This window comes from Citrobacter sp. Cm038 (genome assembly GCF_030333105.1).
GTDB classification, from domain to species: Bacteria; Pseudomonadota; Gammaproteobacteria; order Enterobacterales; family Enterobacteriaceae; genus Citrobacter; species Citrobacter murliniae.
The window spans coordinates 57,672-115,342 of sequence record NZ_JAOWGO010000022.1 but is presented as its reverse complement, the minus strand read 5'-3'; the positions used below and the strand labels follow the sequence as shown (position 1 = coordinate 115,342).

58 protein-coding genes, 1 tRNA gene and 1 pseudogene (1 of these 60 only partly in view) are annotated in these 57,671 nt (G+C 47.3%); 16 read left to right on the top strand and 44 right to left on the bottom strand.

Annotated features, from left to right (window positions below):
- Positions 1-85: 85 nt before the first annotated feature.
- The 3 genes from OGY01_RS11920 to pepT all read right to left on the bottom strand — a co-directional run bounded on the left by OGY01_RS11920 (position 86) and on the right by pepT (position 3,904).
- Positions 86-715 carry a DUF2913 family protein gene (locus OGY01_RS11920; protein WP_048221986.1) on the bottom strand — a complete coding sequence of 210 codons (630 nt, stop codon included), beginning with the start codon at positions 713-715 and terminating at the stop codon, positions 86-88.
- A gap of 574 nt (positions 716-1,289) precedes the next feature.
- A complete protein-coding gene (gene dcuC / locus OGY01_RS11915) occupies positions 1,290-2,651 on the bottom strand; it encodes a C4-dicarboxylate transporter DcuC (RefSeq protein ID WP_045440317.1) in 1,362 nt (453 codons plus the stop codon).
- Positions 2,648-3,904, bottom strand: coding sequence for a peptidase T (pepT, locus tag OGY01_RS11910; protein ID WP_045440314.1), 1,257 nt, complete (start codon positions 3,902-3,904; stop codon positions 2,648-2,650). The genes dcuC and pepT overlap by 4 nt, the downstream gene beginning before the upstream one ends.
- A gap of 1,110 nt (positions 3,905-5,014) precedes the next feature.
- Here pepT and rclC point away from each other — a divergent pair.
- Both rclC and OGY01_RS11900 read left to right on the top strand, forming a co-directional pair.
- Complete coding sequence (rclC, locus tag OGY01_RS11905) at positions 5,015-5,575, top strand: reactive chlorine resistance membrane protein RclC (RefSeq protein WP_404842376.1); 561 nt, start codon at positions 5,015-5,017, stop codon at positions 5,573-5,575.
- A 43-nt stretch (positions 5,576-5,618) separates the two neighbouring features.
- Entirely contained in the window at positions 5,619-6,080 is a 462-nt protein-coding gene (locus tag OGY01_RS11900) for a DUF302 domain-containing protein (protein WP_286493149.1), read from the top strand.
- Between the two features lie 143 nt (positions 6,081-6,223).
- On the opposite strand, the gene OGY01_RS11895 is transcribed toward OGY01_RS11900, so the two are convergent.
- Complete coding sequence (locus OGY01_RS11895; RefSeq protein ID WP_200013312.1) at positions 6,224-6,787, bottom strand: DJ-1/PfpI family protein; 564 nt, start codon at positions 6,785-6,787, stop codon at positions 6,224-6,226.
- Between the two features lie 401 nt (positions 6,788-7,188).
- Here OGY01_RS11895 and OGY01_RS11890 point away from each other — a divergent pair, with 401 nt between their 5' ends.
- From OGY01_RS11890 to OGY01_RS11865, 6 genes are all read left to right on the top strand, one after another.
- Positions 7,189-8,301, top strand: coding sequence for an agmatine deiminase family protein (locus tag OGY01_RS11890; protein ID WP_286493148.1), 1,113 nt, complete (start codon positions 7,189-7,191; stop codon positions 8,299-8,301).
- Positions 8,302-8,676: 375 nt separating this feature from the next.
- Complete coding sequence (locus tag OGY01_RS11885; protein WP_045440301.1) at positions 8,677-9,357, top strand: heavy metal response regulator transcription factor; 681 nt, start codon at positions 8,677-8,679, stop codon at positions 9,355-9,357.
- Positions 9,358-9,372: 15 nt separating this feature from the next.
- A complete protein-coding gene (locus OGY01_RS11880) occupies positions 9,373-10,830 on the top strand; it encodes a heavy metal sensor histidine kinase (protein ID WP_225760559.1) in 1,458 nt (485 codons plus the stop codon).
- 65 nt (positions 10,831-10,895) lie between these two features.
- The gene (locus tag OGY01_RS11875; RefSeq protein WP_255642487.1) at positions 10,896-11,027 is read left to right on the top strand and encodes a hypothetical protein; all 132 of its coding nucleotides are present in this window, start codon (positions 10,896-10,898) and stop codon (positions 11,025-11,027) included.
- A 78-nt stretch (positions 11,028-11,105) separates the two neighbouring features.
- The gene (locus tag OGY01_RS11870) at positions 11,106-11,690 is read left to right on the top strand and encodes a flavodoxin (protein ID WP_045440295.1); all 585 of its coding nucleotides are present in this window, start codon (positions 11,106-11,108) and stop codon (positions 11,688-11,690) included.
- A gap of 107 nt (positions 11,691-11,797) precedes the next feature.
- Entirely contained in the window at positions 11,798-12,862 is a 1,065-nt protein-coding gene (locus OGY01_RS11865; protein ID WP_048221992.1) for an alpha/beta hydrolase, read from the top strand.
- Between the two features lie 245 nt (positions 12,863-13,107).
- Here the strand turns inward: OGY01_RS11865 and OGY01_RS11860 are convergent, their stop codons facing one another.
- The 3 genes and pseudogenes from OGY01_RS11860 to OGY01_RS11855 form a co-directional block, all read right to left on the bottom strand.
- Positions 13,108-14,034: an alpha/beta hydrolase gene (locus tag OGY01_RS11860; RefSeq protein WP_286493147.1), complete on the bottom strand. Its 927-nt coding sequence runs from the start codon at positions 14,032-14,034 to the stop codon at positions 13,108-13,110.
- Between the two features lie 33 nt (positions 14,035-14,067).
- Positions 14,068-14,160: pseudogene (locus OGY01_RS23685) on the bottom strand (hypothetical protein); the annotation flags it as partial.
- A gap of 62 nt (positions 14,161-14,222) precedes the next feature.
- Positions 14,223-14,741, bottom strand: coding sequence for a 2-thiouracil desulfurase family protein (locus OGY01_RS11855; protein ID WP_225760556.1), 519 nt, complete (start codon positions 14,739-14,741; stop codon positions 14,223-14,225).
- Between the two features lie 238 nt (positions 14,742-14,979).
- On the opposite strand from OGY01_RS11855, the gene OGY01_RS11850 reads away from it, so the two are divergent.
- Positions 14,980-15,831, top strand: coding sequence for an aldo/keto reductase (locus tag OGY01_RS11850; protein ID WP_286493146.1), 852 nt, complete (start codon positions 14,980-14,982; stop codon positions 15,829-15,831).
- 26 nt (positions 15,832-15,857) lie between these two features.
- The gene (locus tag OGY01_RS11845) at positions 15,858-16,847 is read left to right on the top strand and encodes an aldo/keto reductase (protein ID WP_286493145.1); all 990 of its coding nucleotides are present in this window, start codon (positions 15,858-15,860) and stop codon (positions 16,845-16,847) included.
- Positions 16,848-16,881: 34 nt separating this feature from the next.
- Here the strand turns inward: OGY01_RS11845 and OGY01_RS11840 are convergent, their stop codons facing one another.
- Positions 16,882-17,775 (bottom strand): LysR family transcriptional regulator, encoded by an 894-nt coding sequence (locus tag OGY01_RS11840; protein ID WP_045440282.1) that lies wholly within the window; start codon positions 17,773-17,775, stop codon positions 16,882-16,884.
- A gap of 449 nt (positions 17,776-18,224) precedes the next feature.
- Here OGY01_RS11840 and OGY01_RS11835 point away from each other — a divergent pair, with 449 nt between their 5' ends.
- Together OGY01_RS11835 and OGY01_RS11830 are read left to right on the top strand one after the other, a co-directional pair.
- Entirely contained in the window at positions 18,225-18,476 is a 252-nt protein-coding gene (locus tag OGY01_RS11835) for a YdgH/BhsA/McbA family protein (protein WP_045440279.1), read from the top strand.
- 57 nt (positions 18,477-18,533) lie between these two features.
- A complete protein-coding gene (locus OGY01_RS11830) occupies positions 18,534-18,884 on the top strand; it encodes a helix-turn-helix domain-containing protein (RefSeq protein ID WP_286493144.1) in 351 nt (116 codons plus the stop codon).
- Between the two features lie 170 nt (positions 18,885-19,054).
- On the opposite strand, the gene OGY01_RS11825 is transcribed toward OGY01_RS11830, so the two are convergent.
- The 13 genes from OGY01_RS11825 to proB all read right to left on the bottom strand — a co-directional run bounded on the left by OGY01_RS11825 (position 19,055) and on the right by proB (position 33,381).
- A tRNA-Thr gene (locus OGY01_RS11825) sits at positions 19,055-19,130 on the bottom strand.
- Between the two features lie 253 nt (positions 19,131-19,383).
- Entirely contained in the window at positions 19,384-19,848 is a 465-nt protein-coding gene (locus OGY01_RS11820; protein ID WP_286493143.1) for a methyltransferase family protein, read from the bottom strand.
- Positions 19,849-20,115: 267 nt separating this feature from the next.
- A complete protein-coding gene (locus OGY01_RS11815; protein ID WP_286493142.1) occupies positions 20,116-21,564 on the bottom strand; it encodes an EAL domain-containing protein in 1,449 nt (482 codons plus the stop codon).
- A 342-nt stretch (positions 21,565-21,906) separates the two neighbouring features.
- A complete protein-coding gene (locus tag OGY01_RS11810; protein ID WP_286493141.1) occupies positions 21,907-22,380 on the bottom strand; it encodes a FidL-like protein in 474 nt (157 codons plus the stop codon).
- The gene (locus tag OGY01_RS11805) at positions 22,355-23,092 is read right to left on the bottom strand and encodes a winged helix-turn-helix domain-containing protein (protein WP_286493140.1); all 738 of its coding nucleotides are present in this window, start codon (positions 23,090-23,092) and stop codon (positions 22,355-22,357) included. The genes OGY01_RS11810 and OGY01_RS11805 overlap by 26 nt, the downstream gene beginning before the upstream one ends.
- 143 nt (positions 23,093-23,235) lie before the next feature.
- Entirely contained in the window at positions 23,236-23,931 is a 696-nt protein-coding gene (locus OGY01_RS11800) for a fimbrial biogenesis chaperone (protein ID WP_284097500.1), read from the bottom strand.
- Positions 23,928-25,544, bottom strand: coding sequence for a fimbrial adhesin EcpD family protein (locus OGY01_RS11795; protein ID WP_045440263.1), 1,617 nt, complete (start codon positions 25,542-25,544; stop codon positions 23,928-23,930). The genes OGY01_RS11800 and OGY01_RS11795 overlap by 4 nt, the downstream gene beginning before the upstream one ends.
- A gap of 4 nt (positions 25,545-25,548) precedes the next feature.
- Entirely contained in the window at positions 25,549-28,041 is a 2,493-nt protein-coding gene (locus OGY01_RS11790; protein ID WP_200013301.1) for a CS1-pili formation C-terminal domain-containing protein, read from the bottom strand.
- Between the two features lie 58 nt (positions 28,042-28,099).
- On the bottom strand, positions 28,100-28,777 hold the full coding sequence (locus OGY01_RS11785) for an EcpB family pilus assembly chaperone (RefSeq protein WP_045440260.1): 678 nt from the start codon (positions 28,775-28,777) through the stop codon (positions 28,100-28,102).
- Between the two features lie 52 nt (positions 28,778-28,829).
- A complete protein-coding gene (gene ecpA, locus OGY01_RS11780; protein WP_045440258.1) occupies positions 28,830-29,417 on the bottom strand; it encodes a common pilus major fimbrillin subunit EcpA in 588 nt (195 codons plus the stop codon).
- Between the two features lie 595 nt (positions 29,418-30,012).
- Positions 30,013-30,732: a Crp/Fnr family transcriptional regulator gene (locus tag OGY01_RS11775; RefSeq protein ID WP_045440256.1), complete on the bottom strand. Its 720-nt coding sequence runs from the start codon at positions 30,730-30,732 to the stop codon at positions 30,013-30,015.
- Between the two features lie 280 nt (positions 30,733-31,012).
- Positions 31,013-32,266, bottom strand: coding sequence for a glutamate-5-semialdehyde dehydrogenase (gene proA / locus OGY01_RS11770; protein ID WP_286493139.1), 1,254 nt, complete (start codon positions 32,264-32,266; stop codon positions 31,013-31,015).
- A gap of 11 nt (positions 32,267-32,277) precedes the next feature.
- Positions 32,278-33,381 (bottom strand): glutamate 5-kinase, encoded by a 1,104-nt coding sequence (gene proB, locus OGY01_RS11765; protein WP_045440251.1) that lies wholly within the window; start codon positions 33,379-33,381, stop codon positions 32,278-32,280.
- Positions 33,382-33,671: 290 nt separating this feature from the next.
- Between proB and phoE the strand changes: the two genes are divergently transcribed.
- Positions 33,672-34,727, top strand: coding sequence for a phosphoporin PhoE (phoE, locus tag OGY01_RS11760; RefSeq protein WP_045440249.1), 1,056 nt, complete (start codon positions 33,672-33,674; stop codon positions 34,725-34,727).
- Between the two features lie 56 nt (positions 34,728-34,783).
- On the opposite strand, the gene crl is transcribed toward phoE, so the two are convergent.
- The 3 genes from crl to gpt all read right to left on the bottom strand — a co-directional run bounded on the left by crl (position 34,784) and on the right by gpt (position 37,046).
- Positions 34,784-35,185, bottom strand: coding sequence for a sigma factor-binding protein Crl (gene crl, locus OGY01_RS11755; protein WP_045440244.1), 402 nt, complete (start codon positions 35,183-35,185; stop codon positions 34,784-34,786).
- Positions 35,186-35,242: 57 nt separating this feature from the next.
- Complete coding sequence (frsA, locus tag OGY01_RS11750) at positions 35,243-36,487, bottom strand: esterase FrsA (RefSeq protein WP_045440242.1); 1,245 nt, start codon at positions 36,485-36,487, stop codon at positions 35,243-35,245.
- Between the two features lie 100 nt (positions 36,488-36,587).
- On the bottom strand, positions 36,588-37,046 hold the full coding sequence (gpt, locus tag OGY01_RS11745; RefSeq protein ID WP_003031380.1) for a xanthine phosphoribosyltransferase: 459 nt from the start codon (positions 37,044-37,046) through the stop codon (positions 36,588-36,590).
- Between the two features lie 261 nt (positions 37,047-37,307).
- Here gpt and pepD point away from each other — a divergent pair, with 261 nt between their 5' ends.
- Positions 37,308-38,765: a cytosol nonspecific dipeptidase gene (gene pepD / locus OGY01_RS11740; RefSeq protein WP_286493138.1), complete on the top strand. Its 1,458-nt coding sequence runs from the start codon at positions 37,308-37,310 to the stop codon at positions 38,763-38,765.
- A gap of 60 nt (positions 38,766-38,825) precedes the next feature.
- Here the strand turns inward: pepD and dinB are convergent, their stop codons facing one another.
- The 11 genes from dinB to lafA all read right to left on the bottom strand — a co-directional run bounded on the left by dinB (position 38,826) and on the right by lafA (position 48,101).
- Entirely contained in the window at positions 38,826-39,881 is a 1,056-nt protein-coding gene (dinB, locus tag OGY01_RS11735; protein ID WP_045440234.1) for a DNA polymerase IV, read from the bottom strand.
- Between the two features lie 78 nt (positions 39,882-39,959).
- Positions 39,960-40,607: a DNA primase gene (locus tag OGY01_RS11730; protein ID WP_286493137.1), complete on the bottom strand. Its 648-nt coding sequence runs from the start codon at positions 40,605-40,607 to the stop codon at positions 39,960-39,962.
- Positions 40,608-40,660: 53 nt separating this feature from the next.
- Positions 40,661-41,659: a putative lateral flagellar export/assembly protein LafU gene (lafU, locus tag OGY01_RS11725; RefSeq protein ID WP_045440228.1), complete on the bottom strand. Its 999-nt coding sequence runs from the start codon at positions 41,657-41,659 to the stop codon at positions 40,661-40,663.
- A gap of 2 nt (positions 41,660-41,661) precedes the next feature.
- Positions 41,662-42,525: a flagellar motor stator protein MotA gene (gene motA, locus OGY01_RS11720; protein WP_045440225.1), complete on the bottom strand. Its 864-nt coding sequence runs from the start codon at positions 42,523-42,525 to the stop codon at positions 41,662-41,664.
- 29 nt (positions 42,526-42,554) lie between these two features.
- The gene (locus OGY01_RS11715; protein WP_045440222.1) at positions 42,555-43,271 is read right to left on the bottom strand and encodes a FliA/WhiG family RNA polymerase sigma factor; all 717 of its coding nucleotides are present in this window, start codon (positions 43,269-43,271) and stop codon (positions 42,555-42,557) included.
- Positions 43,272-43,291: 20 nt separating this feature from the next.
- On the bottom strand, positions 43,292-43,762 hold the full coding sequence (locus OGY01_RS11710) for a flagellar basal body-associated FliL family protein (RefSeq protein WP_286493136.1): 471 nt from the start codon (positions 43,760-43,762) through the stop codon (positions 43,292-43,294).
- Positions 43,763-43,769: 7 nt separating this feature from the next.
- Positions 43,770-44,948, bottom strand: coding sequence for a flagellar hook-length control protein FliK (locus OGY01_RS11705; RefSeq protein ID WP_286493135.1), 1,179 nt, complete (start codon positions 44,946-44,948; stop codon positions 43,770-43,772).
- Complete coding sequence (locus OGY01_RS11700) at positions 44,945-45,262, bottom strand: flagellar protein FliT (protein WP_200041924.1); 318 nt, start codon at positions 45,260-45,262, stop codon at positions 44,945-44,947. Before OGY01_RS11700 ends, OGY01_RS11705 begins: the two co-directional genes overlap by 4 nt.
- A gap of 4 nt (positions 45,263-45,266) precedes the next feature.
- Positions 45,267-45,659: a flagellar export chaperone FliS gene (fliS, locus tag OGY01_RS11695; protein WP_045440209.1), complete on the bottom strand. Its 393-nt coding sequence runs from the start codon at positions 45,657-45,659 to the stop codon at positions 45,267-45,269.
- Positions 45,660-45,692: 33 nt separating this feature from the next.
- The gene (gene fliD, locus OGY01_RS11690; RefSeq protein WP_286493133.1) at positions 45,693-46,994 is read right to left on the bottom strand and encodes a flagellar filament capping protein FliD; all 1,302 of its coding nucleotides are present in this window, start codon (positions 46,992-46,994) and stop codon (positions 45,693-45,695) included.
- Between the two features lie 201 nt (positions 46,995-47,195).
- Positions 47,196-48,101 carry a lateral flagellin LafA gene (gene lafA / locus OGY01_RS11685; RefSeq protein WP_045440205.1) on the bottom strand — a complete coding sequence of 302 codons (906 nt, stop codon included), beginning with the start codon at positions 48,099-48,101 and terminating at the stop codon, positions 47,196-47,198.
- 515 nt (positions 48,102-48,616) lie between these two features.
- On the opposite strand from lafA, the gene OGY01_RS11680 reads away from it, so the two are divergent.
- Both OGY01_RS11680 and OGY01_RS11675 read left to right on the top strand, forming a co-directional pair.
- Positions 48,617-49,570: a transcriptional regulator gene (locus tag OGY01_RS11680; protein WP_286493132.1), complete on the top strand. Its 954-nt coding sequence runs from the start codon at positions 48,617-48,619 to the stop codon at positions 49,568-49,570.
- Positions 49,548-50,027 carry a hypothetical protein gene (locus OGY01_RS11675; protein WP_045440201.1) on the top strand — a complete coding sequence of 160 codons (480 nt, stop codon included), beginning with the start codon at positions 49,548-49,550 and terminating at the stop codon, positions 50,025-50,027. The genes OGY01_RS11680 and OGY01_RS11675 overlap by 23 nt, the downstream gene beginning before the upstream one ends.
- On the opposite strand, the gene OGY01_RS11670 is transcribed toward OGY01_RS11675, so the two are convergent.
- The 9 genes from OGY01_RS11670 to flgE form a co-directional block, all read right to left on the bottom strand.
- Positions 50,024-51,025 (bottom strand): flagellar hook-associated protein, encoded by a 1,002-nt coding sequence (locus tag OGY01_RS11670; protein WP_286493131.1) that lies wholly within the window; start codon positions 51,023-51,025, stop codon positions 50,024-50,026. The genes OGY01_RS11675 and OGY01_RS11670 overlap by 4 nt on opposite strands.
- A gap of 25 nt (positions 51,026-51,050) precedes the next feature.
- Complete coding sequence (gene flgL, locus OGY01_RS11665; RefSeq protein WP_045440194.1) at positions 51,051-51,980, bottom strand: flagellar hook-associated protein FlgL; 930 nt, start codon at positions 51,978-51,980, stop codon at positions 51,051-51,053.
- A 17-nt stretch (positions 51,981-51,997) separates the two neighbouring features.
- The gene (gene flgK / locus OGY01_RS11660; RefSeq protein ID WP_045440192.1) at positions 51,998-53,374 is read right to left on the bottom strand and encodes a flagellar hook-associated protein FlgK; all 1,377 of its coding nucleotides are present in this window, start codon (positions 53,372-53,374) and stop codon (positions 51,998-52,000) included.
- Positions 53,375-53,471: 97 nt separating this feature from the next.
- Positions 53,472-53,783, bottom strand: a complete 312-nt coding sequence (locus OGY01_RS11655; protein WP_200041920.1) for a rod-binding protein — start codon at positions 53,781-53,783, stop codon at positions 53,472-53,474.
- Positions 53,783-54,904: a flagellar basal body P-ring protein FlgI gene (locus OGY01_RS11650; protein WP_045440187.1), complete on the bottom strand. Its 1,122-nt coding sequence runs from the start codon at positions 54,902-54,904 to the stop codon at positions 53,783-53,785. Before OGY01_RS11650 ends, OGY01_RS11655 begins: the two co-directional genes overlap by 1 nt.
- A 14-nt stretch (positions 54,905-54,918) precedes the next feature.
- Entirely contained in the window at positions 54,919-55,584 is a 666-nt protein-coding gene (gene flgH / locus OGY01_RS11645; RefSeq protein ID WP_045440184.1) for a flagellar basal body L-ring protein FlgH, read from the bottom strand.
- A gap of 31 nt (positions 55,585-55,615) precedes the next feature.
- Positions 55,616-56,401, bottom strand: a complete 786-nt coding sequence (flgG, locus tag OGY01_RS11640) for a flagellar basal-body rod protein FlgG (RefSeq protein WP_045440182.1) — start codon at positions 56,399-56,401, stop codon at positions 55,616-55,618.
- Between the two features lie 16 nt (positions 56,402-56,417).
- Positions 56,418-57,155 carry a flagellar basal body rod protein FlgF gene (locus OGY01_RS11635; RefSeq protein ID WP_045440180.1) on the bottom strand — a complete coding sequence of 246 codons (738 nt, stop codon included), beginning with the start codon at positions 57,153-57,155 and terminating at the stop codon, positions 56,418-56,420.
- An 11-nt stretch (positions 57,156-57,166) separates the two neighbouring features.
- Positions 57,167-57,671, bottom strand: partial view of a flagellar hook protein FlgE gene (gene flgE / locus OGY01_RS11630; protein WP_045440177.1) — the 3' end only. Its footprint extends 728 nt past the window's final position; the window shows 505 of its 1,233 coding nt (coding positions 729-1,233); its start codon lies beyond the right edge, outside the window; the stop codon is at positions 57,167-57,169.

Here is a 57,671-nt window from a genome sequence, read left to right as displayed (position 1 = left end):
GTGATTTATAGTCGATATTTTTATATTCAGATAAAAAGACATTCTCCGCTCTAAAAATATTAAGTATGTATTCGTTAGTGAAACCTTATTCATCTAAAAGAAACTGAAAGTAATAAAACTCATTTGAAGTGTGTTTCACAAACTCAACCGGAAGGTTATTTTTGATGAAAAGTGATTTAGCGAACTCAACATCACCATAAACCCGGACACAGAATGGCTTTAAGATCTCACCCTGAATACCAAAGCATTCTTGTAGCCGAGCATCATCCATAAATATAAAATTGCCGTTTCTAACTTTAATTTTATCATCCAGATCACGCCACTTCCCTGGGGTGAGCAGAAAACTCTCCCACCCATTGTTTCGCAACACTTCAATAGCATGGGTAAATTTAAAATAGTAATTCTGTATTGTCACATCGCTACTCGATGTAGAATATAAGTATTCTATTTTAAATTTAAGTTGTGCATTGAGACTTTTTTTCTTTCCTTCATCAATCAGCCATTGCAGTTCATTAGCGATACTCTTTGGAAAGAGCTTCCTCTTTTTTGCAATTGCCAACCAGTTCATAATAAAAATATGCTCTGACATTTTAGAGTAAATTCTATTATCCATTATTGCGATGCCTATTGCGACTAACGCACTCCAGGTAAACGTTTCAAGCTCATCCTGATAATTATGTCTCAACTGACTGACTTTTCCTGAATCACTTACCACTTAAAACCCACCTACACAAATCATCATTACATTTAAATCCTGTATTACTCCATTTAAAAAAATACTACAATTGAAACCACCAAAATATGATCCAGATTAATTTATTTCCATGTAAAAAAACCACATAAATAACATATTACATTTCTTAACCTTTCATCTTTTTATGAAATGGTAAAAAATAATAAGAAGAATACGATAAAGATGAAAACTAATAATACTCAAAGGCAATTAATACCACGAAATATTGTGGACCCAACTATCATAAAAACTCAAAAACCGCTCATTAGCGGAAGTTTTCCTGACATATCCCACCAGCAACGCTCAGAAAACGATCAGCCACCCCTCACGCAGACATTAAGTCTCCTGATGAAATCATTTTATTGCATACCTTTACGACAGAAGTCATAAAATGATCAGGATGGGCTTTAAATGAAATTTAATATAGAGGCATCAATAATATTAAAGATATAAATTCCCCTTTATTCATAAAAATGATGAGTTAAGGTTCCTGTTCTGGCCCCAAAAACCCCCTTCCGCGTTCTACAAGCCGGAAGGGTTCTTTTAGCAGGAGCGATTAATAGAAGATACCGATAATCAGGGTATGCGTGATAAAGCCTACAATTAACGGCACAGCGGTACGTTTAACTACATCGAAAGGGGTGATCTTCGCACCACTTGAAACAGCAATCACCACGCCGGATACAGGTGAAATAGCCCGCCCCATATGAGATGCCTGCTGCATAGGCAGGATCATCGCAACAGCATTAGCCCCCATACTTGCAGCAATTTGAGGAATAAGCTCAACAAACGCCAGGAAAGGCGCATTACCAGACCCCATAATGATCGCGGCAGCAAGCGTCACCAGTGCAAACACAACCGCCATTGCAAATGGTGGTAATCCAACGTGTTCTGCCATCAGAATTAACTGATCAATCGCACCAATGACCTTAATACCATGCGCGAATACCCCCGCAGCAACCAGCAGACCGACCACACCGGTAAACGCGGTTCCCATTCCTTTCAAAAAGTGGCTGAATCCTTCGCATACTGACTTTAAATCACGGGTCCGTAACCACTCAATCAGCATACAAATAGCCATGGAAATGAGGACGATGGTGATAATGTTCAGGTTAATGCCACTGACAAACATTGCGGATGAACCTACCGCCATCAATATCGGCAGCATGGGGAGCAGCGCATAAAAAGCCGGTGCTTTTCCTGAGTCGGTAACCTCAGCGGTACCTATTTCCCGTGGTAAAGTCCCCGCTTTACGATCGCAATGCCGCTGCCAGAAGAAATGACAGACCCCCACGACCAAAACGGTTGCAAGCGCAGCAGGCCCTTGATGGTAGACAACATATTCCACCACATCCATATTAACGGCCTTAGATCCCCTGATGGCATCTATCGCTGTTGGGGTGTACGCCACACCAAGCGAGGTCGCAATCACTCCCGCAGCAGAGGCCGCGGAGAGCCCTAATCCCAGCATAATAGGGAACATCGTCCCCATCAGTAACACCGCGAGTCCGGTGGCTGAAGGGATGGCCAATTGAAGAAGGCTGGCAAGCAGGTAGGAGAAAAAAAGTAAAATATATGGCGACCGCAGCGCCCGTAATGGTTTCGTTACTACACGCACCACTGCTTCATTCGCCCCGATATGATCCATGTAATGCGCAAATCCCATTAACGCCATAATCATCAGACCAAGATCGGCAGCGCGCGTACTGAAAAGATCGCGCATAACTTCGAAAGGATCGAGAAATGAAATTCCCGTACCGGCAACCCCTTTCGGCAATACGGACCCCCATCCAGTCAATCCGGTACAAATCATCAACACCAAACCCGCAATGAATAACACCGGCTCAGCGCGATAACCTTTCAGGATCAGACGGGCGACGACAACAATAACCAAAAGGGCAATAAGTACCTGAATCATGACTGAGTTCTCCGCTCCGCGAACTCAGCAAAGGTTTCCTCAATGACTGCCACAACGACATCACTGGCAGCGCGCAGAGAACGTACCGGCAGGTATTCATAAATTGAATGAAAATTATGGGCACCGGTAAAAATATTCGGACAAGGCAATCCTTTCTGAGAGAGAACCGCACCATCATAGCCGCCACGCATAGCTACCGGTGCCGGGGTAATACCACATTTCTGATAGGCGCGTAGAGCAATATCAATGGGGTAGTGAGCATTGCCCTGCAGACTATTAAAAACATTCGCATAGCGATCGGATAAGTGGCAGACCACGCTATTTTCACCCCAAAGCATATTGGTGCTCTGTGCAAGTTGCCGAATAAATTCCATCCGTGCCTGATAGCCTTCTTCACTGAAATCACGAATATCCAGCTTGAGCACCGTGCGGGCACTGTTGCCTTGTAGTTGTTTCACCCAATAATAACCTTCACGCCCTTCCGTATATTCAGGCGCTTCTCCTCCTGGGAGCATAGAAATGAACTTATGGGCCATCAGCAGAGAGTTTTTAAGCTTGCCTTTGGCTGACATAGGGTGTGCAGACTGACCGGTAAAGATAATTTCTGCATCGCCTGCATTCCAGTTTTCATAAACAAACTCACCAATTCCACAGCAATCCAGGGTATAGCCAAAGTCAGCACCAAATGCCGAAACATCAAAGGCTTTTGCCCCCCGTAAGCCTTGCTCCTCATCAGGCACAAAACCGACTTTCACAGTGCCATGCTTAATTTCTGGATGTTCAACAAGGTACTGCAGCGCATTCATAATAGCCGCGATAGCGGCTTTATCATCCGCTCCCAAAAGACTGGTTCCATCTGTCACGAGAAGGTCATCACCGATATAATTTTTCAGTTCAGGGAATTCACTTTCACGAAGATAAATATTCAGCTCTTTGTTCAGACACAAATCGCCGCCACTGTAGGGGAGACGTTGTGCATTCGTATTCGCGGTCTGTTCTGCACTGGTATCCAGATGACCAAAGAAAGAGACAACTGGAACGCTGTCGTCAGTATTCCCGGGCAATGTTGCCGTCACGATAGCAGTATCTCTAACCTCGATGTTTTCCATTCCTAATGCTTCAAGCTCTGCTGCAAGCAGCTTTGCCAGCACCATCTGGCCAGGGGAAGAAGGCATTATCCCGTTTGCACCGTTTTCCCTTGAAGTCGTTGTATTGATTTTGGTGTAGTTAATAAAGCGTTCAACAATATCCATTGTGGGACATCCTTTAATGTATTATTTACGAGGTACTGCGAGAGGAGACCTGCATGCAGCGCGAGCCAGATAAAACCGGAGAGTAAAAAACAGTGCCTATCCCTGAGCGCCTATTTGTGGGGATTTCGACAACAAATGCTATGTTCAAAACAAATCATTTTATATTTTTCAATGAGCAAATTTTCAAAAACAAAGTGCAACGCTGTTGCACTAATCTAGGAATACCCACTTAATGAATTAAAATCCGTGAACAAAGTCACATTTATTTTAATGGTTAAAAATACCTATCACACTGAAAACAAGGAAATTATAAGCCCATCTTTATTATACCCCTGTATATAAGACCACAACAAAACAATTCACCTTCAAATAGAAACGCGCTGGTACTATTGAGCCTTAATATATCTGTACACAGAAAATATCGCAGCATTATAAACTTACGTCGCTAATCATCATATTAGCCATAATAATGCTTACCCGTGTAGTGAATATTTTATTGCATAGACGTAAAAAAAAACCTCTACCCTGAGAAGAGATACAGAGTAGAGGCAATACGGGTGTTAAGGACAGATTTATTGTTTTAATGATAACGGAAGAGCTTCTTGCAGGATCGAGTATACACAATTTATTACAGAGAGAAAATTCTTAAAATAGTATTTACTACTTTTACTGAGCTTATAATAAACAATAGCTTATCAAAAACAGGATTTCACACCCAAGAATATTAAACCATATTAATCTATTATGTAAGTTAGTGAAGACCAACACTCTTGTATTGGTACAGATAGCACAGCAGATACTGAAGAAATATAAAATAAATTAATACATTAATCTCTTCATTACATAACGAGAATTTAAAGTTATCAGTCTAATTACCCTCATTTTGAACGACATCTATCAACACAAGCCGCCATATCCAATTTCCACTCTCGATTATAATTTACTTTATTGCAACATTAAAATCACATTCAAAATGTGAGGTCAAGTACGTTAATTTATAAAAAAGACTCCTGAACAAAAAGCATGGACGTCAGAACAGGGTCTGCTCGTGAACTACTGATATAAAGGATTGTGTTTAATACCCAAAAGGAAAATCCAATGCTCAATGATATCTACAAATATATTTCAACAAAAGAAAACATAGGCGTTAACCTGTGTCGTATTTCCATTGCCATTGTATTTATGTGGATTGGTTTATTGAAATTTATACCTTATGAGGCAGACAGCATAGTCCCCTTTGTTGCTAACAGCCCATTTATGTCATTCTTTTACAATGATCCCATGAACTATGCACAGTTTATGAATCATGAAGGCGAATTAGTCGAAGCTCATCGTGCTTGGCATAATGCAAACAATACCTACGGATACTCAACTGGATTAGGCGTCATAGAAGTAATATTTGCATTGCTCATTCTGTCTCATTACATTTCGCCAAAAGCTGGATTCTGGGGAGCGACCATGGCGTTCCTGACACCTTTTGTAACGTTAACATTCCTGATATTTACGCCAGAAACGTGGGTGCATGGTGCTGATGCCCATACAGGGTTCCCTTATCTTTCTGGTGCCGGCCGACTAGTGCTGAAAGATACAATAATGCTAGCCGCAGGATTTATCGTAATGGTGCACTCAGCAAAGTGTATCGTCAAAAGAGAGAGTCAGAGAAAAAGTTAGTATCTGCAATAATTTTTTCGCACTCTGACTTATGGAGGTAATAATGCAACGTTTTATCAAAAAAGGCCTCATATTATTGGTTCTATATATCTCTGCAACAATAACAGGATATGCTGAAAATAATAATGCTGACATTATGCAAAAAAATTTTAGTGCTTATAACTATCCGCAAACAAGAGAACATTTAATAAACGCAATTAACCGCAATAACCTGGTGTTATTTGGTGAATTTGACCACGCAAAAGCAGCCCAGAGTGTCCAGTTATCAATGCCACCGACAACAGTGCTTGTCTTTGGAACCCCTTTAGCAGGGACACCATTAATGCTTGCACATCCTGATCTGGCTCTTGATCTACCGTTTCGGGTTCTGATTAGCCAGCAGCAAGATGGACGAGTTTTAGTAAGCTATCACCCAATGGAAAGTCTACAAGTCCATGGTCTTGATACGGCATCGGTTAACACACTAAAAAAACTCGAAAAACTCGTTCAAAATGCGATTCGGTAATTTTTGTCTCGTCGTATTCCGATTTCTGCCCCTTCACCAGAGAAAAGGCACCTGCATATATTGGTGCCTCATTTATAAACAATCATGATGCCCCAATCGGTATAGCCGAACAGGTTATACCGACTTTCTACTCAACGGGCCTCTTACTTCGATAATACTTCGACAAATTTAGCCAGCCACTCAGGATGCGCAGGCCATGCAGGTGCCGTAACCAGATTGCCATCGACGTATGCCTGGTCAATCCCGATATCTGCGTAATGTCCACCGCTCAACCGAATCTCCGGCGCACAAGCTGGATAGGCGCTGCATGTACGGTTTTCTAACACCCCTGCTGCAGCCAGAATCTGAGGGCCGTGACATACGGCGGCAATAGGTTTACCCGCCGCGTTAAAGTCTTGCACCAGTTGAATGACATCAGGGTTCAGTCGTAAATACTCGGGGGCACGTCCTCCGGGGATCAGTAATGCATCATAATCTGTTGCCCGCGCATCAGTAAAATTCGCATTCAGGGTAAAACGGTGCCCTGGTTTCTCGCTGTACGTCTGTGCCCCATCAAAATCATGGATGGCGGTCTGAACATAATCCCCCAGGCTTTTATCTGGACAGACAGCGTCAACCTGATGACCTAACATTTTTAGCGCCTGAAAAGGAACCATAGTTTCGTAATCTTCGACATAATCTCCGACCAGCATCAGTATCTTCTTCATTTCCGTCCCCGCCCATGGTTATTCATGATGAGAAATAATGGCCATCTTTACTATAGTCTACCGGCAAAAAGTTATTTGAAAATCCACCCCGAGACCTGCGGAACATTCGGGCAGATCACACTCTGCTCAGCAACCCGCTGTCAGACGGCGCGGTTACTCTACTGACAAGACAAATACAGCGAATAAATATAAATTATATATAAATATATAGTTGAGAAATTTTAATATCATCCATTTTTTCTCATTATATAAAACAGAGCAATTGCAAGTTATAACACCTGTGTTATATTCCGCTCAGGTTTTCATATCACCTATATTATTAATAATATACTCGTGTTATTTACCATCTATTATTATTCTGTTCACCGTATATTGGGTGAATAATCACAAAGGGTTTCCCCATGATGACAAGACGTTCGTTCGTCAAGCAGAGTCTGGTAACTTCAACGAGTATGTTACTCGCCAGTATGATGGGCTGCAGCTTCAGTAAATTAGCCAGTGCTGCAGAACGCCGCCGATGGCAAATGCCGGATGAAGGCGCACCTCATGCGGCAACCTGGATGGCGTTTGGCGCCAGTGCGGATATCTGGGAACCTCATCTGCTACCAGTGGTTAGGGAAAATCTGGCGACAATCGCAAAAACCATCGCCGCATTTGAGCCAGTGAATATGCTGGTACGCGAAGAGGACAGCGACCTGGCAGCACGGCTGTGCGGGTCGACGGTCAACCTGTTGATTCATCCGATTGACGATCTGTGGATCCGCGACACCGGGCCAGTGTTTGTGAATAATTCTAGCGGGGAGCTCGGGGGCATTGGGTTTAACTTCAACGGCTGGGGTGATAAGCAAGAGCACGCTCGAGATGCTGAAGTGGCAGAATTCGTTACAGATTACACTAGGGCCGCGTTTATTCGCTCATCACTGGTGCTGGAAGGTGGTGGGATTGAGGTCGACGGCGAAGGCACGGCGATTATCACCGAGAGCTGTGTTATTAACCCGAATCGTAACCCCGGCGTCAGCAAAGCCGAGTGTGAAAGAGAGCTGAAGCACCTGCTAGGGCTGGAAAAAATCATCTGGTTACCCGGCATTGCCGGGAAAGATATTACCGACGGACATACGGACTTTTATGCCAGATTCACTCACCCAAGTACGGTGGTGGCTGGACTCGAGCAGGATCAGTCCTCATTTGATTATGCCGTAACCAGACGTCATCTGGAAATCTTGCGCGCCGCAACGGATGCAAAAGGACGGCGCCTGAAGGTGATCACGCTGGAAGGCCCTTCCGCTATCCGTCCAGCCTACGCAAGCAATGATTTCGCCGCAGGTTATATCAATTTCTATGTCTGCAACGGTGCGATTATTGCACCGGAATTTGGCGATAAACGCACTGACCGCAATACTCGCGATATTTTGCAGGAGTTGTTTGCTGAACGTGAAATTATTCAACTCAATATCGACGGCATCGCGGCAGGTGGCGGTGGCATTCACTGCACTACCCAGCAGCAACCTCGCTAGCGGCAATCAGCAATCTGACTTTTGCTATCGCAGAAATTGTAGCGGCACAGTAAATTTATGCCGCTACAAACACAGCATTCAACATCCCTTTCAGGTAAAAATAACGATTACATGCCCCTGTCCGGTTTATGAGTTTCGTTCATAGCGCCTATTTAATGTGTGTAATTATCTTTCATCCCGACATCGTTAGTCTTAGATGTACACGCGGAAAGCACTAATCAAGCTTATGAAACAGTCAGACTGACTGGCATTGTCACTTAAGACCGAATCTGTAACTGACAGAAATGTCAGAAAAATGTCAGCCAGCTGTTGGGGCTGAATAATTACCATCCCCCGGGTGCGGCTGCTGAACGGACAGCGAATGGAGGAAACAGGATGAGGTTACTTTTAGTAGAAGACGAAGAAAAAACATCTACCTACCTCAGCCGTGCGCTGGGCGAGTCTGGATTTACGGTGGATGTCTCAGCAGATGGTGCAGAAGGCCTCCATTACGCGCTGGAGTTCGACTACGACGCGATAATTCTTGATGTGATGTTGCCGGGGATGGATGGCTACCGGGTACTCGAGGGCGTACGGGCTAGTAAACAGACCCCCGTGTTAATGTTATCTGCTCGAGGGTCGGTCGACGAGCGCGTTAAAGGGCTTCGACTTGGTGCTGATGATTATCTTCCTAAGCCCTTCTCACTCATTGAATTGGTGGCGCGTATTCAGGCGCTGGTACGTCGCCGGTCAACGGATGGAGCCGACATCACCCAACTTCAGATCTACGATCTGCATCTTGATCTACTGGCTCGCCGTGTGTTTCGTGCAGGAACGCGACTGGAACTGACCGCGAAAGAGTTTTCCCTGTTGAGCCTTCTGGCCCGTCATCAGGGGGAAATTCTGTCAAAGATGATGATTGCTGAGCAGATATGGGACATGAATTTTGATAGCGATGCCAACGTGGTTGAAGTTGCTATTAAACGTCTGCGGGCCAAAGTTGATGCTCCGTTCGGCATAAAATTACTACATACCGTACGTGGTATGGGATACGTTCTCGAAGTCAGGCCAGAATAAATGAAGAGGATAAGCATGCTTAAGCGCTCCATATCCGTCCATCTGGCACTGATGTTTGCGTTATCCGCTCTGCTGATTCTCTCCGTTATCGGTATAACACTACGAAGCTCGCTGCATGACTCATTGCAAAAACAGATACACAACGAGCTACTGTTTCGTGAATCATTAATGAGCCCGTGGATCACTGCGCGAACTTCTCTTGACGGCTGGTCTACGCTTGCCAGTAAATTCAACATGTTAACCAATTCAGAAGGCGAACTTGTTCGCTACTGGGTAGTGAGTGATAACCCACATTTTAGCGTAGGCGGAACACCGCCGACTGGGATCCAGTGGTCTTCTTTACGGGAGGGGTTTAATAAAATGCCCGGCGCATCCGAAGGGGCATGCTCACTTCATTTGTTGGTAAAAACAATCCCCGCCAACGGCGAAAGACCTGAGTTGCGCTATGTGGTTGCCATCGACTCCACTCCGTATATGGGCACGCTTGATGCATTCACGCGCACCCTGCTGATTATTGCCGCTCTGGGGGTGTTTATTGTAGCGCTGCTGGGTTATATGGTCTCAAGGATCGGCCTACGTCCGCTAGGCGCACTCAGTAAACAGGCACAGCAGCTCGCACCGGGAGACCACGGCCAACGCCTTGATACCAAAGCACTACCAAAAGAATTGCAGCAACTCGCTTCATCATTTAACGGGGTGCTGGAACGGCAGCAGGTAGCCTGGCGACAGCTCGAAAGTTTTAACGCTGATGTAGCCCATGAACTTCGTACGCCGCTGACCAACCTGATTGGCCAGACGCAACTGGGGTTGTCACGCCGACGTTCGCATGATGAGTTGGAAGAGCTTTTAGGTTCGAATCTCGAAGAGCTTGAGCGTATGACGTCGATCGTAAACGACATGCTTTTTTTGTCACATGCTCACGCGGGTGAACACGCTTCCCAGCTTATGCAGGTTTCCCTGCGTCAAGAGACCCTTAAAACAGCGGAGTATGTAGAGCCTTCCTTTGCTGAAAAACAGCTTTCCCTTGATATTGAAGGTGACGTCACCGCGCATATCGACCGACGGCTGTTCCACCGTTCACTTGCAAATTTACTGGAAAACAGCGCAAGACATTCGCCATCCAACAGTACGGTTACCGTTCGGTTGAGCGAAACGAATAATCACGCCTGCGTTGAAGTTTCTAACCCGGGTGCTCCCATTGCGCCGGAACATTTACATCGGCTTTTTGAACGTTTATATCGCGTCGATACTTCCAGAGCCAGGAGCGATACCCATCACGGGCTGGGTTTATCAATCGTACGTGCCGTCGCCATTATGCACCAGGGGGACGTCTTTGCGCGTAGTGAGGACGGTATCAACACATTTGGTGTCACGTTTGCAATGCAGCCGGATAACGCATTCAGCCACACTCCCCCCGGGACAGAGCCAGAAATAAGATTAACTGACACAGATGTCAGGGGGTCGTCAGCCTGAAGACATGTCCCACTCTTTAGAATCATCGCAGGCTATCTTTCCCATCCTTGATAAGGACGCTTTGCATGACTCGATATTTACCTTACCCCGCACTGTTACTGCCCTTCTCTACGTTTTCTTCCTGGACAGCGATACTGCTGACCTTTGGTTTTAATCTCTCGGCAAATGCTGCACCCGCTGGCGCAGTTTCGGCGTGAATATGGCGAAAATGTTGCAGCCATTCGCGTTGAAGAAGCATTGGAATGGGCGGTGGCAAGCAAACAGAGGAGTGAGTTATGGAGCATGATTCCACCCGAAGAATGTTACTTACAGCGCTTGCCGGGCTCACACTGGCGAACGTTTCTCTGGCTTCAGCGGCAACTGGAAACGCAAACGTACGGGGTAATAGCCGCATTCTGGTAGCGTACTTTTCTCGTAGCGGGAACACTCGGGTGGTTGCGGGTATCATTCACCGAAGCCTGAATACCGATCTGTTTACAATCGAGCCGGAAAAACCTTATCCGGAAGACTATTTTCAGACCGTTGAACAAGCAAAAAATGAACGGGCCCGGGGAATTAAACCGGCATTAAAAAATAGCGTCGCAGATATCGAACGTTATGAGGCCGTGTATTTAGGCTTTCCCGTCTGGAGCACCAGTGTGCCACCCATAGTACAAACCTTTCTGAGCAGCCATAACCTCGAGGGAAAATTACTCATCCCATTTATCACCCACGGCGGTTACGGTAAAGGGGACAGCGACGGCATCCTTGCAAAACTTGCCCCAACCGCGCGCCGGGAAAAACCGCTGGTCATTGAATGCGATCAGGAGCGGAGAACCACAGAGATGGTAACTAACTGGTTAGAGACAATACGTAGCTAATCGTTCCTATTCATGAACCGGACAAATAAGGGTATTCATCGGAACGAAATTATCGCCAGGGCCAACTCAGATATTATTAAGCTGCAAACATAACAGAGGATGTAATCTTGAAGACAATCTTAAAAGCGCTGGCCATCAGCGTGATAGCGGGTGGTCTGGCGGTTCAGTCGGTGTATGCAGAGCCATTAATCATTCAGGAACAAGGAAGCTTTTCTGCTGGCGGCGCTATCATCGCAGCACCAGGTACATTTAACGCGAAAAAACCACTGGATTCTGCTGGTCAAACTTATCATGGTGATCATGCGTCTGTTTTCTACCAAATTCCGGAAAATCCGCATAAATACCCTATTGTCATGCTGCACGGCGCAGGTCAGTTTTCCCGTACCTGGGAAAGCACACCGGACGGTCGCGAAGGGTTTCAGAATATATTCCTGCGCCGTGGGTTCTCTACTTATCTTGTCGATCAACCGCGTCGGGGCAGCGCCGGGCGCTCTACAGTAGAAGGTACTGTCACGCCAAAACCCGATGAGCAGATGTGGTTTAATCAGTTCCGTGTTGGCGTGTGGCCTGAGTATTTTAAAGGCGTTCAGTTCTCTCACGACAAAGAGGCACTGAATCAGTATTTCCGTCAGATGACTCCGAATACAGGGCCGTTTGATATCAATGTAATTTCTGATGCGATGTCCGCAGTAGTGGATAAATCCGGTCCGGCTATCCTCTTCACCCACTCTCAGGGTGGCGGGCCAGGCTGGTATACCGCGATGAAAAACGACAAGGTCAAAGCCATTATCGCCTTTGAGCCAGGCAGCAGTTTTGTTTTTCCGGAGAAAGAATTACCGGCACCAATGCCAAGTGCTTTCGACACGCTGAAAGGTGAACCTGTTCCAATGGAACAGTTTATGGCACTGACTAAAATCCCGATTCTGATTATTTACGGCGATAACATACCGGATAAACCCGTGGCGATGCCCGCGCAGGACAGCTGGCGAGTACGCCTGGCAATGGCTCGTGAGTGGCGCAACGTGGTGAACAAACACGGCGGGGATGTGACGGTTACGCACCTTCCGGAGATAGGAATAAAAGGCAATACTCACTTCCCGTTTTCTGATCTGAATAATGTTCAGATCGCAGATTTAGTAAGCCAGTTCCTGAAAGAGAAAAAACTGCAGTAGCACGAGAAAATATTGAGCCTCCAGTGATGAAGGCGCAGAACGAATATCCTATTTATAAAGATTTTCTCTGGTTTGAAGTAGTCTGATCTCAGTTGTGAGACTTTCAAATCAGGCTATCTGCTGTGAGCGAGAAACTGCGTTGCGCTAATAACATCTGGCTTAGTTTAATCATACATATCGGGATGGGTAGTCGCTCAACCCGCTCGAATCTGAAAACTTGTGCAATTTCCCGGGGCTGCATATTCTTATTCAGGGCTAATGTTGCCTGCATTTTTAGACAAAAATTGAGAAATGGCATCAACTATACCGGGCGCAAGAGGAAGTGATGGGTCTGTATAAGCAGCAATATTTTCTTGCCTGTTATCTGAAGTAACCGGCTTTAATACGTGATTTGTATCAGGAAACATTACAACCGTTGCTCCAGGGTTTGCTGCTGCAAGTTCTCCTGCGTTGTTTTTATCCACCTGAATATCTCGTTCTCCTTGTAAGATCAATATCGGTTTAGTTACAGCCTCTATCATTTGGCTCGGGTTGTATGTAAAAAGGTCTATAAGAAATCCCTGAACTGAAGGATTGAATATACTTTGTAATACGGGGGGCATATTTTCAACATCGATATATTGGCCCTGTTCAAGCGCATCGATAACTTTACCCCCCAGCGTTTGAAGAGTCGCGTCCTCTAGATTTGTTTTGAACTGATGCCGCAAAACTTCGCTCAGGGGGCGTGATGGTGTTGCGACCAGGATTATGCCAGAGATCTGATTTTCCTGAGCTGAAGCTAGTGTAACTATCCCACCTTCGCTGTGTCCAAGGAGCCAAACACATTTTGTATTGAATCGGCGGTTCAGAATGTTCAACCACGACCGAATATCGTCGACATAATCTTTCAAGACTACCGAGTTCGCATCCATAACTGCTGATGAACTGCCAAACATGCCACGTTTATCAATTCTTAACACCGCTCTGCCTTTTTTAGCCAACCCTTCCGCAAGAAGTCGGTAAGTCCCGGCATTGACGCCAAGCGGATTATTGCCCTCACGATCAGTGGGTCCTGAGCCAGGAACGATCAAAATAATATTCTCAGGATTTGGAGAAGAACTGAGTAAAGTGCCTTTAAGGGGGCCCAGTGGACCGGGTGCTTCCAGGAAAGTTTCGTAAGGTAAATTCGTCATAAGTTTGACTCAATGGGAGGAGTAGCCCTACATTTAACAGCCTTTACTTTTGAAAAAAATCAATCTTGCCTCGTTTAAACTAAAAGTATTAGCCCCGCCAGAGTAATCAGGATTTTCAAACTGAACAAGATCATCTTCTCATTCACAGATTGGCACGAAGCGGTCTGAATTAAGACGGATGATACCCGTTAAGAGCGGGAAGCGGACGCTAACTCAAAATCTCTGTCCTTAATCCAGGAAATAAGCTCCACAACCTGTGTATCTGAAAATACTTTTATACCATGCTCTGAGAGTAGCGATGCCGCAACTCCCATACCTGATTTACGCTGGCCACTGAAAGAGCCGTCATAAATAAACTCGACACCACATGTTGGACTGCCGTCAGTTAACAACGCAGCGGTGCAACCAGATTCCAGTGCCGTGCGCAATGCCAGCCAGGCTGCGAGTCGATATTGTTCCGTAACATCTCGCCCCGTGTTCTCTATTATTCTGGCTCGCCCTTGCATCACATCTGTGCCGCAAGCAGAAATAATCTCTGCCGGTGGGCGTGGCACAGGCAACCCGGCAGCCATTTCGGGGCAGTGAATTACCAGACGTTGTTCTTCTTGCCAGCGAGCAAGTTGAGCCGTCACCTGTGCTTTCTCACTTCCGTTATAACGGACTTTTAACCCCATCAGGCAGGCACTTACCAGTATTTTATTTACCATCGTTTTTTTCAATTTATGTACAGAACATTTTGATCATAACACTTCGTCACGATGCATTAATTACTCACCATTAACAACACATATCGACAGAAGTGACTTCCGCTCCTGTACGAAGCCTATCATCATATATCCGCAAGATTAATGAACATATCTAATAAACCCTAGCTAATTACCCTATCTAATCAAATAAATCAGTTTGCGTTATGCTTTTCCCGGACAACAGCTGAGAGATAACGTCATGCAAACTGTAAAACTGAACAATGGTATCGAAATACCCCTGCTGGGTTTTGGTGTGTTTCAGATGACGGATGCCGCCGAATGCGAGCGTGCCGTTATTGATGCAATCAATACGGGATACCGCCTGATCGATACCGCTGCTTCATACCAGAATGAAACCCAGGTTGGGAACGCACTGAAACAGACCGGTGTCGCTCGTAGCGAGCTCTTTGTAACAACCAAGCTTTGGCTACAGGATACCAATTACGCAGGTGCTAAAGCTCAGTTTGAGCGTTCATTGAACCGGCTGCAACTGGACTACGTTGACCTGTACCTGATTCACCAGCCTTACGGTGATGTCCATGGTGCCTGGCGTGCCATGGAAGAACTGCAACAGGCAGGCAAAATTCGCGCCATTGGCGTCAGTAACTTCCATCCTGACAGACTGGCCGACCTTATCGCCTTCAACAGCGTTGTCCCCGCAGTAAACCAGATTGAAGTTAACCCCTTCAACCAGCAACTGCATGCCGTTGCCTGGATGCAAAGCCGTGGGATTCAACCGGAAGCCTGGGCTCCGTTTGCTGAAGGTAAAAATGGTCTGTTCCAGCATCCCGTATTAACGGCGATTGGTCATAAGTACGGCAAAAGCGTAGGCCAGGTTGTTCTGCGGTGGATCTTCCAGCGAGGCATCGTTTCGCTGGCTAAATCAGTACGAAAAGTACGTATGGAAGAGAACATCAACATTCTCGATTTTGAACTCACTACTGAGGATATGCAGCAGATTGCCGCCCTTGACACCGCAACCAGCGCATTCTTCTCACACCGCGATCCAGCAATGGTGGAATGGCTGACTGGCCGCAAACTTGATGTTTAAGCCGCGATAAAAGAGGTATTCATTAAATGCAAAAACGTTATCTGGGTAAATCCGGGTTAGAAGTGTCAGCGCTTGGGCTCGGTTGCATGGGACTCAGCCACGGCTACGGCCCGGCGACAGATACCCGTCAGGCTATCGAACTCATTCGCGCAGCGGTTGAACGTGGCGTTACTTTCTTCGACACCGCTGAAGTGTATGGTCCATTTCTGAATGAAGACGTTGTCGGCGAAGCCTTAAAACCCTTTCGCGACCGCGTGGTTATCGCAACTAAATTTGGTTTTACCTTTGGAGATAACAACAAGCAGCAGATTTTAAACAGCCGTCCAGAGCATATCCGTGAAGCTGTTGAAGGATCATTACGCCGTCTCAAGACAGACGTTATTGATTTGCTGTACCAGCACCGTGTCGATCCTGATGTTCCAATTGAAGATGTTGCCGGAACGGTAAAAGACCTGATAGCAGAAGGGAAGGTCAAACATTTCGGTCTGTCCGAAGCGGGAGCACAAACCATTCGCCGTGCGCATGCTGTACATCCTGTCACTGCCCTGCAAAGCGAATACTCCATGTGGTGGCGCGAGCCTGAACAGGAGATCCTGCCGTTGCTGGAGGAATTGGGCATTGGTTTTGTGCCATTCAGCCCATTAGGCAAAGGATTCCTGACAGGCTCGATTAAGTCAGGAACGACTTTTGGGAAGGATGATTACCGCAGCACCGTGCCGCGCTTCGCCGAGCAAGCGATTGAAGCCAATGAAAAGCTGGTCTATTTATTGGGTGAACTGGCTGCCGAGAAAGGTGTAACGTCTGCGCAAATCGCGTTGGCATGGTTACTGGCACAAAAACCGTGGATTGTTCCTATTCCGGGTACAACCAAACTGCACCGGTTGGAGGAAAACCTGGGGGCTGCTGACCTTATTCTTTCGCAGGATGATTTATTTCAGGTAACACAGGCGCTTGAAACAATCAAAATCGTCGGCGCGCGCTACTCACCTGAGCACCAGGCTCGTGTAGGCCGTTAAAACTTAAGCGGGTCCACCGTGAATTACGGACCCGCTATTCAGAGTACCGAAGCGCATCTATCATCAGCGCAAAAGCGGGTGGATGCTGTTTGCGGCTGGGATAATAAAGGTAATAACCGGGGAATGAAGGACACCACTCCTGCAGAACCAGAATAAGTTCTCCTGACTTTATATAATCCTCAACCATATCCTCAGGAACACAAGCGATACCAAAACCAGATAAAACAGCATCGATCCTTTCTGCCAGTAGATTAAAGGTCACCTGCCCTTCAACTCTGACACGTAACGGTTTCCCTTCCTTCTCGAACTCCCAGTGGTAAAGCCCACCGGCAGTCGGCAGACGCATATTGATGCAGCGATGATTTTGTAATTCGTGTGGTGTTTCAGGAGCAGGGTTAGCGGCGAAATATGACGGTGCGCCAACCACTGCCATCCGCATATCCGGTCCGATCCTTACAGCGACCATGTCTTTAGCCACGCTCTCGCCCAGACGAATTCCGGCATCAAAACGCCCTTCAACAATATCGACAAAACCATTATCAACAACCAGTTCGACATTGATTTCCGGGTATTCCCTGAGGAAAGGTTTTAGCTTCGGCCATACAAGACTTCGCGCAGCATGTTCCCCGGCGGATAAACGGATATTGCCGGAGGCAATACCGTTAAGTTGCACGAGCGATTCCAGCTCCTGCTCAAGATCGGCAATACGCGGTTCAAGACAGGCAATAATTCTCTCACCTGCTTCTGTGGGGGCAACGCTTCGGGTGGTTCGGGTTAAAAGGCGGATGTTTAACCTTTCCTCCAGCGCTTTTATCGCATGGCTAAGTGCTGACTGAGAAACACCAAGTTTGCCAGCAGCTTTGGTAAAACTTCTCTCCCTTGCTACCACAAGAAAGATTTGCAGTTCGTTGAAGTTTTCTCTAAGCATTGGCTATTTCCTTATTAAAGCATTCCCCCAAAGAGGACCATGATGGATGTTCACAGGCACCATCATTTTAGCCTCATTACTGACAATAGCGATAATTGATATTCTGTTCATACCAGAAATAAGTCTGTGTTATCAGAAGGTTTGTCATGAAAATACGCGTTACCGCGGCACCTAAAAATATTACTTTTCGTCATGAACACTACCATTAAATTGGCCCATCACCCCGTGACTTTTTTTAGATATGGACACCTCGCGGTAAAGAACCTGCGTGCATTATCAACAGAAAAACCTGTATTCAAAACAAGTTAACCATCTAAAAACCTGACAATTTTGTCATATGGCTGTCAGTTTTATGACAGCTTAGAACCGTATATTTATTTGTGAGAACCAGCAGGAATTCCTTCTGTTCTCAGGTCTGGTAAAAAATTTACTCAGAAGAGGTACGCAATATGAAAACACTATTTGTGACGACATTCCTCATCGGATTTATTTCAATGAATGTTGCATCTGCAGCCCAGCATATTAATCATACAGATGGTAAACAAAAGATTGGCGTAGTCTCGACCAGCAATGCCTATACACTTAATGATTTATCGAATGAGCTTTCTCGCAAGGCTGATGAACAAGGTGCAACATCATTCAAAATTCTGTCAATCACAGGGAACAATCGTTTGCACGGTGTTGCAGCAATTTATAAATAAATTATCAATATCCTGAGAAGGATGGTGTCATAAACCTTTCATAATGAGCGTCAACTTATGTTCAGAACAGAAGACATCATCGATGAGATAATCCAATGGATTGATTTAAACATACACAAACCGCTGAAGATCGAGGATGTTGCAACGCGAGCAGGATACTCGAAGTGGCATCTTCAGCGGGTTTTCATGCAGGTTAAAGACGTTAGTCTTGGTAAATATATTAGAGATAAAAAACTCAGACTTGCGGCCAGGGATCTTGTTGAAACCAATGAATCGATTATAGAAATCGCTTTTAAGTATGGTTTTGACTCTCAACAGACGTTCACAAGGGTGTTTTCAAATAATTATCGACTGTCACTTTTAAAATATAGAAAAATCAAAAGGATAAAAAAATCAAAAACTCCCTGATACATTTAAAATTTTAAACGCATTTAAAATGATGCAACCTACGATAGTGCCCCCACTTATGCCCCCCAACAATAACTTGATTCCGGTTGATAACAGCAGATAGATATGGGCCAGAAGCCACAACATACGGGCTTTGAGTTGATTTAGGTAGACCAGGGAAGAGTTTAAAATGGTGCCGATAATAGGAGTCGAACCTACGACCTTCGCATTACGAATGCGCTGCTCTACCAACTGAGCTATATCGGCCCTGAAAAGGACATGTCCACGAATGTGAGCACGGGGTAGAAGGTTAAAACTAACCGGGCGACGCGTCAATGGCCTTGCGAATCAAACGCCTATTTTTGCATCACCCGGTTTCAATTACGCACGAATCGTGTCGTCACAAAGCCTACCCGTTTGTATATGGTCAGTGCTTCCACACACGCCATCACAGACACAGCGGAGCGCTTGCATCGCTTTTCCCGTTGGCAATAGCTAAATTCGAGATCACCGGGTATTACTATAACCAACGACGAACTTGCCGTTCATAATGTTCCCATCCCAGCCCGAAATGTTTTCGCAGTTGTTCCTCTTCAAAATCGATATGCAATCTGGCAACTACCAGCATAAACAGCGGTACAGCCAGTATCCCGGCAATGCTCCCGACGCAGAGAGCAAAGGCCAACTGGAGTCCACTCATACCAAGGTAGATCGGGTTGCGGCTCCAGGCGTAACATCCGCTGGTAACAAGCGTGGTCGATTTTTCTGCATGAAGCGGGTTGAGCGTCGTACGTTTCATCCGCATCTGCCACGCGGTATGAAGTATCATCGCCAGGCTGACAACCGCCAGCAATACGCTTAACGCGGTATTCACCGCGCCGAAAGAAAAACGCTGGCTCAGCGTCAACGCATCCGCGACGAGGAATAGTACTAAGATCAGCGGTGGCGGAAACCATACTCTTAATTTTATCAGGAAATTACGCATGGCTACGGGCTAACCTCGGGACTTTAGCGATTAACACTTACACAGCTATGAATAACCCGTTTAGGATAAATAAACAAATGATGCTTCGCTCGCAACAGGATATCTCCTTAACCAGACAGGCAAAACCTATCGTGCCTGTCTCTGCAAAAAAACTGCACCGGAGGCATTTGCCCCTGATGCTCCGGAAATAAAAATAGTGTAGATAACCATACGGCTTTTAACACACGCACGTACTAAGTCTTATGCCCTTCTCATTCCCGAAAGGCTCTACGTTGAGAAAGTGGAGTCAGACACTGATTCAAACATACTTACAGACTGCTTGTAATACCGGATAAAATCATCAAACGTCACTGGCGGTAAAAATTGATAACCCTGCAGGTAATCAACATTATTTTTTCCCAGCCACTGCTGCTGATAGCCGTATTCAACGCCCTCCGCGACCATACGCAATCCCAATAGTCCGGAAAGGTGAATGATTGACTCGAGCATAGGAATATGTTGCTCAACCTCTTTAATAGCCTTGATGAACGTTTTGTCAATTTTTATAACATCAAGTTCTAACTCATTGAGATAGCAGAGGTTAGCGTATCCAGTCCCAAAATCATCTAAAGCAAACAGCACCCCTCTGTTTCTCAGTGATCGTATCAGCTCTTTGATTGCCGGAGTGATAGTGAGGGTCTGGTTTTCGGTTATTTCAATCATCAATTTAATCGGTAGCCTTTGCGTTATTTCCATGAAATTAAGGCATTCCCAATAAAAGACGGGGTTGCTTAAACCAGATGGACTAACATTAAATGAGACGAATAGAGTTTTATTGATACCCTCACCTCCATCGACCAGTACACGCGCAACGGTGGTCATTAAATAGCTCGTCAGCTCATTAATTAAACCACTTTTCTCTGCCAGCGGAATAAACTCACGCTGAGAAATGGCATAGTTATGACCCTGTGGCCAGCGAGCTAAAACCTCAACACCACAGACGTCCCCACTAATATTTACGATGGGTTGAAAATAAGGAATGATTTCTTCATTCCTTATTGCCATACTCAGTCTACTAGAATCTGAGGCATCATATGCATCGCCGTAAATTATATTCTCTGCAGAATGACTGCTTGTCGGATAATCTTCATGCAATAAATTATTCCTGGTCAAAAAAATGACAACCTCATTAAAATGAGAAAATCCTAGTCGGGCAGTAATTCTTTCCCGATATCGATACACTGACTTAATTGTTAGCGAGTTAGCAATACAAAAATCGTGCAACTTTTCTTTTGTGAATGATGCATACAGCATTTCCTCTTCAAATTCAGTCAAATGAAAAGTAAACATTGTTGAACCTTTAGTGACTTCCACAACCTCATTGGGTTCCATTAGATTGGCTCTTAGCTGAGAAATCAATTGATCCGACAACTCCCGTCCATTAATAAAGGCATACTCCTCGTACCCCCGATTAACAGGACGGGTTTCATTCATCCGAAGAACAATACAATTTATATTAATAAACTGCGTACTGTTTCTCTGGAACCACTTCCTGACCAGGAATAATGGTAACCGGTTATCGATAACCAGCAAACAGGACGGATATTGTAGAGTAACTGACGGCGTACCAGAAATAAATGTCCGCGCATCGACCAACACCAGATTTGGCAACCATGCTTTTATTCCTGAGAAAAGAAAAATATCATAACTGAGCAGAAAAACCTTTTTCGTATTCATAGTTACCACCAACTTAAATTTATGGCATAGCAGGTCCCTCGTTTTATAAACGAGAGAATATACAACACCTTCAGCCTCCAGCAATTATAATGCGATTCGCAAATTAACTTTATCCATAAGTCATATCACGTAGTTTCAGAGTTTATAATCACGATTATCCACATGAGTATTCCCAACAAATGGTAAGGCCATTTTAAATATTAAAAAAGGAAAATTCCTAATGTTTTATCAGTACAAATCCTTTTACTCACTTTCACAGCAAGGCAAAATAAAAAACCACAATTCAAACAGCAACAAAATATACAACCACAAACAACCGTGGAAATAATACTTTATTGCAATTCATGCTGCCCGACAAACCATGAGCGTACGTCGCAGATCTCTTATCGCATAAACATTTCCCGCGATATGAATGATCTTGTAATAGAAAATATCCTGACGTGACATGAGCAGGTCTGTAACTTCATCAGGGACATTATCATTTTTATTTTTGACGGTGGCCACGCGGCGGGTCTGTAGGTATCCATCACGATCTTTACCTATAAAGTTCAATTCGACATTACGATCTACGGCGTAATGTTTACCCTGAACATTAAGGCTTCCCACCTGAGATACCCGCCCTTTTGTAGCGGAAGAAATACGAAAAACCAGCAGAACTTCACCTTCAATCTTTACCCCCTGAGTTTGCGCATCCAGATGCAGATAATTTTTGGCAGAACAGGTCAGCGTCTCCGAATCATGATGATGATAAAGATAGAATGCTGCTATTATTGCAAGGATGACCCCCACACTAATAAATAAAGTTTTCGCATTCATGGGCAGCACCTCCTTTACCTAGCGAACAAACTCCGAGAAAGTTCTCTTTAAGAGAGTTACCTGCTGATAAATTATTGTCATCATAAAAAACAATCGTTTTTTTACCATCATGACAAACCGCATTCACTTTTCGCCACATATCAGAAGATAAAAACGCTTTAGTTTTATCAGCGTTATTGTCATCTGCAGTATAAAGTTTACAATCACCTATTGCCCTAATATAGATAAAATTCGTGGTACCTGAATTAAAAACTGGCAATATGAAAAAAACACTCCCAAGTAAAAAAAATAATAAAATGAGCAGAATAATATTTTTACGCTTAGGTCTTACGGATGAGATCACCTTTTCCGTTTCAGATACCAAACTCACAACTTCATCCCCACTGGAAGATGCCGATTCGTCGCAGATCGAAGCATGGAACAAAAATCCCTGCCGGGGCAGCGTTTCAATGGGATTTCCCGCCCCCAACTCACTAAAGGCTTTTCGCAAAATACTGATACTTTTATTAAGACTATGACCCGATGGAGCCATACCATGCTTTTCCCATACTTCTTCAATGATAAAATCGCGATGGAGTTGTTGATTTTTATGGGCAATAAATAACTCAAGTAGTCTCACTGTAGACGCCGAAAGGATTATTGTAGTATCGCGATGTTTCAGGCTTTTGCTGGTGGAATCATACTCAACCTGATCATTAATTATACTTTTCATACTACTGGCTCTTAAATACCGTGATATTGAAAACAAATAACCATAGCCTCATCTGTGCTGAGCTGATTACTACATTTTATATAGATGGTTACAGTATAGGTTCAATATCTAATCATGGCATATCAGATCAGACTCAATGCTTACTATTGATTGAGTTTGAAGCACCCCTGGCCCACAGGTATGTATTTCTGCAGCGCAACGATAAATTTTCGGTTTTTTGATTTCAGTTCGTTACTATGCCAGCTTTCCCCCGGTAACACATAACGCATGGTGGCTTCATCATCGGTTGAGTTGCACCCCTGGTGTATGATGATTTTAAAAAAAGTATTCCCGGTGTTTTTCAGTGTCCCGTTTGCCTCATCAATGGTATAAGCCAGATTCATTTCCCTTGGGCGAACAACCAATATTGTGTCCATAGCGATGACAGGGAGAGCCTGCCCTCCTTTCTCTTGATTACGCTCGGTAAACAACGTTATCGGCATTTCGCGAAACAGAATTCGGTAATAGCGTTCTTTATCATCCTGCGGACCACGGTAGAAAATCTTAAAAAACTCGCTCGCCTGCGGTGCCAGTGAAAAACTCAGCGGTGTAAACAGAAGTTCGCCTTCAGCAATGGCACTTCTGTTTTCACCTCCCGGTCCCGGTTTATCAATTTTTACTGCGCCAATACTATACAAATTCTGTTTCTGGCTATCGTTATAGATTCGTTTGCTGATAAACGATTTATCCGATGGCATCTCATAAATAGTCGACTCCAGGTAGACAGCCTGTGCGGAGAATGCAGCCAGCCCGGAAAGAAAGATAAATGCCCATCTAAGTGCCAGACGGCAGTGGCTCATGGCGTCACTCCCACCCAATTCGCCGTTACTTTTATCTCACCACTGGCACTGACGACACCTTCCCAGTCTGTACCGGTAACGGTTAACATCGAACGCGAATCATTCATTGGGAAAAGCAACTTCAAATCAGTAGCATAGTAACTTCCGTCATCGTTGTTATTTGCGTCCCAGGGCGTCTGTTGCCACTGCGCATCACTCATGTTGATTGCCGCTTCACTACAGCTATTTCGTTTCTGCACCACGCCCCCCGATTGACTGTTGTACTGAAGAAAGGCGGGGATTGGGACGGACAGTCCTCCTTGCGTGGAGGTAAACAGGCAGTAAGGCACGCTATTTATCGTCGTACTCTCCCCGATAACTTGTGCCGTAATGCTATCGGCCTGACGGGGACCCGAGACGGTTACGGTGTAATCCATTTCAATAGGAGCGGCATCGCCAATCGTGCCACTGCCGCTCGCAGAAGCGGTGTTATCCGAAGAGATGATACTGATCCCATACTCCTTCGGCACAATATTGAGCTGTAGCGAAGGGGTAAACTGGTAGTGCCCTGACTCTGGTGTTAAGCCATTATAAAAACCGAAGGTAAACGGTTGACTGTTAGTAATGCTGATTCCTGAATCGACGAGATTTTTCAGAAATGCTTTCGACAGAAAAATATAAATGTACTCTCCAGAAGTCGTGAAAACGTTGGAATAAACAGTTGAAGTATTATAGTTATACCAGTTTGAACCATTCCCGGAGTATCTCACTGTGGCCGCTCCTGGTGTAAAACCAAGCATCGCCGTGTCAACATAAGCGCGAAATGTTAAGTAGGTGGTTAGGTTTGCCGTTTGTTGCAGGTTAAAACTCACCATTTTGCAAATCACGCCGTCTGTGCTACCTACCACGCCAAGCTCGCAATAACCGGAGTCTTTGGTAATGCTCGGGGTACCGTCGCTGGCAACCCAAAGTTCTTGAAATGCATTAGTCGAAACAAGTGACAGATGCCCGCGTTTGGTTAACGTGTAATTAACGTAATTCCATAATCCAGTGGATTGGTCTTTGCAGCGTTGCCCGGAAGAATAATCATAATTTACAGAAGTATAACAGCGGTTGAACACATAGGTTTCGCTGCTACCGGTAGGCACATTACGAAAGTATTCATAGGCAGTATCAGTCAGAGAGGCAAATCCGTAGGCGCCACCAATAACGCCTGCGACAGACCCTACTTGCGCATGATAAAAACCGTTTTTGTCAGTGCCTTGCCCGGCAATAAACCCAGTTGATGGACACTGGGTGCCACTATAACAACGGATCCCCCGAAAAGGTCCATTAATCGGGGAATTATCAATCCACATGTCCTGATAATAATTTCCAGGCGCAGTCCAGCCGACAAAACCTAAATACCCGAGACTCACCTGAGAGGTACCGTATTTTATCCACGTGTTTGACCCGCTGAAACGCGGATCGAGTAACGAGGGGGTAATAAAGTATTCACTATCAATGGCATTTTCAATAAACAAATAGTTATTACTGACTGAACCGGAAGAGATTGCATTCAAAGCCAAAGCAGGCACAGGCGCGAAGCTCCCCACAGCACAGATTACAGTAGCTAATTTAATTAATACTTTCATTTTATTACCTCTGCGCCATCGTGGTTTGCGTTGCACATTTCACATCACCAACCCACGCTGCACCGCGTGTTTTTTCCAAATCGAGATCGGCTTCGCATATGCTGCCATTGGCTGAAATTAACGTAATGACCGGATACTTCTTATCGATATCGATAGCAAACTCACCCTTTTCATCCGTACGCGTTTTACCGATGTGGTTATGGATATCGGTATTTGCAGCCAACTGCCCATCGGGGTAACGAATACGCCCGAATACGGTGACCATGCTTTTCACTTCAGGGTTGATAACACCCACGTTGCCCGGATATAGCGTCAGTTCCTGCTTACGCCCTGAAACAATATCGAAGCTATCTTCAGAGTTTTTATCATTGAGGATCTCCAGCTTGTACCGAGCATAAGGCGGCAGTGCAATGAAATTTGATTTGCCGCTGAGAATATAATTACGGTTATTAATCTTCGCAGCCAGTTTCCCCTCGCCGGTCAAATCTGTTTTCACAATGACGCCAGACCGCTGCCTCTCTTTACTCAGACCAAAATCTTTACCTGCCCACGCCAGGGAACCTTGAGAAGAGAAGTTCATATTGGTGGAGTTGTCTGCGGAACGCGTTACCGATACGGTGCCTGCGTTATATTTCGTGTCATAACTCAGATTCCCGTTTATAGAGTAATTGTTATCGTAATACTGTTCACCACTCAGACGTGTTGATGCCGACAATCCGACCGATTTGATGGGGCCTTCAGCATACTGCTTTCGTGCACTGAGATTACCCTGGGTGCTGCCATAGCGATCCCGGGAGACCCCCATGCTCAACCACGAAGCCAACGGTAACGATAAATCCAGGCTGACATAACGTTCCTGACGTCCATCGTCATTTCGGTTGTTGTAGTAATAGCGTTGAATACCTGCACGTAACCCAACCGAGGCATATCTGCCAGAATAAAGGGTTGTGCTGTAGTCCAGGTTACGGTATTTATTTCCCGAGTAACGATTCTCCGTCTGACTAACAGTAAGCGAGCCTCCATGAGGAATAAACTTTCCGAGGTTAAGAGTTCCACCAATGGAATAATTGTCACGCTCCTGCATGGGCAGACGATCGCCAATTTTACTATCTTCACGAGATGCCCAAAGAGAACCATATCCCTCAGGTACATTGAGATTGATGTTACTGATGTTTCGCCATGACGAATCGTTCGCCACCAGCGTCTGATTGCCAATGCTTACGTATTCATTCACATTGAGCGTGACGTCCGTTTCATTGACCATATTATTGTCAAAGCCGTAGATCGTCGATTTCAGACCTAATCCCGACAATATCGCCAGCGTCACCGATGCAGCCCCTCCGGCAATCCAGGTCTGCTCACTGCCCAAATCCCGATAATGGTTACGTTTATAGCTCACACGGTCGTAATCCAGTGAGCCACCAAAAATCTGCCATGAGAGCTGATCAATTCCGGCAGCTTGTTGGCGTGCAAAGATTTTATTAACCCGGCTAATACGACTATTAATTGTCCGGCCATTAACCACGATATCTACCGTGACGTCATAAACACCATACGGAAAACGACTGGTATCAATTTCATAGCTGCCCATATTAAAGTTCTGTACGCTGAGCAAACGCCCGTCACGGAATACATGAACTTCACCAGCTGCTGGCAAAAATACGGTGATCGGTGTGAGCGAAAGCGCGGTATTTTCTACAACGGTACTTCCTTTGTTTCCGTAGCTCACGCCATAAATTTTACCGCCATTAAGCGCATTCAGGCTGGCAATCGACTGGACATTCCAGGTGTCCAGCATCCCTAGCGCCAGTCGATACCCTTCATAATCGCGCTCATACATCGCACGGTATAGTTTACTGGTACCATTGCTGTCACCTATGCCGTAGAACGAACCATTAATGTTGATATGGTGTTCACGCAGCGATGTTGTGTTGTCCATCGTCAGATAGCTGCGGGTACTGCTGCCGTTACGATAATCGTTGTAGTAAGAACCAAAGTTATAGTTCAGGACGTTAGAGAGAGAGTCCACGCTGGAAGGTCCAAGCAGACTGCTTCGCGCGACAATCGCTTCAGTTAAGGCATCTTTGCTGACAATCATCTCCAGGTGAAATGAAGAGACATTGAGTTGCAGGCGCGCGTCATCTGATAGCTCTATATTCGTGTTATCATGAAATTTCACATCACGAATTTTTTCCACCATCGCGCGTGTTTTTCCAGATAACACCGCATTATTAGGCAATTCAGCGAGAGTCAGAGCTTTTACTGTAATATTGCCATCAACAAGCGAAATCACCGCATCGGCAATTTTTTGCTGACTTTTCTCGTCAGTCTCGTTGTAACGAATATATACCGGCACCGTCATTCCCTGCTCCAGTGAACGGGCGAAAGCGCTGGGAATAACGTAATTGCCCACTTTTACTGGGGCTGCATGTGAAAATCCTGGTGTCAGCGCAAGAAAAAAACAAATGCTACCGCCGACAATATTTGTTGTTGTCATATGCATCCTTACATTCCGGTATTTTTATTTATCCCGTACAGATGGCTGCTATTGACCATCACTTCACTGTAATAAACTGCTTACCGTGCCAGATACCGATGCGTGAACGACTATTGCTAATGTCGGTAAACTGTAATTTTATTTTCGTACCAGGCATAATGTAATAACGTTCGCGACAGCCTCGCCCCTGATCACGAGCCTTATCCTTACAAGCCCCATAGGCGATCACGCGAAACGAAACATTGCCAGTATTGGTAATAACGTCGCCATTTCGGCTATATTCAAAATGTTCTTTTCGCGGAGCGACCACCAGGATAGTGCCAATTTCAGCTGACGCTGTTGCAACAGCCATTTTATTTGCCCGAGTTTCCGCGCTCTCGGTCACCGGTTCATCTACCCATTGCAGACGATAATAACGCTCAATATCATCTGCTGGCCCTTTATAAAAAAAGCGAAACACATCCTTCGCCTGACCAGGAAGAATTAGATTGGCTGGTGTAGAGAGTAATTCTCCGGAATTAACAGGTTTTATTTCGACACCACCCGCCAAAGGAGATGACAATTGTTTTACCGAAACGCTGACATAACGTGCCGAGTCTGTCGTATTGGTAATTTCTTTCGATAATGAACTCTCAGCAGAAGTCATTATCGATGTGATTTCACCGACATTAATTGCCCATCCGGGAAAAGATGCTACTAACCCTACCAACATTGCTGCCGGTAAATATTTTTTCATGACACCATTCCTGATAAATTCGGGAGAAAAAATTCTCCCGAATTTTTATTGCTTAGGCAGCCGGAGTCGTCCAGGTTGCATTGAACTGTACTTTTACATCACCAGTCCAATAACCGTCCGGCAGTTCAGAGTAATCCGTTACCTGCGTACTACCATTGGAAGTCGCTGACGCGATGGTGAATTTGAAGTTGGATTGATCGCTGACACGGGCGGTGCCGTTATAAGCACCATCAGCCATCAGGCTTTCAAGACCAGAAGTTGAGCTGGAGTTTACCAGGACAGTATCTGATGCATTAGTCAGCGCGGTGCCATTCCATGCCACCCCTACGTTCAGTGTAGAAGCATCACCACTGGCGTTGGTCAGAGTGTTGCTAATGATCTGAGCTGTCAGCTCAAAATCAGTTGCCGTCTCCTGACCCTGAATGGTCACATCAAAAGCACCGTCTTGAGAGTTGAAAGCATTCAGTCCTTCAGCATACTGGAAAGTCAAAGAGTTCAGCGGGGTGACAACCAACATGCTGGTGGTATCTTTTGTTGCCGTCGCGTCCCACGAGGCCGTTGCAGAAGCAGTAACATCTGCCATTGCATTTGCCGCAACAAATACAGAAGCCAGAGAGGTTACTAATAATAATTTTTTCATTTTTATCTTCTCCTAAGAACAAACTCACCACCGAGTCTTATTATTAAGTCACTCCAGCGGTTCCATTAATTGCGAGCCAGAATTGCCGCGCCAAAAAATTATCAGTTGAATCAAATAACATCTCAACAAACCCTGAAACGCAAAATTACAAAAAAAATAAGAATTTTCCCGCAAAAAAACTCTCTAAGAAGTTTCCTAAGACATAATTACTCATAACACACCAAATTTCAGAATTATCATCCGAGAAAATAAGAAATGCCAAACAATTTATCTTTTTTATATTTTTGATAAATATCAAAAAGATCATACAAATATAATCCCATCAAAATCCTTACAAAACATAAAGATAATTAACACCTCCATGCTTTCTCTATAATGCTTATTATTTGTTGCAATTATGCTAAATTTTTAACCCAACAAGAAAATTCTCATGAAATATTTAGATGAGGGGGAATATTCTTATAAAAAAGACGATAACCTGTAGGATTAGTATTCGAATTGATAATTATTTCACAAAAATAAAACTAGGAATTTTCCATATAAATAGAATATTCCTAGTGTATCAAGAGATAAATAATGCCCGGCGAAGAGAGATTTAGCTAAAACCTTTTAAACCCAGATAACTATTTATTGTTACTGTGCGTACCCGATGTAAGGTAATCAAATTTTGTTGTTCGAGTGATTTTAATGAGCGGCTGACAGTTTCAATTTTTAGATCGAGATAGCTGGCAATTTCCTCCCGAGAGAATGGCAACTTAAGCGTCGTTTCTGGCCTGCCAATCCGTAAATGCATCTCGTAAAACTCCACCAGGAAAGCAGCAATTCTGGCCTCGGCGTGTTTATTTGCGTAACGCCGCCTTTTATCAACAATGAATCCATTATCCCTGCAGAGAAACTTGATTACTGCCGCAGCAACTGAAGTGTCCTTTTCTGCTACCTTGAACAACCGCGCAATATCAATATGGCATACCTCTGCAGCCGTTGCGGCCTTGATAGTTGTCAAATACGTTCTGCCTTCAACAGCATCCAGCGCCATAATATCTCCCGGAACATAAAAGCGACTGATAAAAACGTTATCGCCACATTCCACGCTGGACTTGCAGTACCCCTCATGAATAACAAAAAACATGTCCGCAGCTTCATCCTGCCGAGCAATTGTGTCACCCGCTTTAAACTTCCTTCTTTTGTCTATTAATCTATATTCATTATCACGATCAATCGCCGATCCCTTTGGACACAGCGAGCAATGGCGGGGGGGAAACGGGTTGCCGAGCGGCACAACAGGAATGCTATGTTTGTGAATATCCGATTTCACGCAACAACTCCTCATAAAAATGAGACTGATTCTAATAGATCGGACCATGGAAACAATACATGAACCGCAGGTCAGGAAAATTCATGCCTGCGCGAGAAAATTCTGTGAAATATTACCTTTCTGACACAGAGGAGAGCATGGATAAAAATCCGTCTGGATGGGATGATTAATAAAATGCAGAACTGAAAACAAATGCGGGTTAGGGGTAAAAGGTAAAACTAACCGGGCGATGCATTAACCTTGCGAATCAAACGCCTATTTTTGCATCACCCGGTTTCAATTACGCACGAATCGTGTCGTCACCAAAGCCTACCCACTTGTATGTGGTCAGAGCTTCCAGCCCCATCGGGCCACGCGCGTGTAATTTTTGCGTACTTACGGCGACTTCTGCGCCCAGTCCAAACTGGCCACCGTCGGTGAAACGGGTAGAGGCGTTAACATACACAGCGGAAGAGTCCACTTCATTAACGAAACGATCGGCATTACGCAGGGTTCGCGTCAGGATCGCATCGGAATGCTGAGTACCGTGCTCACGGATATGGGCGATGGCATCATCCAGATCGGTAACGATTTTCACGTTCAGATCCAGCGACAGAAATTCATCATCGTACTCTTGCGCTTTTACCGCCACCACGTTGGCAGGTCCCGCTTGCAGTGATGCCAGCGCCGCCTCGTCTGCATGTAACGTCACACCGCTTTCCGCCATCTGCTTGCTCAGCGCAGGCAGAAAACGTTCAGCGATATTCTGATGCACCAGCAGCGTTTCAACGGTATTACAGGTGCTTGGACGCTGGGTTTTAGCATTAACAATAATCTTCAGCGCCGGTGCTATCTCAGCGCTATCATCAACATAGATATGACAGACACCAATTCCGCCAGTGATTACCGGGATCGTCGACTGCTCGCGACATAGTTTGTGCAAGCCCGCGCCACCGCGAGGGATCAGCATATCGATATACTTATCCATACGCAGCATTTCAGTGACCAGAGCACGATCCGGGTTATCAATCGACTGTACGGCCGCCGCCGGTAAGCCACAGGCTTCCAGCGCCTTCTGAATCACCGCGACGGTCGCCGCATTAGTACGGTAAGTCTCTTTTCCGCCACGCAGGATCGCCGCATTGCCTGTTTTCAGGCACAGAGAGGCCACATCAACCGTCACGTTAGGACGAGCTTCATAAATCACGCCAATTACGCCCAGAGGAACGCGGCGGCGCTCCAGACGCAGGCCGCTATCCAGCAGACCACCATCCATCACCTGCCCTACCAGGTCTGCGAGATTACAGACCTGGCGTACGTCGTCAGCGATCGCTTTCAGACGCGCGGGAGTCAACGCCAGGCGGTCAAGCATCGCCTCGCTCAGACCGTTTTCACGTGCCTGATCGACATCCTGCTTGTTCGCACTGAGGATGCTTTCCGTTTGTGCTTCCAGTTCATCAGCAATTTTTTCCAGCACGCGGTTTTTTTCGCGGCTGGAGAGTAGCGCCAGTTTGTATGACGCTGCTTTGGCAGCAATGCCCATTTTTTCCAGCATATGCCTGCTCCTTAACGGGTGATCATATCATCGCGATGGACGGCAACCGGGCCGTATTCATAGCCAAGAATCGCGTCAATCTGTTGTGAGTGGTGTCCGGCAATACGGCGTAGCGCGTCGCTGTTATAGCGGGTAACTCCGTGGGCAATATCACGCCCTTCGAGATTGCAGATACGAATCACTTCACCACGAGAAAAGTTACCTGTCACGCTTTTAATACCTTTTGGCAGTAATGAACTACCGCGCTCCAGAATGGCTGAGGTTGCGCCTTCATCGACGGTAATTTCCCCAGCAGGTGGAGCACCAAAAATCCAGCGCTTACGGTTCTCCAGCGGAGAGGCCTGGGCATGAAAACGTGTGCCGACGGAAATACCTTCCATCACATCGCCAATGACGCCAGGCTTGCTGCCCGCGGCAATAATGGTATCGATGCCGGCGCGGCAGGCAACGTCTGCAGCCTGGAGCTTAGTGCCCATGCCGCCCGTTCCCAGACCAGAAACACTGTCCCCGGCAATGGCACGCAGCGCATCATCAATGCCGTGAACATCTTTAATCAGTTCTGCCTGCGGGTTGGTACGTGGGTCAGCAGTAAACAGCCCCTGCTGATCGGTGAGCAGCAGCAGCTTATCGGCCCCGGCCAGAATCGCCGCCAGCGCCGAGAGGTTGTCATTGTCACCGACTTTAATTTCCGCGGTAGCTACAGCGTCATTCTCATTGATGACGGGAACAATGTTGTTATCCAGCAACGCGCGCAACGTATCGCGGGCGTTAAGGAAACGCTCTCTGTCTTCCATATCCGCACGCGTCAGCAGCATCTGCCCGATATGGATACCGTAAATCGAAAACAGCTGTTCCCACAGTTGAATCAATCGGCTTTGCCCTACCGCCGCCAACAACTGTTTAGAAGCAATGGTTGCCGGGAGTTCTGGATAACCAAGATGCTCACGTCCGGCGGCAATAGCGCCCGAGGTAACGATAACAATACGATGCCCTGCGGCATGTAACTGCGCACACTGGCGAACCAGTTCTACGATGTGGGCACGGTTCAGACGGCGCGATCCGCCTGTTAACACACTGGTGCCAAGTTTTACCACCAGCGTCTGGCTGTCACTCATGATTCTCTGCCATTCAAAATTGGGGAAAATGATATCAAACGAACGTTTTAGCAGGACTGGCCCCGGTTGCCAACAACCAGCGCACAAAGCATGAAATTTTATTGCGCAGGATCAGCAAGCGTAGCGGCAGACTTTGACGCATTTATTACAGAAATAAAAAAACATCCTTTTTTAAAAATATTCTTACTTTGTCATAAAACGTTCATTCCCGGACGATAAAAACCATCCTGTTTTTAAACGGGGATCACACCCAGAAAAATTTAAGCGCGTACTTTAAATCAGGAATGAAAATGAAAAAGAGCACTCTGGCATTAGTGGTGATGGGTATTGTTGCATCGGCATCTGTACAGGCAGCAGAAATCTATAACAAGAACGGGAATAAACTGGATTTGTATGGCAAGGTTAAAGCCATGCACTACATGACGGATTATGACAGCAAAGACGGCGATCAGAGCTATATCCGTTTAGGTTTTAAAGGCGAAACGCAAATTAACGATCAACTGACGGGTTATGGTCGTTGGGAAGCAGAGTTCGCGGGCAATAAAGCCGAAAGCGATTCAAACCAGCAAAAAACGCGTCTGGCCTTCGCCGGTCTGAAATTAAAAAATCTCGGTTCCTTTGATTATGGCCGTAACCTGGGCGCGCTGTACGACGTAGAAGCGTGGACGGATATGTTCCCGGAATTCGGTGGCGACTCTTCCGCGCAGACCGATAACTTCATGACCAAGCGCGCCAGCGGCCTGGCGACTTACCGTAACACCGACTTCTTCGGCGTTGTAGATGGTCTGGATCTCACCCTGCAATACCAGGGTAAAAACCAGGACCGCGATGTGAAGAAACAAAACGGTGATGGTTTTGGTACTTCTGTGACCTACGACTTTGGCGGCAGCGATTTCGCTATCAGCGGCGCTTACACCAATTCCGATCGTACGAATCAGCAAAATCTGCAAAGCCGCGGGACAGGTGATAAAGCGGAAGCCTGGGCCACGGGCTTAAAATATGATGCCAACGATATTTATATTGCGACAATGTATTCTGAAACACGCAATATGACACCTATTTCCGGTGGCTTTGCCAACAAAACACAAAACTTCGAAGCGGTTGTCCAGTATCAATTTGACTTTGGTCTGCGTCCGTCACTAGGTTATGTGTTGTCGAAAGGCAAAGATATTGAAGGCGTAGGCAATGAAGATCTGGTGAATTATATCGATGTTGGTGCAACATATTATTTCAACAAAAATATGTCGGCATTTGTTGATTATAAAATCAACCAGCTGGATAGCGATAATAAGCTGGCCATCAACAACGATGATATCGTCGCGGTGGGTATGACCTACCAGTTCTGATATAGCATAAAAAATGCCGGATGGGGTTGCGCCGCCATCCGGCATTTTACTGTTCATTATGCCGTTAATTTAACCGGTTCATCCTTAAAATCGTCAGCAGGTTCCAGCGCCAGATTCAGCGACGTTAACAGCCCACGCAATTTTTCATGGAACTCACGCAAGGTGTATTCCAGCCGCTCTACCACTTCAGTCTCTTTAATCGGCACGGCAGTCCAGTTGCCGTCTTTATCAAACAAACCAAACTGGTAGCTGTACGTAAAGCGTTTTTCCTGTGCCTCCAGCTCCATCCACCAGCCCCAGAATTCACGTTTCTCCGGTGCGGGTTTCACGTTGACGCAAACAGCCAGACAATCGAAAAAAAACCGATTATCTTCGCACTGCCCTTCCCGGATGTACGGGCCAAGCGCGGTGAATTTCTTGATCAATCTACTTTTCGGGTGCCCACTCGGTAACGTCATTGCGATCTCCTTAGGTGAAGCAACTGTTTTACCAAATCAATAAAATTTAGCAATCTATTAACACAATCTATGATTGATCCACCCGGTTATTTCTTGCAACGCTTTGTCAAAATTCCGATACACCGGATTGAACGGGATCTCCAGTAGCTTACCGTCAGAAGATGAAGATGCGATTAAGCGAGACTCCTCTTCCGGGCTGAACGGATCGTTTTTCCAGAATCCCGAAAGCATCGGCGTTGGGCAGCGTCTTCCCAGCAGGCCTTGTACTTTTAATGAATAGCGATTTAGCTCAACCCGCAGCGCTTCATCTGAGGCATCGTGCATACCCAGGCGACTGGCCAACACGTCAAGATACATTTCAGGAACAGAAGCCTGACGCTGTGGGTCACTGAGCAGCGCATGAACCACCGGCCCAAGGCAGGCCACCGCTTTCAGGCGCGAAGGTTCAAGATACGCCAAGCGTACTGCCACGTTAGCGCCAAAGCGAAAACCAAACGCAGCTACACGGGTATGATCCACCCACGGAATATTAGGCAGTGCTTTTAAAACATGCTGATGAAGCAGACTGGAATCCTGTGTCAGTTTCCATTTAGATGAGAATCCGACCGAAGGCATGTCCAGCGTCAGCATCGCAATACCACGTGGGGCGAAATAGCGCTCATACAGGGTGTAGTAGTCCGTTTGCATTGAATCCAGACCACCACACATCAATACGGTCGGGAACGGACCGTCACCTTTTGGCATATGTAAAAATGCCGTGATGGGCGCGCCGCCAGTGACGGCAAATTCCATTTCACGCAGTGTGCCGGGCAAGCGCTGAGCTGCCTCTTCATAGGCGCGATTCGCGAGGGCCTGAGCTTGTTCTGCCAGCTCGTCGCCTTTCAGGTGCGGATAAGCAGCAATGTTGTACAGCGTGGATGCGTGCAACCAGTGGCGTCCGCTAATTTGTGGGTCCTGTTCCTGGGCAGCTTTTTGTTGCCAGTCCATCGCCTGCTTTGCCCACTCATATATCCAGTTCCCACCACGGTAACCAATTACCGTGTCGTAGAGCTCTTTATCCGTGCGCTCCGCTTCGCTCATGACGATGCGAGCCTGCACTTCAAGGATTTCACGCGGATCGACACCACGCCAGATCCACATCAGACGGTTAACCATGCGATACCAGTGCGGGATTGTTTTTCCATCCAGAGCAGATTGCACGGACGGCTGCGCACCGTGATTAAAACGACGAACAAGCGTTGACGTTTCAGGGTGTTTGAAGCGGGGTTTAAACAGAACTTCGCTGAGGTTAGCCTGTGACATTCTTGCGGCCTCCATGAATACTCACTAAGGCGCATTGTAACCTGATGGGGCTTAATAAAGAACAACGCCCGGCATGGCCAGGCGTTGAAAGCGTTATTGATTAGCGACCAGAAATTGGCGGGACGAACACCACGCCCATATCCCACGGTTGCTCAATCCAGGTATCCTGAGGGATATCAACTACATAATCATTCACCAGCGGGCGGCCTGCTGGTTTAGCGAAGATGGTGACGAAATGTGCTTTAGGGTACATTTCGCGAATGGCAACGGCGGTACCACCGGTGTCAACGAGGTCATCAATAACGATGAAACCTTCACCGTCACCTTCGGCACGCTTCAGCACTTTCAGTTCGCGCTGGTTATCGTGATCGTAGCTGGAGATACATACGGTATCAACATGACGAATACCCAATTCACGCGCCAGCAATGCGCCCGGCACCAGACCACCACGGCTAACGGCAATGATGCCTTTCCATTGTTCAGAAGGCATCAGGCGGCTCGCCAGTTTACGTGCATGAATTTGCAACATGTCCCAGGTGACGACGTATTTTTCGCTCATGTGAAGTGTCCCAGCCTGTTTATCTACGGCTTAAAAAGTGTTCGAGGGGGAAATAGGTTGCGCGAGATTATAGAGATCTGACGCACTAAAAACCAGTGTTTAGCGGAATCCACGCCTCTTTTTGCATGCTTTATACTACCCGCGAGCAGAGAAAGTGGTATTCTCAATCGCATCTCGCAAGCCTGACTTGTGGTGTTTTTAATTCTGCTAACCCTGTGGCCTGCAAGTCAATTTTGTAGGACATCGCCAAGGAGACTCAACGTGTCTGAACTGTCTCAATTATCTCCACAACCGCTGTGGGATATTTTTGCTAAAATCTGTTCTATTCCTCATCCGTCCTATCATGAAGAGCAGCTCGCTGAACACATTCTGAGCTGGGCCAAAGAGAAAGGTTTTCACGTCGAGCGCGATCAGGTCGGTAATATCCTGATTCGTAAACCCGCTACCGCAGGAATGGAAAACCGCAAGCCGGTCGTTCTGCAGGCGCACCTGGATATGGTGCCGCAGAAAAACAACGACACCGTCCACGACTTCACTAAAGATCCTATCCAGCCTTATATCGACGGCGAATGGGTGAAAGCCCGCGGCACCACTCTGGGTGCAGATAACGGTATCGGTATGGCCTCTGCGCTGGCGGTTCTGGCTGATGACAATGTCGTCCATGGCCCGCTGGAAGTTCTGCTGACCATGACTGAAGAAGCAGGTATGGACGGCGCGTTTGGTCTGCAAGCTAACTGGCTGCAGGCAGACATTCTGATCAACACCGACTCCGAAGAAGAAGGTGAGATCTACATGGGTTGCGCCGGGGGGATCGACTTTACCTCTAACCTGCCGCTATCTCGTGAAGCCATTCCAGCTGGTTTCCAGAGCTTTAAGCTGACGTTAAAAGGTCTGAAGGGTGGTCACTCCGGTGGCGAAATTCACGTTGGCCTCGGTAATGCTAACAAGCTGCTGGTACGTTTCCTGGCAGGCCACGCTGAAGAGCTGGATCTGCGTCTGGTTGATTTCAACGGCGGTACGCTGCGTAACGCGATTCCACGTGAAGCCTTTGCTACCCTCGCCGTTGCCGCAGATAAAGTCGATGCGTTAAAAGCGCTGGTGAACACTTATCAGGACGTACTGAAAAACGAACTGGCAGCAAAAGAGAAGAATCTGGCTCTGTTGCTGGATGCTGTTGCCAATGATAAAGCCGCGCTGACTGCTCAGTCTCGCGATACCTTTGTTCGCCTGCTGAACGCCACACCAAACGGTGTGATCCGTAATTCAGATGTGGCGAAAGGCGTTGTGGAAACCTCCCTGAACGTCGGCGTTGTCACTATGACTGACGATAACGTGCAGATTCACTGCCTGGTTCGCTCGCTGATCGACAGCGGTAAAGACTATGTCGTGAGTATGCTGGATTCTCTGGGCAAGCTGGCTGGTGCAAAAACCGAAGCCAAAGGCGCGTATCCTGGCTGGCAACCGGACGCTAACTCCCCAGTGATGCATCTGGTGCGTGAAACCTATCAGCGTCTGTTCAACAAGACGCCGAACATCCAGATTATCCACGCAGGTCTGGAATGCGGTCTGTTCAAGAAACCGTATCCGGATATGGACATGGTGTCCATCGGGCCAACCATCACCGGTCCGCACTCCCCGGATGAACAGGTTCATATTGAAAGCGTCGGCCATTACTGGACGCTGCTGACTGAGCTGTTGAAATCTATTCCGGCGAAATAACTCTCTGTAATACATTGCCGGATGGCGGCGTTAACGCCTCTGTCCGGCAAATAATCCAGGTTAGAGTCCTAACAACAGTTGTCTCTCGAGCTGCGGATCCAGCAGCGTCACGTGTAATCCCACCAGCCGAACTCCCCGCCCTCCCCGACGCTCATCCCAGGTTTTACGCGCGGTTGCAATTAAATCGTCTTTATTTAAGCGCGGCCAGACGTGTTCCTGCGTCGTCTGCTGAAAATCATTAAACTTTAATTTAATGCCCTGGCGAGCGATGAAGAGATCCGGCTTCACTTTCGCCAGACGTCGTTCCAGTTCCGGGTAAAGCCGTTCGATGATCGCCTCGCACTCTGGCCACTCATGAATGTCTTCCGCGAGGGTACGCTCGACGCCAACTGACTTACGCATTCTGTCATTGCTGACATCCCGTTCGTCAATCCCCTGGCTGCGCTCCCACAGCACCCGACCAAATTTACCAAAACGCTTAAGCAATATGGCCAGATCGCATTTTTGTACATCCTCGCAGGTGCGCAACCCCATGGCTTCGAGCTTTGCAGCAGAAACTTTCCCGACGCCAGGAATTTTCCCCAGGGGTAACGTTCTGATGAATTCAGGGACATCCGCAGGGGTTATCACATATTGCCCGTTGGGTTTATTCAAATCTGAGGCGATTTTGGCCAGGAACTTAACCGGTGCAATCCCCGCCGAGGCGGTGAGTTGTAACTCATTAAAAATCGTCTGGCGTATCTCGTGGGCAATCAGCGTGGCGGAGCCGTGACAATGGGTGCTGTCGGTCACATCCAGGTAGGCTTCATCCAGGGAAAGAGGCTCGATGAGTGAGGTGTAGCGCGAAAAGATAGCCTGGATCTGGCTGGAGGCTTCTTTATAAGCCTCATAGCGCCCAGGCAATAAGGTGAGATGCGGACACAATTTTAGCGCCATTCCTGTGGGCATCGCACTGCGTACACCAAATTTCCTCGCCGGGTAATTAGCCGTACTGATGACCCCTCTGCGTTCACGGCTCCCACCGATAGCAATGGGAATATCACGCAGGGCGGGGTTATCGCGCATTTCCACCGCCGCGAAAAAGCAGTCCATATCGACATGTATGATTTTGCGCATAACTCGCCTCCCACAACACTGTTTAAGTATACAGTATTTTTGTATCGTGAGAAGTATGAATCTGCCTTACGCGGGGGATTACGCTGGCTCCGGTTCATTCATGACAAAGCGAGCGTCACACAGGTAACGTACAACGTCTTTCGGCGCATGATCCGCGGGATTGCCCGCCAAACTGACAAACAGCTTATTCACTTTTCTGACATTTGCCCGCAGGATCCTCTCAATGGTCATCTGATGAAATGCCTCATCTTCGATGCAAAAAAGCTCGTAGTCGCCCAACCGTTCGCCACAAATTTCACAATGATTCATCCAGTAGCGAAGCCCGGTTGTTTTACTCTTATCCAGATAGTAATTGCTGGCCTTGATGTTCTTTTTTATCTCATCAGGCAGAGAATTAATATGGAAGAGAAACGTATTGCGCCGCACAGACTGCCAGCCTTTACCATCCTGATTTTGTTTAATAAAGCGGGTAAACATCACTCCATGAATACGCGTTGGCTGGTGGCAGCTCCAACAGTGCATCTTCGATGTAATCACCAGGCAGTAAGGTGCCACGATATTAAAAGCATCAGTATCGTAAGCATAACCACGGAGTGCCTCATTCAGCTGACGAGGTTCGGTGTACCAGATACCGGAAACATTGTCGAAATGCGCCCCCTGACGAGTAACATCAATATTACTATCGGTCGGAATATCTAAGGGAATTAAATCGGTTACAGCAATCATGCGACTCTCTTGAGAAAAAATGCCCCCACGTTGCGTGGGAGCAGAGAACAGAATTAATGAGGTACAGAAACGGGTTGTTGACTCAAGGAAGTCACCTGCTTTTGCTTATCCAGCTTGTCCACCAGCGGTTGCACCACCTTCTCTCCATGCTGACCAAAATACTGATACAGCGTGTCGGAAGCGCTTTGCGTCAACACCATGATCTCAATGCGGCGGTTACCTGCGCTCTCTGGATTATTCGCATCCAGCAGCATTTGATCCGCCATTGCACTGACCTGCATGACTTTATCCTGAGGCATTCCGGCATCTTCCAGAACACGACGGGCCGACAATGCGCGATCGCCAGAAAGATTCCAGTTGTTATAGATGTTGCTCTTATAACTCATCGCATCCGTATGTCCGGTAATGATGATCCTGTTATCCAGCGAATCAAATACAGGAGCAAGCTCAACCAGCAATGATTTAAAGAACGGCATAATTTTCGCACTGCCGCGTTCAAACATATTCCGGTTCTGGTCATCTTTAATCAGCACCCGCAACCCCTGGGGAACGATCTCCATTTCCAGATTGGTTTCCATATGTGCATTGCGGGCAATAGCATTGATGTTGGTCGCCAGTTCACCGAGTTCACGCGCCGATTTTTGCTTCAGTAATACCGTTTTCTCATTTACATCCAGCGCCTTTTTGGCGTTTTCTTCTGTGACCTTCGCGGTCTCTTGCGGATGCGTGGTTTTATCAAGTTTGTTTGGCGTGACGTTTTTCTTCTGGGCACCCGGCGCAATCGGCTGTTTACCCAGTTTGTTTAACGGTGCCATACCGCCACCATTAAAAATTGACTGACCGTGTAGTGCCGCCACGATATTTTCACGATCGGCCTTACTGACGCTGTTCACAATCCACAGCGTCATAAAGAGCGCCATCATCGCCAGCGTGAAGTCAGCAAATGCCACCTTCCATGCGCCGCCATGATGACCTGCATGATTCTTTTTAATTTGTCGCCGGATAATAGTGGTCTTTGCACCGCGGTCACGACGATTTGGCCCCTTCCCCATGCTTATTCTTGCTCCAGCATCGCATTGACCCATGCATCCAGATTGGCAAATGTGGGTTTAGAAGCCAGGTGAAGGAGTTTACGACCCGCATCTACGGCCAGCAGAGTCGGTTTACCGCCCGCCTGCGCCACCAACACGGTACGCACACATTCCAGCAGAGAATGCTCTGCACGGGCCTGTTGTTCCATAGCGTTCGCCAGCGGATCCATCAGGCAGTAGCAGATGAATACCCCTAAAAAGGTCCCCACCAGCGCGGCGGCAACTTTCAGACCGATTAGTGCGATAGATCCATCGATAGACTGCATGGTGATGATAATCCCCAGCACCGCCGCACAAATACCAAAACCAGGCATCGCCTCTGCGGTACGCTGTAGTGAACGCGAGGGGGTTAACAGAGACTCTTCCGCCGTATCCAGCTCCTGATCAAGAATGCCTTCCAGTTCATGGGCATCAATTTTTCCCATAGCCATCAGGCGGAAGTTATCCGCAATAAATGTCACCAGGCGTTTTTGTGTCAGCACCAGCGGGTATTTTTGAAAGATGGTACTTTCTTCCGGCTGTTCTATATGCTGATCCAGCATACGCAGCCCACCGTTTTGTACCATTTCCAGCAGTTCATACAGGCACATCAGTAACTGGCGCTGAAACTCCGGCCCCATTTTCTTTTTACTGATCACCCCTTTAATTTGGTGGATGATCTCTTTAAGCACATGCATCGGGTTACCAATAATCATGGCCCCCAAACCCGCCCCGATAATAATGATAATTTCCGCCGGTTGCCAAATAGCAATTAACTGCCCACCAGCTTCAAAATAACCACCAAATACACAGCCTAAAATGACCAATAGACCAAAAATCTTTTGCATTACATCCTCCGCATCGCGATGCGTAATTGTTAATCTTGGTATAAACAATCACGAATCTTCTGCGTGATTTTTTTATTCATTTGACAAATTCGGGCTTCCGTCAGCCCCAACACCAGCGCAATCTCTTTTAAATTCATATCGTGCTGGTAATACATTGAGAGCACGAGGCCCTCTTTTTCACTGAGTTGTCTCAGGGCATGGCTCAACATTTCCTGAGTAACAATTTGTTCCTCAAGCCCCCGCCCTTCGAGCGTGACAACTGACATGTCACCACTCAATAATTCATCCAGACTGGCCAGTGTTTCTGCACCTTCCAGCTGTTGGTATTCTTGATAATCTTCTGACGACAATCCCAACTGTGAGAGCTCTTCCCACCCAGGCTCGTGTCCGAGTTGTTTGCGCGCATCACGAATCAGATCTTTAATCTGATGGTATTTCTGTCGTAACTGGCGAGGACGCCAGTCGAGGCTGCGTAGTTCATCCAGAATTGCCCCACGTATGCGATGTACGGCATATCCGGCAAAGCCTTCATCAGGCATACCGTAGCGACGAATTGCATTCAGCAACCCCATCAGCGCCGTTTGCTCCATATCCTGCCTGTCGATAACGCAGGTACATTGCGGCGCAAGTTGCCGCACGACTTTGCGTACCAGTGGAAGATAAGCCTGTAAATAATGACTCTCTTCCTGTGGCGTGAGCACGGGTGTCGCATTAAAATCTTCTGATTCGTAAGCTTCCTGTATCATTTTATTTCCTGGCTTGCCGTTTATTGAAACACGACTTTTTTCACCAGAATATCCTTATACAGTGCAGCCATTTTTCGGGTTGTTAATTCTTTTTTCAACGTATTAGAAACCATCGTCCTGATTTCTGATATTTTTAAAGAACGAATCTCTTCATATTTCATATTTGAAAGCTTATCGACAGTAATACTCTGATATAACGGTTCTTCTTTCTTTATTTTTTCAGCATCTTTGTCTGTATTCACAACCATAACTAATTCAGCCACCATGTAATGATCTTCACCTTCACTGTCATGAAGAGTGACCACCGTTTCAGGTAAGGAGACAAAAATACTGCTGGTATCATCAAGGCTATTTTCTGCTTCTGCGGCAGGATGTGTCGTCGCAGCTGTGGTTCCCTTTGCCATAAAATGATAAATACCCCACGCGGCTCCCCCCGCAATACCCAGAGCCACGACGGAACTGATTACACACGCGATAACAATTTTCTTCATTTTGCTTTTACACTTTGATCAAAACGGATTCATTCCGTTGAAATTGAGGTTCATTATTAAGGGTTAATGCCGACGTCACCTCATCCTGTTGATGACCTGACTGCTGTTGTTGCTGCCGCTGTTGCGATTGCCCTTCAGAGGAGACCTGCACATTCACTTCCATGAAGTTCTGCGCCGTCAGATGCTGACGTAAGTTCTCGCTAAATTGCTGCAACGAACGGCAGACATCACTCTGATTTGCGCCGATGTGAACCATCAGCTTTCCCGCATCCAGCTGTACGGCAATTTCCAGTTTGCCAAGTGATGGAGGGTCCAGACGAATGGTAGAAATTTGCTGCTGCTGACCTAATTGAAACTGAATCCGGTCTTTCAGCAGTGCCGTGAGTTTCTCCCCCAGTTCATCTGGCGACATTGCCACAGACTCAGAAATTTGCATCGGCGCCATGCTACGATCAGCAACAGCATTCGCTGGTTGATTCATCCGAGCGGACATATTGAGCAAGTTCTGGGCGGAGGTGGACTGACTCACATCACTGCTGCCACTTTTTTTTACCACCGCCATTGAGCGCGGAAGAGGAGCTTCCGCTGATTTCACTCGAGCAGTCATTTGCTGCGGGGAAGAGAGTGGCGGCTGTTCCGGAGAGATCGCACGTAAATCCTGGGCGGAAAACGTGCTCAGTTTTGCCTGCTGCTCAGGTGTTGCCTGCGGCATATCCTGGGTTAATGACGTCAACAACGCTTGTAGTTTAGGCGGAAGTGAGGAGAGATCTTTCACATTCTGCGCAACTGCTGCGGGTTTTTCCTGCTGCGCCATTGCGCTTGCCAGTTGCCGGGCGAGCGCCCCTTCTGTATTTCCGGATTGCACCTGCGACAGCATTTTCAACACGTCACCATCAGGTGGTTTCTGTGAAGCAGCGGGAACCGCCGTCTGAGCTGGATGCGCCAGCAGCATAGCCAGTAATGCCTGCATTGCTGCTGGGTTGGTATCATCGTGATGACGCTCAGCAGCAGACGCCTGCTGCTGGTTAACTTTTGCACCGAGCAGACGTTCCGCCACAGCGTTAAACCCCGCCTGTGGTAAAGTAAATGCGCTGCCGCTCCCGGAAGGTGCCGGGGCCGAAATAGAGGCCTTTTCGGGCGCGGCCTCTGCCAGCGCACTGGCCAGAGCCGCTAATACAGGGTTCATGCCTTCTCCGAAATTAAATTAACCATTGAATACGCCATCATCCCCTCCTGATTTTGCTGATGTTTATCCATACGCGTTTTGAGCTCTTCCGCACGTCGCTCACGGCGCTCAATCAGCGCTGAAAATGCCGCACGCATGTGATTTTTCACTTCATGCAGCGCTGTGACGTCTTGTTCCCATGCTTCATATTCATGAAAGACGCGCATCACTTGCTTATGCAGCGCGGGCAATCGTCGCCAGCGATTTTTGTCCAGAGCTTCGTTCATCGCATCGACCAGGGCATAGAGCTGCTGTTGCTGTTGCTCTCTTTCCATCGCCCTATCCAAGTTTGGCCGACAGACCTTCCCAGCCTGTGCGCAGATTGGTCAGAATCAGGATCACTTCATCAATTTTTTCCAATGACATTTCACCGCTGGCTTCATACAGACGGTAGACGCAATGGTCATAAAGGCGGGACAAATTCACCACCAGTTCGCCACCTGTTTCAAACTCCAGCGAACTGGTTAAGGCGTTGAGAATATCGATGCATTTATTGATGCTTTGCGCCTTCTTCTCGAAACGTTTGTTCTCGATGTGACTTTTAGCGCGCTCCAGTTCATCCATCAAACCGGAGAACAGCACCAGTACCAGCTCTAACGGTGAAGCGGCAGCCGTGCGGGCAGCAAGATCCATCTCTTTGTATTGCGAATAACCATCCTGCGTGTCGTACATGTTGACTCTCTATTCTTTTGCTAAACCAGTTGCTTACATAAACGCAGCCATACTCACTTTCATGGTGTACGTTTCAATCAGCGTATTGGTGTACTCTTCCAGGTAGCGGTCATAGTTGGTGTTATAGGTTTGAGTGAGCTGATCGCTTTCGTCCTGGATTTTGCCCTGCTGATCCTCAATATTATCCTCACGCATGGCGATAATACCGGTGCTGGAATCCAGGTAGCTTTCCATCAGGCTGTCCATCTGTGCGACCATGCTGTCGTCACCGACGAAGATAGAAGTCAGGCCATCCGGATTCTCTTCCATCGCTTCGTTAAACTTATCTGAGTCGACCTGTAAATGGCCGTCAGAATCCAGCGAAATGCCGTAATCCACGATCGACACACCGCCATAGTAAGCATGCGCTATGTCATCGAGTTGGCTCGTTAACGAACTGAGTCCTGCATCGCCCGCAAATACACCGGGATTTGAACCATTACCACCATTGCTGGTGAGTGAATTGACGGTATCGATAAGCGTGTTATAAGCATCTACAAAAGTTTGTACTTTTGCCTGCGAAGCGCTGGAGTCTTCCGCAATGGTAATAGTGGTAACATCACTGGGATCATCGGGATCGCTGGCTTCTGTGAAAGTCATGCTCACACCAGGGATCACATCATCAAAGGTATTGGTGCTGCTGGTTATGGTTTGCCCACTAGCTCCCCCCAGACAAATCACAGCATCTTGCGCTTTTGTCATCGCGGTGTCGGGGCTGGCAATGACGTTTCCATTCACGGTCGCCGTAAAGGCGCTATCCTCACCGGTACTGTCAGACGTCAGCATAATGGTTGTCTGACCGTCCGTTTTTACCAGCGCCGCCGAGACCCCAGGGTTATCATCGGAATTATTGATAGCATTCACCAGCCCGGTGGAATCGATCTTATTATCACCATCGCTATCAGCTGTAGAGAGATCGATCTCCATGGTGCTGCCATCTGCCATGGTCAGGTCAAACGTACCCGTTGCATCGTAGGTATTATCTGCCATCTGGAACGTTGACTGCTGCGCCTGAGCCAGTTGCTGAACATAAAACGAATACGTTCCCGCCTGCGCTTCTGAGTTCGCCGACACCGTTGCTGCATCATTATTTGTCGTCGCCGAAAAGGTCAGCGGACCGTCGGTATCACTGTTTAATGCATCAATGGCCGATTGAAAATCGGTTAAAGCCGTACTCAGCGAATCCAGCCCGCTACTTTCAGCGTCCAGTTGCGCCTGCTGTTGCATCAGGTTTGCACTTTGCGTGGCGATATCCGCATAGGCGGCAGCTTTCGCCATGGTTCTTGGGTTAATCATGAATAACTCCGTGCGACGTTATTGATACTTAAGCAAGAGGTGTGCCAATTTTACATTTCATTTAAAATCAACAAATTATTGAGCACGAGGAAATCAAATTTCCGCTGAGCGGGAAGCTTGCAGACCAACCCTCTGCCGCTGAAAGCACAACACCGCCAGTCGGCGGTGTTGTGATTGGCGCAATTTCACCACTGAACAGAATTACTGCAGCAGGCTGGACACCATGCTGGACATGCTGTTGGACTGCTTCAGCATGGTAATACCGGTTTGCATCAGCACCTGTTGTTGCGTCATGTTGGAGGCTTCCGTCGCGTAATCGGTATCCATAATGTTACCGATTGCCACTTCAGTGTTGTCCTGCATGCTGGTCAGGTTATTCGCAGTGTCGTTCAGACGGTTGATAGACGCACCCAACTTGGACTGAATTTTAGAAACGTCATCCATTGCAGTCTGAATGGTACCGATCATCGCGTTTGCAGAACCAGAAGTGGTCAGTTCAGTACCACCGGAAACACCCGTTGCACCCGACTGATCGGCGCCGAAAGAGGTGCTGACAGCGGTCAGGTCAGTTACCAGAGTGTCCAGCTGGCTGGAGATATCCACAGTCATGGTGTCAGAAGATTCAGCACCAACCTGGAAGGTCACTGCGCTCTGGAACAGACCAGAAGCACCGGTGTTGCTGCCAGAAGCTGTACCAAACAGGTTAGTACCGCCGTAGGTGGTGTTCTGCAGCATGTCGGACATCTGCTGACCCAGTTCATCAAACTCATCCTGCATAGCCTGCATGTCGTCAGCGTTGTATGTTCCGTTCGCTGCTTGCGTGGACAAGTCTTTCATACGACCCAGAACGTCGGTCATTTCATCAAACGTGCTATCTGCAGTTTGCAGCATTGCGGTTGCGTCCTGAATGTTGCTCAGCGCAACACCCATACCGCTTGACTGTGCAGTCAGACGGTTAGCAATTTGTTTGCCTGCGGCGTCATCTGCAGAAGAGTTAATACGGCTACCCGTCGCCAGGCGTTCCATAGAAGTAGACAGAGATGAACTACTTTTGTTGATTGCGTTAACAGCCGCCATTGATGCGGTATTGGTATTAATTGATAACATGGTACAGCTCCTTGGGAATAATCATCTTCGTTTCGATACCCTGTAAAAACGACCACCCGTTCAGAAAACTTAAAGCACCACATAAATTTTTTTTGCCGACATCATCATTAAGCATTCTGTGCTGTTGTTGTCAGCACTCAAAACCAAGACAAGCGCAAATTGAGCTTAAATAAAAAGATTATTAGTAATATCTCATTAAGCCATTACCCCTGATAACCAAAAATCGTTAACACCATGAAACCAATGAGATTAAACTCAAATCAGATCTTTTTATTTCACCAACCCTGCGCTTTTTTTTACATTTCGTTGCAAATGCAGTCTACTTTTATATTGTGAGTTTTTAGTGCTTTCGTTACATTCCAAGTCCATTTTTGGACTACGCAAAAAAACACTCTATACTTAAACTGTCACTTTCCAGCCAGTACGATATCTCTGTTTATCCAGAACTTTAATGCACTAATATTTAACGGTGTGGCATCAGGGATATAAAAATTCTTGCACAGGTAAACCAAACCATGAGTATTATAGTCAACAACTGGCGGATGGATCCTTCGCTTAATGCCCTGATCCATTGCGAGACAGGTGAAACGCGCCGTCTGGGCGAATACCATTTTATTCTTTTAGAAACATTAGCTAAAAATGCCGACTCTGTTTTATCTCGTTCATATTTAATGAGCGAAGTCTGGAAAAGTCGTATTGTGGGTGGGAATAGCCTTCCGACGGCTATTCATGCTTTACGTGTTGCGATTGATGATGATGGAAAACAACAAGAAATTATTAAGACCATCCCCAAAAAAGGCTATTTATTTAATAAAAGTTACCTTACCACCCTCAGTGATCAGACATTAATTAATGATGAAACCGAGGTCGCTGAAGAGAGCATACTGTCTCCCGCTTGCAGGACACCTGAGGAGGACAACGAGGCAGGCCATGAACAACTGGAAAACCATGATAAGTCATTACTTATCAATGAATCACCAGAAAAAAAAGAGAAAGAAAACATCACATCACGGCATCCCTATAGAGCCGTATTCATAACATTGCCTGTCATCGCTATCACTCTATTTTTATTTATTTTCATGTATTACTTTGAAGCTCCGTTCGCGACAAAACCTGTTGATGTACCACAGTTGATAAAAGAAAACACTGATAATGCCAGTCAGATCTCGGTCTATCATCTTTACGATACTGATACCAAAAATAAAACGACATCTTTTTTTTCTCAACATCTTTTACCAGGAATGCAACATATCAATCCGTTGTTGATCTCACATAATATGACAATGAATGTGTACTACAGAGAGTCTCTGAGTAAGTTTGTCCTTGATATTGTGCTTAGCAATCAATGCAATGACAGTTGGCAGCTGGTATTGAATTTTGATAACTGGCAGAACAAAGATAATGAAATGAATGCTATTATGTTTAAAGAAGTGGAGAAAATGTTAAATGAAATTCCTAAGTGCAAATAACTATTTTTCTTACATTGCGTTTACTTTTTTTTCGCTCGCTTCATTTATGGTACATGCACACATTGAAAACACTGTTGCCAGTAATTATAACCTTGCCACTGGGGAAAGTTCTCATTACGAACTCATCTTGAGCCCTCCTGGAAAAAACACAACCCTAACCTTCCTGCCAATCGGGGAAGGTAACAATACCCCCTCAATATTTAAGGTATCGGCATGTATTAATCGCTATTCTGGCACGGCTAAGCAGGGAGAATTTCATTTTAGCGGTGCAGAAACCGATCATACGGATCGCCGCCTGTCGAATTTAGGCGCCTTTGTTAACGAACATAATCTGCGTATGTGGTGGTTCCATTTAGATACGCAGCAAATTTTACTTTTTAATCAGGATGCTGGTGGCCTGCTTGTCTTGGATCCATCCTCGTTTATATCACAAGCAAAAGCATGTCAGTCTGACTAACGTAATAAACTCCGCACGGTCTGGCCAGAAAGTCTGGCCTGCCCGTTAACCGCTTGCGCTAACACCTGATAATTATGATTAGCGTGATCCAGTATTCCACCAAGTGACTCCGATGCTTTTACTGCGCTTTCTGCCTGTGGGAAGCGCGCCATACCATCAATCAATTGTCGGGCTTTCTCTTGCTGGGTCGCCATTTGCGCCCTCTGATCGCCAATGGCATCCAGGGCGTGTTGTATGGCATCTGGAGTACGGGAATTTCCTCGTGACAGGCTCTGCAACAATTCTTCTGCTCGCGAAGGATCGGCAAAGGTTTTCAACGGGGTAAACGTTGATGACTTTGCCTCCACATCGCGTGCGCTCAGCGTCTTTTCCACCTGAGGCCACTGTTTTTCTGTGGTGGAAAAGTTGAGCATGCCCTGCTGCTCGTGCATTTGCACTCCAACACGACGCAGCGCATGACTCATCATCATTTTATATTGGCCAGACTCGACATCGTCTCCGACCACCACCGCAGAAAGCTGAGTTTGCCGTCCATCGGAGACGCTGAACATCCGCGACTCCGAGACATTTTTTTGCAGCATCCGCACCAGATCAGGCGATTGGAACGTCACTCGCGCTTCCCCCTGCAATACCGGGCGCAATTGACGATCGACCGCTCCACCGGAGAGCGACGATCGTTTTTCCAGCCACTGTGTAAGATCGGCCCCCTTCTGCTGCTGCGCCTGCCCGCCACGACGTGCCGCATGGCGATAATCCAGCAAATGCTGCTCCAGTTGGCCCAGATAGTGATCGGCCTGTTGCAGCGTAGTGAGCTGGTCGTTGAGCTGAACACTGTAACGCTGGGGCCGGGTAGTGATCAGTGGAGAGGCCGGGTAATCACTCGCCGTTGCGGGTAACTTTTGACGGACGGGAGCATTCTGAGCAACAGCATGCTGTTGAACGGAAGGATTGAGCGCTCCGTTAGCGGAGAGTGATGTTGTATTTAAACCGACCTGCATACTGTTCCTGAACCGTTGCTAATTGTTAAATCACACTAAAAAGGTTTAACTCACTCACTTTGGAGTAGGTTTTCAAGGTGGCTTCCATCGCCATTTCCAGCCCGGTAAATTCAATAGACGCGGGGCCGTAATCCAGATCGCTCAACTGGCTGATAAGCTGATCGTTAGAGGTGGAGATATCCGTCTGGGCATCACTCAGCATGGTCATCGTATTCTGCGTTTCCCCCAACGAAGCGATTGACACATTGAGAGAATCAGAGGCGTCATCCACTGTATCGATGGCATTCTGAATATCGCTTTGCACTTGCGGATTGGAAGGGTCAACTGATGGATCCTGTAGCTCTTTCGACAGCGACGTGAGCGTGTTCAGTACATCAAGACTACTGCCAAAAAAATCACTGACTGCGACATTAGTATCAACCTCAACGCCATTGGAAACCGTGGTTTGACGATGATTGCTGTTGCCCTGATAGGTGTAGCTGTCAGTTACACCATCACCGTCATCATCCACTGCAACAATCGGCGGCTGATCGTTGACCGTACCGCCAAATACATAGTGGCCGTCTTCATCCTGATAATTTAATGCTGATACCATAGCCTCGGTCATAGACTGAATATCCTGGCCCAGACTGGCTAACGAATCAGCGGTATTAGTGCCGTTCGCCGCCTCCAGCAGATCGTCGCGTATCGCTAACAGATCGTTGTTAACCCCATCAAGAATCGACTCCTGCTGGCTCATACCCGACGATGCGGAATCAATATTACTCTGATATTGATCGAGAGCGGTTTGCTGGCGATTAAGCTGGGTGATACGGGTAGCGGCTATCGGATCATCAGACGGCAGCAAAATACTTTTCCCGGTCGCCATTTGCTCAACAACATGTGACAGTTGGCTGGAGAGATTATTAAAACTCTGCGTCATGGACACATAAGATTGTTGGGTAGAGACTCGCATAATAATAACCCTCCAGGTTAGCTACACATTTCCAGCACGGAATCGAAAATATCAGCACCCGTAGAGATCACTTTCAGGTTGGCCTCATAGATTTGCTGATAAGTAATAAGATTCACCGCTTCTTCATCCATACTGACGCCGCTGACGCTGCTCTGTTGGTTTTGTGCTTCAGAGTAAACGTTCGATGCTGCCGTCGCTTCCGTTTGAGTCTGCTGGCTGTAAATACCGATGTTGCTGATGATCGATGAGCAAGCTTCACCGACGGTCACGCTTCCTAGTCCTTCAATTTCCAGCGGTTCGGTGGAAATGTTGATCAACGCCTGCAGATTATCGCTATTGCCGCTTTCGTCCGGCGAACTGGAAAATGCCAGTTCATCGGCGGTGATATCCGGGTTAACCTCCAGTGGGCCATCGGCAGAGTTTTCATCATAAATAAACAGCGGCTCGCCGGGATTACCGTTCAGGTCATAGCCTTGTGCAAGCTGAGTATTCACCGCATTGGCAAATTGTTCCGCCATACTGTTGATAGTACCGCTCAGCGGCGTCAGCACTTCGTTCTGGTAATCGAACAGCGCACCTAAAGCGCCACCCGTATCGGAATTCATTGACGATGTCGTTCCGGCAAACGTCAGTGACATGCTCTGAGTGCCATCAGCATTGGTTTCCAATGCAATGGTTGAACTTTCTTGTCCGCTGACCAATGGCTGACCATTTTGCAACGTAACGTCGTAGTTCCCCTCATCATCAATATTGACCTGAACATCCATGATGCCGCTAAGCTGTTCAACCAATTGATCGCGGGCGTCGTACAGGGCAGATGCGTTATCACCGTTCGCTTCCGCCTCGGTGATCTGCTGGTTATAACTGGCAATGCCGCTGGTCAACGTATTCACCTGAGCAACATATGCCTGCTCCTGGCTGGCAATCTCACTACTTTGCGAGTCGATATAATCCAGAGTGTTATTCACACGCAGCGCCAGCGCACCAGACTCGCTGATCACCTGTTCACGTAAAGCAGAGTCATCCGGGCTGGTTGTCGCCTCGCTCAGCGCAGCAAAAAAATTATCAAATCCCGCGTTCAGGTTACTGTTGTCATCGCTAAGTACCGTTTCCAACTGGAGCAGGTATCCCTGTTGGGTGTCGTAGTAATGAAATTCGCTGGCAGAATACCAGACCTGATTCACCTGATACTGGTTCGACACCCGGCGAATACTGTCCACCTGCACACCATTACCGGCGCTGTTTGACGAGCCCGAACTGGCGCCAATGGTACTGGTGACAGCAACCTGCCTGGTGTAACCATCCGTCAGCGCGTTGGCGGTGTTTTGCGCAGTGACGTTCAACTCCACCTGCGCCGTAGATGCGCCGCTGTAGCCAATATTAATCATATCCATCAAAGAATCCTTGCCGGCCTGTCGCCCGGTCTGTCGTTAACAACCTTGCCGATAAAGAGCGGCGCAAAACCGCGGTTCTTAAGCCGCCGCCTGACCTTTATCCTTTGTGGTGGGGTGAGAGTTGCTTCACGATCATGGCCGCAATCCCAATCCCGTTATGTTGGGCCAGACTGTTGCTCAATTGGTCGTCATAAAAACCCTGCATCATACGCACCGAGTTGCTGTTAAACGGGTTATCTTTTGAATCAAAGATCTCATTGGTTTTACGCATCTCTTTCATCATGTTGCGTAAAAAAATCGCCTCAAACTGCTGAGCCGCTTTCTGCAAATCGTTATCTTTAATTTTGGGTCCCATTAACGCATCGCTACCGTCAACGCCCCCGCTGTGATTCACCTTGATGTCAGCCATCAGATCACCTCCAGGTCGGCATCCAGCGCACCAGCTTCATGCAGCGCCTGCAAAATAGACATAATGTCGTCCGGCGTTGCGCCCAGGCTATTGAGAGCATTAACCAGTGTTTTCAGGCTGCTGGACTCCGGTAAGTTAATCACCCCAGGTCGGGCATGATTCACCGATATATTGCTCTGTGGAGTAACCGCAGTACGGCCACCAGCCAGGGCATTAGGCTGGCTAACATTGCTGCTTTCGTTGATAGAAACCGTCAGGCTGCCGTGGGATACTGCCGCCGCATGCAGGGCGATCCCCTCTCCCATGACGACCGTGCCAGTACGCGAGTTAAACACCACGCGAGCACGGACTTTTTCGGCCAGTACCTGTACATCATCCAACTGGGACATAAAGGCAACGCGAGCACCTGGACTGGTTGGGGCACGAACGATAACGTTTGTCGAGCTTTGCGCAGTTGCAATACCGCCAAATGCCGCGTTGATCGCCCCCGCAATGTTATTAGCATCTTTAAAAGAGGGACGTTTCAGATTAAGCGTGATGGTATCGCCCATCTGGAAGTCGCTGGGTATTTCACGCTCCACTGATGCACCGTTCGGGATAAGTCCCGCCGTCGGCGTATTCACTGTAACGCTGGAGCCGCTGGCACCGGTCGCATTCATCCCGCCGACCACCACGCTCCCCTGCGCCAGGGCATAAACTTCTCCGTCAGCGCCATGTAGCTGGGTAAGCAACAATGTGCCACCGCGCAGGCTTTTGGCGTCGCCAATTGAAGAGACTGTGACATCAATGGTCTGCCCACGTGAGTACATTGGCGGCAGTGATGCACTGACGGCCACCGCCGCGACGTTTTTCACCTTTGGATCAATCTTGGACGGTAACTGAACACCGAACTGACGCAACATGTTGGTGATGGTCTGGTTTGTAAACTTGACCTGGTTTTTATCCCCGGTCCCATCCAGCCCAACAACCAGGCTGTAACCGATGAGTTGGTTTTCCCTGACACCCTGGACATTGACCAGAGATTCCAGAGATTGCGCCTGCGTCGTACCAGACACAACAAGGCTGAGAGCGATCAAGACGCCACTTAACGCCTTCATCCAGCGCCCGCTTAGGTGTTGCATATCAAAATCCTGCATTAGATCGGGAAGAGAGGATGGTTAAACAGACGCGTCAGCCAGCCTGCCGCGTTGGCATCGCTCAACGCACCACGACCCGCGTACGAGATCCGCGCATCTGCAATACGTTGTGAAGAAACTGAGTTATCGTTCTGGATGTCATCGGCACGCACCAGCCCGCTCAGGCGAATATATTCATCCCCCTGGTTGAGGGTGAGCCATTTTTCGCCGCGAATTTCCAGAATGCCGTTCGGCTGTACAGAGTGCACAGATACTGTAATTTCACCGCGTAAGCTGTTCTGTTGTTGCGATGTCGCCGTACCATTGAAATCGCGATTGGCATCAATAGATCCCGACAGATTATCTTTGGTATGACCAAAAATAGTCGGCGCGCCGATATCGACGGTATTGTTCTTGCCGAAATTGGTTTTCGCCTGTTTGCTGGATTGGGTGGACTCTTCCAGCATAACGGTCAGGATGTCACCCACCCGATAGGCTCGGCGATCCGCCGTCAACGACCAGTTGTAACTTGTTTCGAACACCCCCCCTGCACGGCCATCAGCCGTCGGCTGTGCCTCCGTTTTCGGGGGGGCGAAGAATTCGTCATTCTTTTTGACCAGCATAGCCTGCGATTCACACCCGCTTAACAGGGGAAGCAGGACTATCAGCCAGAGATAATTTTTCACGTTCTGTCTATTTCCGTTTTACATTCTCGTATTACAGCGTCTGGCTAATAAACTGCAGCATATCGTCTGCCGCAGAGACCATTTTGGCGTTCATCTCATAGGCACGTTGAACGGTGATCATCGCCACCATTTCGTTGACGATATCCACATTCGAGCCTTCCAGCGCACTGTCCTGCAAGGTCCCCAGGCCATCTTCTCCCGGGATACCTTCCGTCGGTTGACCACTGGCGGCGGTTTCCAGATACAGGTTGTCGCCTTCGGCTGAAAGGCCTGCCGGATTGGCGAAATTCACCAACGTCAGTTGCCCCAGTTCGGTCGGATCGCTATCGCCAGGAAGGATCGCCGTCACGGTACCATCTTCGCCAAATGCCACATTGGTCGCACCGGTTGGCACATCAATCTCTGGTTGCAGAGGTAGCCCCTCGGAGTTAGTTAACACCCCATCAGCATTAATCTGCATGTTGCCGTCACGGGTATAAGCGATATCCCCGTTAGCCTTTTGCACTTGCCAGAACCCCTGTCCCATGATCGCCACATTCATCGCATTATCAGTAGTTTCCACATTCCCTTCGGTGAAGGTTTTCTGCGTACCAACAATGCGTACACCGCTGCCAAACTGCATTCCGGTCGGCATGATGTTGTTTTGATCAAGCATTGCGCCCGGCGCTTCCTGAGTCTGATAAAACAGATCCTGGAACATAACGCGGTCGCGCTTAAAGCCCGTGGTGTTGACGTTGGCGATGTTGTTGGCAATCGCACTCATCTCAGCATCCTGCGCCGACAGGCCGGTTTTACTGATCCATAACGCTGCATTCATAAAACTTTATCCCTGATTAAGAGCCACGTAACAATCGGTTGCCCGAGTCACTCAGTTCCTCGGCGGTTTTCATCATCTTGATTTGCGCTTCAAACTGGCGGTTCATCGCAATGGAAGACATCATTTCGCTAACCGCAGACACGTTGCTGCTTTCCAGAAAACCACCGCTTACTTTGATGTTTTCATCACGCTGTGCCGGTACGCCGTCAGCCGTCACCAACATACCTTCGGTATTTTTCGCCAGATTACTGACCGGAATATCCACCAGCTTCAGACGATCAATATCCATTGTGGCAGTTACATCACCATCATCTGGTGTCACCGAGAGTGTGCCGTCGCTACCGAAAGAGGCGATCGCGTTCGGCGGCAGAATAATCGGACCGTTATCACCGAGAACGATATTGCCGTCGATCGTCAATTGCCCCTGGTCGTCCTGCTGAATATTGCCGTTACGGGTATAGACCTCATTTCCCGCCTTATCCTGCACGGCGATATAGCCACCGCCCTGAATAGAAACATCCAGCGGACGCTCTGTTTTTTCCGCAACGCCGATACTGTCATTGACGCCACTCGGGCTTTCCTTCGCCATAAAACGCGTATCGAAACCACCACCCTTCACTTTGTCATTACTCGCCATCGCCATATCCGCGCGAAAACCATTGGTGTTCACATTGGCGAGGTTATTGGCGCTAATCTGCTGTTCCAGCAGCGTCTGAGTGGCACCGCTCAGTGCGGTATATATCAACCGATCCATTTATGAGTGCCTTACATCGCCTGGAAGAGGGCCTGATCCAGCTGCGTACTGGTCGAGATCACTTTCGTGTTCGCCTGGTAGTTACGCTGGGCCGTCATCAGGTTAACCAGTTCATTGGTGATATCCACATTGGAGCTTTCAAGCATGCCGGAAGCGAGCGTGCCGCAGGTACCAGAGCCAGGGACGCCAATCAACGGCGTACCGGATTCACCGGTTTGCACCCAGGCAGTGCCGCTCACCGCTTGCAGCCCGCTATCATTCGGGAAGGTTGCCAGTACAACCTGGCCTTGTAACATACGTTCGCCGTTGCTGTAGGTGGCGTAAACTTTACCGTCGTCATCAACCTGAACGCCGTTTTGCGTTGCGGAGGCATAACCGGTCGCGGAGTTTGTAGTCACCGAGAAATCAGAACCGTACTGAGTACAATCTGAGTAATCGACAGTCATTGAAATTGGCGCGGCTTCATCGGTAGTAAAAGTGATCGTTTGTGGTGTAGTTGGAGAGACCAGCTTGCCG

Coding starts and splice junctions, on each gene's coding strand:
- OGY01_RS11895 (WP_200013312.1), bottom strand. CDS start 6,787: ATGAAGAAGATACTGATGCTGGTCGGAGATTATGTCGAAGATTACGAA.
- OGY01_RS11840 (WP_045440282.1), bottom strand. CDS start 17,775: ATGCTTAGAGAAAACTTCAACGAACTGCAAATCTTTCTTGTGGTAGCA.
- OGY01_RS11900 (WP_286493149.1), top strand. CDS start 5,619: ATGCAACGTTTTATCAAAAAAGGCCTCATATTATTGGTTCTATATATC.
- OGY01_RS11655 (WP_200041920.1), bottom strand. CDS start 53,783: ATGGCTGACATCAAGGTGAATCACAGCGGGGGCGTTGACGGTAGCGAT.
- lafU (WP_045440228.1), bottom strand. CDS start 41,659: ATGGGGAAGGGGCCAAATCGTCGTGACCGCGGTGCAAAGACCACTATT.
- OGY01_RS11675 (WP_045440201.1), top strand. CDS start 49,548: ATGAAATTCCTAAGTGCAAATAACTATTTTTCTTACATTGCGTTTACT.
- pepT (WP_045440314.1), bottom strand. CDS start 3,904: ATGGATATTGTTGAACGCTTTATTAACTACACCAAAATCAATACAACG.
- OGY01_RS11730 (WP_286493137.1), bottom strand. CDS start 40,607: ATGATTGCTGTAACCGATTTAATTCCCTTAGATATTCCGACCGATAGT.
- dinB (WP_045440234.1), bottom strand. CDS start 39,881: ATGCGCAAAATCATACATGTCGATATGGACTGCTTTTTCGCGGCGGTG.
- OGY01_RS11705 (WP_286493135.1), bottom strand. CDS start 44,948: ATGAACCCTGTATTAGCGGCTCTGGCCAGTGCGCTGGCAGAGGCCGCG.
- gpt (WP_003031380.1), bottom strand. CDS start 37,046: ATGAGCGAAAAATACGTCGTCACCTGGGACATGTTGCAAATTCATGCA.
- OGY01_RS11820 (WP_286493143.1), bottom strand. CDS start 19,848: ATGCGTAATTTCCTGATAAAATTAAGAGTATGGTTTCCGCCACCGCTG.
- ecpA (WP_045440258.1), bottom strand. CDS start 29,417: ATGAAAAAATTATTATTAGTAACCTCTCTGGCTTCTGTATTTGTTGCG.
- OGY01_RS11805 (WP_286493140.1), bottom strand. CDS start 23,092: ATGAAAAGTATAATTAATGATCAGGTTGAGTATGATTCCACCAGCAAA.
- OGY01_RS11830 (WP_286493144.1), top strand. CDS start 18,534: ATGTTCAGAACAGAAGACATCATCGATGAGATAATCCAATGGATTGAT.
- fliS (WP_045440209.1), bottom strand. CDS start 45,659: ATGTACGACACGCAGGATGGTTATTCGCAATACAAAGAGATGGATCTT.
- fliD (WP_286493133.1), bottom strand. CDS start 46,994: ATGATTAACCCAAGAACCATGGCGAAAGCTGCCGCCTATGCGGATATC.
- OGY01_RS11880 (WP_225760559.1), top strand. CDS start 9,373: ATGCTTAAGCGCTCCATATCCGTCCATCTGGCACTGATGTTTGCGTTA.
- OGY01_RS11800 (WP_284097500.1), bottom strand. CDS start 23,931: ATGAGCCACTGCCGTCTGGCACTTAGATGGGCATTTATCTTTCTTTCC.
- OGY01_RS11635 (WP_045440180.1), bottom strand. CDS start 57,155: ATGGATCGGTTGATATATACCGCACTGAGCGGTGCCACTCAGACGCTG.
- dcuC (WP_045440317.1), bottom strand. CDS start 2,651: ATGATTCAGGTACTTATTGCCCTTTTGGTTATTGTTGTCGTCGCCCGT.
- OGY01_RS11650 (WP_045440187.1), bottom strand. CDS start 54,904: ATGCAACACCTAAGCGGGCGCTGGATGAAGGCGTTAAGTGGCGTCTTG.
- OGY01_RS11680 (WP_286493132.1), top strand. CDS start 48,617: ATGAGTATTATAGTCAACAACTGGCGGATGGATCCTTCGCTTAATGCC.
- OGY01_RS11715 (WP_045440222.1), bottom strand. CDS start 43,271: ATGATACAGGAAGCTTACGAATCAGAAGATTTTAATGCGACACCCGTG.
- OGY01_RS11835 (WP_045440279.1), top strand. CDS start 18,225: ATGAAAACACTATTTGTGACGACATTCCTCATCGGATTTATTTCAATG.
- OGY01_RS11795 (WP_045440263.1), bottom strand. CDS start 25,544: ATGAAAGTATTAATTAAATTAGCTACTGTAATCTGTGCTGTGGGGAGC.
- proB (WP_045440251.1), bottom strand. CDS start 33,381: ATGAGTGACAGCCAGACGCTGGTGGTAAAACTTGGCACCAGTGTGTTA.
- OGY01_RS11670 (WP_286493131.1), bottom strand. CDS start 51,025: ATGCAGGTCGGTTTAAATACAACATCACTCTCCGCTAACGGAGCGCTC.
- motA (WP_045440225.1), bottom strand. CDS start 42,525: ATGCAAAAGATTTTTGGTCTATTGGTCATTTTAGGCTGTGTATTTGGT.
- frsA (WP_045440242.1), bottom strand. CDS start 36,487: ATGTCACAGGCTAACCTCAGCGAAGTTCTGTTTAAACCCCGCTTCAAA.
- OGY01_RS11890 (WP_286493148.1), top strand. CDS start 7,189: ATGATGACAAGACGTTCGTTCGTCAAGCAGAGTCTGGTAACTTCAACG.
- OGY01_RS11870 (WP_045440295.1), top strand. CDS start 11,106: ATGGAGCATGATTCCACCCGAAGAATGTTACTTACAGCGCTTGCCGGG.
- OGY01_RS11785 (WP_045440260.1), bottom strand. CDS start 28,777: ATGAAAAAATATTTACCGGCAGCAATGTTGGTAGGGTTAGTAGCATCT.
- OGY01_RS11710 (WP_286493136.1), bottom strand. CDS start 43,762: ATGAAGAAAATTGTTATCGCGTGTGTAATCAGTTCCGTCGTGGCTCTG.
- OGY01_RS11850 (WP_286493146.1), top strand. CDS start 14,980: ATGCAAACTGTAAAACTGAACAATGGTATCGAAATACCCCTGCTGGGT.
- flgL (WP_045440194.1), bottom strand. CDS start 51,980: ATGCGAGTCTCTACCCAACAATCTTATGTGTCCATGACGCAGAGTTTT.
- OGY01_RS11700 (WP_200041924.1), bottom strand. CDS start 45,262: ATGGAAAGAGAGCAACAGCAACAGCAGCTCTATGCCCTGGTCGATGCG.
- lafA (WP_045440205.1), bottom strand. CDS start 48,101: ATGTTATCAATTAATACCAATACCGCATCAATGGCGGCTGTTAACGCA.
- OGY01_RS11875 (WP_255642487.1), top strand. CDS start 10,896: ATGACTCGATATTTACCTTACCCCGCACTGTTACTGCCCTTCTCTACG.
- OGY01_RS11845 (WP_286493145.1), top strand. CDS start 15,858: ATGCAAAAACGTTATCTGGGTAAATCCGGGTTAGAAGTGTCAGCGCTT.
- OGY01_RS11855 (WP_225760556.1), bottom strand. CDS start 14,741: ATGGTAAATAAAATACTGGTAAGTGCCTGCCTGATGGGGTTAAAAGTC.
- proA (WP_286493139.1), bottom strand. CDS start 32,266: ATGCTGGAAAAAATGGGCATTGCTGCCAAAGCAGCGTCATACAAACTG.
- phoE (WP_045440249.1), top strand. CDS start 33,672: ATGAAAAAGAGCACTCTGGCATTAGTGGTGATGGGTATTGTTGCATCG.
- OGY01_RS11790 (WP_200013301.1), bottom strand. CDS start 28,041: ATGACAACAACAAATATTGTCGGCGGTAGCATTTGTTTTTTTCTTGCG.
- OGY01_RS11810 (WP_286493141.1), bottom strand. CDS start 22,380: ATGAATGCGAAAACTTTATTTATTAGTGTGGGGGTCATCCTTGCAATA.
- OGY01_RS11885 (WP_045440301.1), top strand. CDS start 8,677: ATGAGGTTACTTTTAGTAGAAGACGAAGAAAAAACATCTACCTACCTC.
- flgK (WP_045440192.1), bottom strand. CDS start 53,374: ATGGATATGATTAATATTGGCTACAGCGGCGCATCTACGGCGCAGGTG.
- OGY01_RS11860 (WP_286493147.1), bottom strand. CDS start 14,034: ATGACGAATTTACCTTACGAAACTTTCCTGGAAGCACCCGGTCCACTG.
- crl (WP_045440244.1), bottom strand. CDS start 35,185: ATGACGTTACCGAGTGGGCACCCGAAAAGTAGATTGATCAAGAAATTC.
- flgG (WP_045440182.1), bottom strand. CDS start 56,401: ATGAATGCAGCGTTATGGATCAGTAAAACCGGCCTGTCGGCGCAGGAT.
- OGY01_RS11815 (WP_286493142.1), bottom strand. CDS start 21,564: ATGAATACGAAAAAGGTTTTTCTGCTCAGTTATGATATTTTTCTTTTC.